Genomic DNA, 46,686 nt, shown 5'->3' on the forward strand with positions numbered 1-46,686 from the left:
ATCCCAGCATGATCTAGGTATCCCATTCCAAATGCTCGTCAATCACCGTGCCAAATAAAAATACCGTGATTCCCTTATATGAGCTGGTGAAAAAACTTTGTGTAAGGTATTGTTTTACCTCAAAAACAGATTATTCGGAAAAATCAGTCCAAATCTCAGTTTCTAAAAAGCATTGGGAATAGAACTAGTTTTTAACCGCTAACCAAAATCTGCATTCGTCAGAAAACCGTCGAACGACATACCCCTCGTTTCCCAATTCCTGCCGAAGGTAAGTTTCAATCGAAACAAAACCTTCCTCTTTTAAGAATAATTCCGTCTGCTCTTCACTCGTAGAATGAATATACATTAATCCGAGTTCAGTCGATTCAAGGACATCTCCAAAATCTACTTTCCGATTATCTTGTTTTCCGGATTTCCAAGCGATTTCCTCCAGCGTCCAATGATCCTTTTGATTCGAAAACTTTCGATCATGACCAGTGAAGATATAGGTCCCGTCTTTTTTTAAAACTCGATGAATTTCTTTTAAGGCTTTGCGTCGTTCGATCTCACCCGGAATCATGAAAAATCCATTGAATCCGAAAATTACCCCATCGAAGTAATTGTCAGGCCACGGTAAAGCCCGAGCATCCGCTTGGCGAAATGCAATTCGGGATTGTTTGCTATCCCCAATCAATTGAGCGGACTCAATCATGGCCGCTGAGAAATCGACGGCTTCTACCTGGCCAAACCCTTCCGCTTCCAACCCAAAGGCTATCCTCCCCGTGCCACAACCTAGATCCAATAAATGATCGTTCTTTGAGAATCGATTATTAAAAAGTGTTCTTTCAGAATTCCAAAGTCCGACACGGTGGCCTTCACGGACATAATGAGAAACGACCAATTCGCTCTCAAAATAGGCCTTTGCGATCTTTTCAACAGGATTCTCAGCCATACATTTCGTCCTCAGAAGGAGATTTAATATTTCCTGGAAAAACACTTGATTTTTCGTGAAGGAAATGGAGTCTTATGCGTTTTTTCAAAATGAAAGCAACCATACGCACACAAGGCAGACAGTTCACTGTAACGGAGGGCGACATCCTCATGGTGAACCGGTATTGCGATACCGAAGCCGGATCTGATGTCGAGATCAATGAAGTTTTAGCTGTCGGCGAAGGAGAAAACGCCGTTTTCGGCACACCACTCGTAGAAGGAGCTTCTGTTTCCGCGAAGGTACTTGAAAACAAACGCGGCAAGAAGGTCATCGCTTACAAGAAAAAGCGTCGTCAAGGCTACGAAAGAAAACGCGGCCACCGCCAGGAAATTTCCGTAATTAAGATTGAATCCATCAAATCTGCTTAAACATGGCTCACAAAAAAGGACAATCAACCTCCAGAAACGGTCGCGACAGCAAGCCTAAGATGCTTGGTGTTAAGAAGTATGACGGAGAAACAGTACTCGCTGGCAATATCATCATGCGTCAACGAGGAACAAAATACCATCCAGGCCAAAACATGGGTCTCGGTCGGGATTTCACACTATTTGCCTTGAAAGATGGCAAAGTGAAGTTCGACAAAGCTCATCGTAAAATAAGTATTATAACTGAGGCTGCCTAAAGCTTTCAGTCTGACACTTTCAAAAACCCGTGACTAACGTCACGGGTTTTTTTCATGTCAGAACGTCTATCCAGCCTGAATCAGCAGAAACAACTTATTGAGCAACATCTCCGTTGGTTGGAGCTTGAGATTGCAAAAGAATCTGGTCAATCAGCTGATACGTCTAGTGTAGTTCGCCCAATTGAAAATCTGCCCCCCCCTACTGAGACTATCCCTTTCCCAGCTGTTAAAACTCCCGCAGTCGCACTGGAAACAGAAGAAGGAGAAGTGAAGGTTGAGCAAATTGCTGATAAAATCATTTCCCAATACGGACAATACTCAACAAGCAGGGAAATGGACCCCAAACTCGCCCTGGTCCTATTCTTTGGCGGAATACTTGGATTTATGGCTTTGGCAATTTTTCTCTTTTATTGGTTCGGTTACCGTTAGGTTTATAACCATACCTTCTTACTTCCGTTGGTCCAGGAGTCCCAAACGGCCTGACTAAACCTCATATATCGAACACCTGTTTCGAAGTTCGTCAGCGTGACAGGTTTTCCATCTCGAATAGACCTGACAAAATCTTCCTCAACCCGCCATTCATCGCGCTCGTTCTCAGGTATTTCAACTGCCTCATACTTATTGCTGTTGGTTGCCGAAAACCAAAGCTTACCCGCCGAAAGATCCAACCAAAGTGATCCATTGGAGCCCGATATCCTAACTTCACTACGTTGCACGCTCGAACTTACACCCGAGAACAAGTAGGTTGCCTTAAATCCCTGAGGGAAACGTGCCATCACGGAAAGATTATCTGGAATCAAAACTGTCCGGTGCTGACCGGTTTCGGCATCTTTACGAGCCATGGTCCCGATCAACCCATCGGCGATAACCCATTCCGGATCTGTTTCAACCCATCGAATGAGTGCTTCGTGCATTATCCCCGAAAACAAGGTGTTCACGCCACTCTTCTCGTGATCAAGTCTCCAACTAAAAGGTCCTGCTGGATCGGCCAAAATCCCATTACTGAATTCGACGACGACTTCATACAATAGCCCCAGAAATCCTTCTTCAATCATCCGCAGGATTGTTTTATCAAAATTCAGCGAAAAGGGTGAAGGTACAAGCTGTGAAACCAGCTCTGGATATTGCCTTGAAACAGCGAGCATTTCCTCTGCTTCTTTCAAATTGCGAGCCATTCGTGCTTCAGTAAGCACATGTTTCCCTGACCGAAGGGCAGCGATCGTAGCCTCTGCATGCATATTGGGCCAAGTACCAATCATCACGGCATCAACCTCTGGATCTTCGATAACTTCTCGCCAATCAGCAGCAACTTTTGCGATGCCAAATTTGTCAGCCACTTTTTGGGAGGATTCCAAAGATCGATTACAAACAGAAACTACATCAACACCATCAATAGCCTGAAAACCAGGAATATGTCGTGAACGGGTATTTCCACCGGCACCAATGATGCCGATTCTTAAAGGAGAGTTAGCCATGAATATCTTTTATTTTAAGGAGAACTATAACTTCAGACCTGGTTAGGCCGATAATTCGAATTCGTTTTTGCGGGGAAAATTGGCCGGACTCCAGCACAATTTGTTTTCGCTCAATTTTAAGCACCGCACTGAGGAATGTTATAAGAGCTTTATTAGCTTTGCCATCTTCTGGAACTGCTTGGAGGCGAATCTTTAATGAGGTTCCGAGCCATCCTCCTATTTCCGACTTAGAGGCGTTGGGAACGACTTTGATTGCTAAGACGCAATCACTGGACTTCATGGCTCATTCGGATAACTACCTAGCCACTTTACAATCGGGCAAATCTTTTCCAGTTCCTCGATAGCTTCCTTAACGGGCTCATCCGTAATGTGGCCTATTACGTCGACAAAGAACCAATACTCCCAGGCTTTGATCCTTGAAGGACGGGATTCGATTTTAACCAAATTGATTCCTCGGCGGCTGAAGGGTTCCAGGCATTGTTGCAACGCACCTGGTTTGTCGGGAATTGAAAGAACCAGGCTGGTTTTATCTTTCCCATCACCGACCCGGTCAATGGATTCACTATTGCGACCAATTACTAAAAACCGGGTCACATTGTTGTTCATGTCCTGAATACTCTCGCCGATAATCGGAACTTCGTGTTCCACGGCAGCAAGGGCACTTGCAATCGCCGCAGCTCCCTCTTCCTTGTCAGCGATTTTAACCGCCTCGGCCGTTGAAGACACATCAATGGTTTCCGCTTGAGGAACATGGCGTCGCAACCAACCGCGGCACTGCGCGATTGCTTGGTCTTTGGAATAAACTTTTCTCACATCCTCTAGTTTCGAATGTGAAATCAAATTGTGTTTAATCGGAAGAAATATCTGGGCTACAATTTTTAGATCGGAGCCCACAAGAATATCAAAGGAGTGCAATGAGTGAAAAACGACTCCTTCTGCGGAGTTTTCGATAGGAATAACACCGTAGTCAGCCTCCCCTTTGTCCACCTCTGCAAATACGTCATTGATAGATGCCATGGGACGATACTCCATACTATCACCAAATTGTTTGACGGCGGCCTGGTGCGTGAAAGTTGCCTTTGGTCCCAGGAAAGCAATACGGATCGATCGTTGAAGCGCATAATTCCCTGAGATGATTTCACGATAAATACCCTTGAGGGCATCATTCCCAATGGGTCCTTCATTCAAAGCAATCACTTTTTCAAACACTTCCGCCTCACGCTTGGCATCAAAGACCGGTTTCCCGGAAGCCGCCTTTTCCTTACCGATTTCAGCGGCAATAGAAGTACGCTCATTAATGAGCCGAATAATCTCTCGATCAAGACTATCAATGCGTTTCCTATGTTCTTCCAGGCTCATTTAACAGGGTAAATTATTCACCAACAGGTTTGTTGTCTTCATCAACTTCTTCAATCACAACTTCGTCAGAAGTGTCATTTTCGACTTCGACCTGGTCGATCGTGCTCTCATTAAGTTCCACGTCATCGCCAACTTTTTTCGCTGCAACTTCGTAAATAGGATCATCAGGTGAATGGAGGTCCAATTCATCCTGATCAACCTCAGTAGCAATTTTAGCAGCTTGGTATTCTACATCTTCGTCATCATTGGAAGGCAAACCTACGTCTGAATCGCTGAGGTGATCTGGCTCCTGGGCCTTTTTTATCCAATCATCGAGCTGCATTGGAGAAAGTACATCCGTACTGGGCAGTTCGTCCAAACTGGTAATCCCAGTGAATTCGAGAAATTTATCCGTAGTGCCATACTGAACAGGACGTCCAGGTAACTCTGCTCTACCGATTACATAAACCAATTCGTACTCAACCAGTTTCTGAAGCGAACTATCCACAGCCACACCACGTATCGACTCCATTTCGGAACGAGTTACCGGCTGCCTATAGGCAATAATTGCCATAGTTTCCATCGCAGCCTGACTGAGACGCATAGGCTTAGGGTCCTCCCTCAGTAATCGCACCCAAAAACCAAGGCCCGACTTCACCACAAGCCGAAAACCCAAATTGGTTTCCTGTATTTCATAAACAGCGTCACTTTCGGCGAGTTCGGAAGAAATAGTCGAAAAAGCCTCCCGAATCTGCGTGCTGGTAATAAGGGCTGGAACTTCATCCAACAGCTCGACAGGAAATGGCAAATGCGTTTCCAAAACGGATTCTCCATCTTCAGGCAATTTAACCCGAATTTTTTCTGCCTGATCGTGAAAACGGGAGATCACAGCCTGTATATCTTTAATACTCAAAGGTTCTGAAGTGGAGAAAAGTAGCGCCTCCAATACTTTGCACAAATTGAACTGAGTTGAGACTTCGGTCATAATCCTTGCAAACAGCTGTTTGCTGTCGCCTTTTAGGTTGTAGTTTAAAATTAAATTTTCGAAAGTGCCGATTCGTAAAGACTGCCATTTCGCAGGTCAAAAGCATTTCAAACCCAAACGTATTACAAGCTTTGAATCACTCTAGTTCAGATCCAAAAAACCGTCCATTCTCATCCATAGTCGTTGATGGCAATCATCGCGCACCTAATCGTTCCATGCTGAGAGCAGTTGGATTTGGTGATGAAGATTTCAAAAAACCTCAGGTAGCCATCGCATCAACCTGGAGCATGGTTACCCCCTGCAACATGCATATCAACCTATTGGCCAAGGAATCGGTCCGTGGTGCTGACGATGCTGGAGGGAAAGGCGTAGAATTTAACACCATCACCGTTTCCGACGGAATTTCCATGGGAACCAAGGGCATGCGGTATTCCCTCGTGTCACGGGAAGTCATCGCCGATTCCATTGAAACCGTTGTATGCGCCGAAGGAATGGATGGATTGGTTGCCATTGGTGGTTGCGACAAAAACATGCCCGGATGCATGATGGCCATTGCACGTATGAATCGTCCGGCCGTATTTGTCTATGGTGGCACGATCATGCCGGGTATTCACAAGGAACAACCCATAGACATAGTAAGTATCTTTGAAGCTGTTGGAAAACATGCCCGAGGTGAGATCGACGATGCCGAGCTCAAACAGATCGAGTGCAACGCCATCCCTGGGCCTGGATCATGCGGAGGCATGTACACAGCAAATACCATGGCATCAGCGATTGAAGCTCTGGGAATGAGTTTGCCGAATAGCTCGGCGCAGGCAGCTATTTCAGACGCCAAGAAAATGGACTCCTATGACGCGGGAGTCGCCGTACTCAATTTGATTAAAAAGGACATCAAGCCCCGTGACATCCTCACAAGAAAAGCGTTTGAAAATGCCATCGTCACCTGTATTGCTCTTGGTGGTTCAACCAATTTGGTACTGCATCTTTTAGCTATCGCTCACTCCGCGGAAGTGGATCTGAGTCTGGACGATTTTAAAGAAATCGGGGAACGCGTTCCCCTACTCTGCGATGTTAAACCGTTTGGTCGCGTCACCATGTCGGAGCTAATCAAAATTGGTGGTATCCGTCCGTTAATGAAAATGCTACTTGATCGCGGCATGCTACACGGCGACTGCCTCACCGTTTCCGGGCTTACCATGGCGGAAACCTTAGCCGACGTCGCACCGTATCCTGAAGGACAAGACATTGTTCGCGACTGGGATAATCCCATTAAGCCCCAAAGCCATTTGCGCATTCTCAAAGGCAATCTCGCTCCAACAGGGGCGGTAGGGAAAATCACGGGTAAAGAAGGTCTCTATTTTAAAGGAACCGCAAAGGTGTACGAAGGCGAAGAAGCTGCCCTGGACGGAATATTGAAGGGCGATGTGGTTAAAGGAAATATCGTCGTCATCCGTAATGAAGGTCCCGTAGGAGGACCTGGCATGCGAGAAATGCTTTCCCCTACTTCAGCGGTTGCAGGTCGTGGCCTTATCATGGATGTCGCACTCATTACCGATGGCCGTTTTTCAGGTGGAAGCCACGGATTTGATGTCGGCCACATAACCCCGGAGGCCGCCTTGGGAGGTCCGATTGGTGTGGTAAAAAATGGAGATGAAATCGAAATCGATGCCGTAAAAAACACCATTCAACTTCTCATCTCAGATGAAGAACTTGAGAATCGTATGGGAAACTTTCAGCCATCTGGCTCACCAGTCAAACGAGGCGTTCTTGCAAAATACGCGAAGACAGTGACTTCAGCCTCTTTAGGTGCAGTTACCGATAAAGGTCTGTAATCAATACTTCGAGACATTACTTTTTTACCTAATTTATTTATGAGCTGGTCTCGATTTAAACAGTATTACTATAACAATCCGGACATTGGTTTTGCGATGGACATTAGCCGGATGAATTTCGGCGATGATTTCCTTCCAACTATGGAACCGGCGATCCTGGAAGCATACCAGGCGATGGAAGCTTTGGAAAAAGGGGCAATCGCAAATCCCGATGAAAATCGGATGGTCGGACACTACTGGCTACGAGCTCCAGAACTTGCACCCACAAAGGAAATTTCAAATGAAATCAGTGAAACGCTTGAATCCATAAAATCTTATGTGAAAAAGATTCACCGGGGCGAAATCGAAGGCCAAACCGGTTCCTTTCAAAACTGTCTGATTATTGGAATCGGCGGATCTGCATTGGGTCCACAATTTGTTGCTCAAGCACTAGGAGAACCTGAAGGCGATCAACTCGCACTTTACTTTTTTGACAATACCGACCCTGACGGTATCGACAGAACATTGGCGACTCTCAGTTCTGAATTAGGGGAAACCCTGTGTGTCGTAATCTCAAAATCTGGCGGTACCCCAGAAACCAGAAACGGGATGTTGGAAGCCCAACGAGCATACGAGGAATCGGACCTTGATTTTTCAAAGCACGCAATAGCCATTACGGGTGAGGGATCAAAACTCGATGCGGTTGCCACTGAAGAAGGATGGCTTAAACGGTTTCCCATGTGGGATTGGGTCGGCGGAAGAACGAGTGAATTGGCGGCCGTAGGATTGATTCCCGCGGCATTACAAGGTATTGATATTGATAAGTTCCTTTCAGGTGCAAAAACCATGGACGCCTTAACACGCAGTACTGAGACCGCAAACAATCCAGCCGCTCTTCTCGCCTTGATGTGGTTCTATGCAACTGATGGAAAAGGGAACAAAGACATGGTCATTCTTCCTTACAAAGATCGCCTCCAATTGTTTTCAAAATACCTGCAACAATTGATCATGGAGTCCCTTGGCAAAGAATTTGATCTAAAGGGAAATGTCGTGAACCAAGGTATTGCCGTTTACGGAAACAAAGGCTCTACCGACCAGCACGCTTATATCCAGCAGCTCCGCGAAGGAGTTCATAATTTCTTTGTGACATTTATTGAAGTGCTCAAAGACCGCGATCAACCCGAACTGGAGGTAGAGGAAGGCATCACCGCGGGCGATTACTTAAAGGGATTTCTACTCGGAACTCGATCAGCACTTCACGAGAATGGTCGCCAATCTATATCGATCACTGTCAACGAAATCAATCCATTCACTGTGGGAATGCTCATCGCCCTCTACGAACGTGCAGTTGGATTGTACGCTTCTTTGGTCGGTGTAAATGCCTATCATCAGCCTGGAGTTGAAGCCGGTAAAAAAGCAGCTGTTGGAATTCTCGAACTTCAAAAGTCAGTTGTAGGCTTTCTAGACTCCAAACATGGAAACACTTTCAATGTAGAAGAAATCGCTGAAGCGATCAATCAAAGCGATCAAGCTGAGCTAATCTACAAGATTTTGGAACATATTGCAGCCAATCCCTCGCGCGGTATTCAACAAACCGGCTTTGGAGTTGAATCGAAATTCGGGCTTACCTAATTTACCGGATTACTATTAATCCTCATGAATATAACCCTACTGCTGCGAATCATTACTTTGGTGGCAGTAGTAACTTCCGGGTTCCTGTTCTTCCAGATTAGAACCCAAAAGGAACGTTTGGCTGACAATCTCAATCAATCGAGAATAGCACTACAGGATAAACTTAAAGAATCTGCTGCATTACAATCTCGCGTTACCAAAGCGGAGGCGGCGAGCGGTGAACTTAATAAACTAAGGGAAGAAGCTGAGATCGTTACCGGAGGTCTCAAAGATCAGTTGGAAGACTTATCGCAAAAAGCAAACGAAGAAAAGCTGGCCCGCGTACGATCGGAAAGCGAAAACATAAGACTCAACGAAGCAAACAGGGATCTTCAAAGAGAAATCAATAGGCTGAAAGGATCCATTCCTCCACAGAATTGGCGCGAACAACTCAACATTTTGCAGTCAAGAGCTCTCGAGCTGGAAGCCGAAAACGCGACTCTCAAAAACTCACTGCCCTCGAATCCTCAAACTTCAACCTCTAGGGAAAGTCCGACTCGACCGACTCAAAATCCTGCAATACAGAACCAAACTCCCGTTGGAGAAGTCATACGAATCGGACCCGATGGTTCATTTGCCATTATCAGTTACGGTCGTAAATCGGGTGCAGCCGAAGGCCAAACACTCACCATTCACCGAAATCAACAAACGGTTGCCTTGCTCAAGCTTACTCAAATCACAAATGATTTCAGTATTGCCCAGATACTTTCCTCTACTAACACTGGTAAAAGTTTAAGTGTTCCGGATATTCAAATCGGAGATAAGGCTCACTTGGAATTGTAATCAGAATCATGAAAATTGTTCGCATCATCTTAGCAATCATCGTCACTTCAACCGGACTCATTATGTTAACTGGTTGTAAGGAAAAAAGCCCTTACGATACTTCCATCCCCTGGAGTCGTCCGGCGGACTGGGAAAATCAATTACCAGGTGTAGGAAATCCTGGCGCTTGATTGGCCGACTATGACCCAGAGTGAAGGGAATGAACTCCCATTGGCTTCTGGCCTGTATCTGGTAGCTACTCCAATCGGCAATTTGGGAGACATTTCAAAAAGAGCCCTTGAAATACTCAAGCGGTGCGATCTGATTGCATGCGAAGATACGAGGACTTCAGGGAAACTGCTCAAACACTTTGAGATAAAGAAGCCTCTCATCAGCTACCACGAGCATAACGAAATTCATCAAGCTTCTGTGCTCGCCGATAAAATCGATGCAGGATCCTCAATCGCGCTGATTTCAGACGCAGGCACCCCAGCTGTTAGCGATCCAGGATTCCGGCTTGTCCGGGAATGCCGTAAGCGCAACTTAAACGTTTCGCCTATTCCGGGTCCATCTGCCGCGTTGGCGGCCCTGTCTGTATCCGGCCTTCCCTCCGACTCCTTTACTTATGTTGGATTTCTACCTGCGAAGTCCGCAGCGAGAAAACGTTTTTTCAATGAGATAAAGGACACTTCCAGAACTCATATTGTTTTCGAATCCAATCACAGGATTCTCAAGTTTCTAAATGACTTCCTGGAAATACTCGGACCCGACCACGTTCTTTGTGTGGCTCGTGAGTTGACTAAATTGCACGAAACCATTTTTACCGGACCAGCGGTTGAAGTTATCGAATCCGTTAAACAACGATCTACAAAGGGTGAGTTTGTCGTGGTTATAGCTCCACGGAGCTTTGATCTTTAGCTATGAACATCCCTTTTGGAACAAGAGCTGCGGCTCTCGATATTGGCAGTAACACCTTAAAAATGTTGGTCGTTGAAAAGACCCCAGACGGATTAAAAGCAATTGCTCAAAGAACCAGTGAAACACGAATCAGCCAGGGAATCAGCAAAGCCACTCCGGAATTGTCTGAGGAAAGCATGGTCAGGGCGGTAAAAGTTGTCGGCGAGTTGTATCGCGAAATGCAGGAACATAATCCTGCCTTTACACGAATCGTGGCAACCAGTGCGGTGAGAGATGCGAGTAATCGCTCCGAATTTCAAGCCAGGATCCTGGCAGAAACAGGACATGCCGTTGACGTTATTTCTGGAGAGGAAGAAGCAACATTGATTGGCCGAGGGGTTCTCACAGATCAAGCTCTAGGAAATCAAAAGGAAATCATGATTTTTGATATGGGTGGCGGTAGCGTGGAATGCATCTACCTGAAGAATCGTCAAATCCAAGTCGCCAAGAGTTTGCCTCTCGGTGGCGTCCGACTCCTTGAGCACCACGTCACAAATTCTACTTTAGCACTAACTGAGTCAGAAAAACAAAGCGTCATTGATTCCGTTCATAAACAAGTCGCCGGCCTGGATATAGAACTCGAAGACGCTTCAAAGGCCTTAGTGGTTGGGGCTGGTGGCACTTATGTGGCCTGTAGAGCCATATTAGCTAACCGCCATGGAAATTCGCTGGAAGACAGCAGTCCCTATCTAACTTTGAATGACCTTCAATCGATTTTCGATGAGGCTTCGAGTTATAACCTGGAAGAAAGACTCAGGATGCCGAAATTGCCGCCCAACCGGGCAGATGTATTTCCGGTGACGCTTTTAGCCTTGATAACGCTTGGACGATGGGCCGGAGTTTCACAGTTTTACCATTGCTACCACAGCCTGAGATACGGGGTTGCCGACATATTACTCGAAGACGCTTAAAAAGCAGACAACGCCTTTGCACTTCAGTAGTTGTTTAAATGTAACCTTGCGTTTCTGAGAAAGGTTCATTCGCTTTCTTCGACTTTAATACCATGACTATTCTGGAAAAGAGAGACCGCATTATTGAAGAGATGTCTTTATTCGACGACTCCTACGAACGGTTTGCTTATGTAATAGAAAAAGGGAAAAAAGCTGAGAACTTGCCTGAAGAATTCAGGACTGAGGCATTTCGCATCGAAGGATGCATGTCCAACTTGTGGTTGATTCCAGAATTTAAAGACGGACTCTGCTACTACCGATCCGATTCAGATTCACCGATTACCCGCGGTGTCACCCATCTCCTTTGTGGTTTGTACAGCGGACACTCACCTGAAGATATTTTGAGTGTTGATCCTGTGTTTTTGTCTGAAGTTGGGATTACTCAACATTTGTCCAGCAACCGGAGAAATGGATTAGCCAATGTAACCTCAAAGATCCTTGGCTACGCAGAATTTCAAAAATCAAAATCTGCCTAAGCCGGGGTTAACGCTAATTTTCCTCTGAATTTTCCGCGGCACCATTGGATATATTAATAATATCCGAATCAGAAGCCATGGGATTAACAGGTGTATAAATCGGGCCTTTCACATAGAGTTCTAACCAACGCTCCATTTCCCAAAGCATATGCTCAATAGACTTATCTCCGCGAACAGTATGACCTTCGTTGGTAAATATTACCAACCTGGAAGAATGACCAAGTCCATTAAGCGCCTGGAATAGACGTTCACTTTGTAAAGTAAATGTCCCGGGATTTTCGTCTTTCTCACCGTGTAATAACAAAAGGGGTTCGTTGATTCCGCTTGCTGCCAAGAAAGGAGACATGCTCAAGTATGAGCGTGGCGCTTGCCATAGATTCCGTTCTTCAGATTGAAATCCAAACGGAGTCAATGTTCGATTAAAAGCACCACTTCGAGCAATTCCTGCGCAAAACAAGTCGGTATGAGCCAATAAGTTGGCAGTCATAAATGCCCCATAGCTGTGTCCGCCAATGGCGATAGCCCCGTTTTCGCTAATCCCCTCATCAACCAATTCATTAACAAGGGCTTCGGCCGAATCAATCAATTGAGCAATGAAGCTATCGTTCGGGTCTCCCCTTTTATGTCTAACAATTGGTATAGCCGGATCATCCACTACGGCATATCCTTTAAGCGCCCAAATAACGGGTTGATTCCAACGACCATCCACAAACTGGTTGGAAGAATTAGATACCTGGCTGGCGTTGGATGCATTTTGATAAGCCCGGGGGTATGCCCATACCAGCGTTGGGAGCGGACCATCCCGTTCTATATCGTACCCGGGAGGTAAGAATAAATTGGCAGTTAATGCTACCCCATCCTCTCGTTTATAGCGCAATTGCTTGCGACCAACGGCTTCGAGCATCGGATAAGAATTCTTTTCGTGTGTCGACTGCACATGAAATTTATCCTTAGGATTCCACAAAAAGTAATTGGGTGGCATATGAACCGATTCCCTGCTTACCAACAATTCAACTTTATCAGCATCCAAAACGGTAATGACGTTTTCGTAGAAAGTGTCCCCGGATCGGAACAGGCGTTTCTTGCGTTTTGTAGTGAGATTGAATTTATCTAGAAAAGGTCGGTCCCCTACCAAGGATGCGCCGTCGCCTGATAAAAAAGCATGGTCCCCCGAGGAGTCGGTTGTAAGTACTGGAAACCCGAACTGATTGTATGAAAATAATGGCAAGCCCGGATACCGATAACGATCCCCCAATTCGTAATGCAACAGGCGGCGATGAGCAGCAGTCGGATCAGAAGGATTGAATGCTAACAAACTCAGCTTTCGATCAACCCAATCCCAGGAAATTAATAACGCCCTATCCTCTTGGTCCCACAATATATTGCCAAAACGATTTCCTATCGCAGCTATCAATTCAGGTGCATCAGTGAAAGGAGCTTCATGGCTGTAAATATGTTCTCGAACCTTTGCTGCCTGATAGGGATTTCCACCATCTTGTGCCTCAACCCAAACCAAAGTGGCAGGCTTGTCAGAGCGCCATTGAAATTCACGTGCGCCCCGGCGAACGGATCCGCCACCATAAGGTAAATATTCAGCCAGAGGAGAAGAAGCTGCCACCTGAATCTCTCCGTTACGTAGGTCCCAAATCTCAACATCGTAGGCAAATTGCTCCTGGTTCACCAAGTATGACCAGGGTTTAACAAGTCGTTCAACCATCAGGTAATTTCCATCGGGAGACTCCCTAAAATATCGATATATTCCAGGCTCACCAATGGGCTCCTCACTTCCATCCAAACCGATTCTAACCACCTGCGATTCGAAAAAGTATTCGAACAATTCAACATCATTCTGATTCCTCAAAACGCCTTGATGAGTTTGAGCAGGGAGGGCTTCATCCCCGGTCTCACGAACAAGCACAGTTTCAGGAAACTCCGCAGGCAGCGGTCGTGGACCCAGATCACCCGGAACCGTTTTTACCAAAATGGAATGGCTATCGCTTGCCCAATAAATCATGTGATCCATTCCCGCGTGAATGGGTAACTCGCTTAAGTTAGTTGTCTTTCCTGTTTCGGCCTTTACGTACCATAATTCAGTTCTCGACTCTCTCTCGAGCAACAATGCCAATCCATCTCCATTGGGTGACCACTGAACTTGAAGAATAATGGGTGAATCCGCGAATCCATCAGGATGAATCTCAACTCCGGAGTAAATATCAACTATTGAGAAACTTTGCGCATACAAGCGTCTACTCCTTGCCCGCGTTTCGGCATACATATAAAAACCGGCTAATTCAAGTTCTTCTCTGGCCAGGTATTTCATCGAGACTTGATTCTCCATATCAAGCTTCACCAGTCGCCTCCTGGTTGGGTCAGGACTAAAGAACGGCATCCAAGGTTGCTGAATAATATCCGAAATTTCCTTAGACGGGCTCCGAAAATCAATCTCCGGGTTTACGGAAGCTGAGAATGCGCCGCTAAAGGTCAGTGAAATACAGAAAATCAGCAGTTGTCGAAACATAGAGTAAAATATTCTTTCGTCTAATCAGATTCTAATTTGATCAATATATTCCGATTTAGGCCAGTCTTTGATTAACCTACTTAACTATTCTTCTTCCAATTCCGGGGATTTCAACGCACGGGGGATGACCTCCAAAATGGGAGCTTCACCAATAGCTTTCTTGGATAATTCAATAGGTAATTCCTGCAGTTTACGTGCGGAAACCAGGACACGCGTTTCCAGGTTGTTGACCGCTTTATTGTAGTTTTCCACAGCCGACCTCAGTCCTTTCCCTACAGCGGCCCAGTTGGTGGCAACATCAGATACACGCTCATAAATCTCTTTTCCAAGCTTACTTATTTCACGCGATTGCAAGGCGAGGTTCTCCTGACGCCAGCCGTAAGCCACCACCTTTAGCAAAGCGATCAACGTGGTGGGTGTAGCCAGAATAACTTTGTTTTGAACACCCTCATCAATGAGACCTGGCTCAACTTCTAAAGCAGCGCTGAAATAACTTTCACCCGGTAGAAACAGAACAACAAACTCGGGAGTATTTTCAAATTGTTCCCAATACGCTCTACTCCCCAGATCCTTGATATGCGCCCGAATATGCCGGGCGTGATCTTTCATCCGGGCATTTTTATCTTCCTTATTGTCCGCTTCCAATGCAGCGAGAAACCCTTCGAGAGGTGCCTTTGCATCAATAATGATCTTCTTGTCACCTGGCAGGTTTACGATCATGTCCGGTCGGGCTCGCGACCCGTCTTCCCGGTTTGAGCTTTGCTGCTGGTCGAAATCGCAGTGTTCCAGCATGCCGGCCAGCTCTACCACCTTCTTTAACTGAATTTCTCCCCAACTTCCACGCACACGAGGAGTATTCAGCGCTCGAGAAAGATTCACGGTTTCAGTTCGCAAACGAATCTGACCCTCAGCAAGGGAAATTACCTGTTCTTTTAACGCTTCGTAAGTTCCAACCCGTGCTTTTTCGATTTCTCCAACTTTTTCGCCAAATTGTTTAAGTGACTCATTAATTGGTTTAAGCAACGATTCGATGGCCTGCTTTCGTTGGTCCAATTCCCCCTTGGACTTCACCTGTTGAGTGTTCAGATGTTCTTTCGCGAGCTCGAGAAATGATTGGTTGTTCCGTTTAAGGGCGTCTCCTGACAAAGCCTTGAACACATCCGAAAACCGTTTTTCCAAATCCTCGAAGACCTGTTCCTTTTCTAGATGACTTTTTCGTTCACCTTCCAAACGTGTTTCAAGCGTAGTTGCTTCCGTCTTGGCTACATTCAGTTTCTCAAGCAAGGCCTGTTGTTCACCCTTAAGCGTATCAAATGCAAAATTAAGCTTTTCAAACTCTTCTTCCTTAAGTCGGACACGCTCAGCCAGGAGTAGTTTGTCAGAGCGTAGTATTAAATAAATAACGACACCACTCAACAGAACACCCGCGATAAATGCAGTTACCGGTAGCAGCCAGTCCATAAGCAAAAAACTATCAGCAGAGCCTTTTGCTTTGTAAACTTTAAATACCTATTTCCGAACAAAGGCTATCTCTTCGCTTAAAAGCTCCAAGGTTTTGATATTTGAAAAAGATACTACTAAGTGGTCCACTCAAAATTGTTTTGCCAATAACTGATTCTCTCATGATTAAAACTTAAAAACTAACTGGAATGGAAAACACTAAGGAACGCTTTGGTGGCATAGAGAGGCTATACGGGAAGGCACAAGCAAGAGTTCTGGCGAACGCCCATATAGCTATTGTTGGCATTGGTGGGGTTGGTTCCTGGACAGCTGAAGCCCTCGCCAGATCTGGAATTGGAAAACTTACCCTCATCGACATGGACGAGGTTTGTGTTACCAACACCAATCGGCAGGTACATGCGGAAACCAATACCGTTGGTCTTATGAAGACTTCCGCGATGACGCGCAGAATCCAATCCATTCACCCCGAATGCGAGGTCATTGAAGAAAATCGGTTTTTTACCGAATCCACTGCCGATACGCTTCTGAATGGAAACTTTGATTGCGTGGTTGATGCGATAGATGACCGTAAAAATAAAAGTCTGTTACTCGCGCGCTGCAGATCTAGAAAGATTCCGGTGATCACTACTGGAGGTGCTGGCGGACTGAAAGATCCGACCAAGGTTCAAGTTGCAGACATCACAAAAGCATATAACGATCCCCTGCTGGCTGTCGTTCGAAGAATACTTCGCAAAGATTATGGTTTTTCCCGAAACCTAAAACGGTCGTGGGGAATTCCCTGCATCTTCTCCTCTGATATGCCTGTGTATCCAGACAACGAAGGGAATCTGTGTAGTAAGAAACCAGACAATGCAGAACTTAAGCTGGATTGTGACACGGGGTTCGGAACTGCAAGTTTTGTTACCGGAACTTTTGGTTTTCAAGCTGCCGCCAAGGCTATTGAAATAGTCCTGCGAAAGGCAAACACCTAAGAATTTATAGGCAACGACTATTTATGTTGCCTGCTTTTCAACCCTGACTTCGCCGAACAAGTTCTCAAAGTTCTTCGCAACTTGAGCGGTGAATTGATCGAGAGGTTGACCAAGCAGTTTGGCCAAACCTTCATAAACGGCTCCAATATTTCCAGGATGGTTGACAGCTTTACCTTCGCCATCTTCAGGCAATAGATATTCAGCTAACTCTTCTGGCAGCATTTGCGAGGGTCCGTCCGTTTCAACTAATATCCGCTCAATCGGAATGGTCTGGAAGGTAGCTTGGGCTTTCTGTTTGTGCTTCAATAAAAAATGGCCGCTAAAGGAAAAATAACAACCGAGCTCGACAAGCTTAGGCACCACTTCAATTGAGCCGCTAAAGCTATGCAGCAAAACCCCGTTGGAAGGCAAAGGCTCCTCTTCAAGTATTTCCAGCATCTTGCCCCACGCATTTAAACAATGAATACTCGCTGGAACATTTTTTCGGGCGGCTAAGCGTAACTGTTTCTGGAATACTTCAATCTGATCATCGAAATCGTGGTGTTCAATCCGTCTATCCAATCCAATCTCACCAATGTATCCATGATAATGATCAATACAGTATTCAAGGTTTCCAAACCAATGCTGCGACCGGTTAAATATTCTCCATGGATGCACTCCAAAGGCGGGTTTCACAAAGGGAAACATTTCCGCAAGTTGACCAACCCCTTCCCAGTCACCTTCCTCGGTGCCATTGACGACAATACGCTCGACCCCTAGTTTTGCATACACTTTTGACAAAGTCGCTAATACCGATTTCAGCCGGGGATCCTGCAGGTGTAAGTGACTGTCGTAAAGTGGCACGAATATATCCTCAATTAAGTAAAAGCTGACGGAAAGCTTTATTTTCATTTAATAATGAAACATCAATTTTCTTTGGACACCGTCTTATAAATCTAAAACATCCTCCACAGTGTCAGATGTCCTATCACAGTTTCTTCCCAAAGGTTTTCAGCCAGAGGACGGTATATGTTTAATTGCAGGCAAAGAGTTATACCCGGAGCTTATTGCACGACGTATGCGTTCATTGGGTGTTCGCACAACTTTGGTCGCTTACGAAGGTGAAACCCGCGATAGCCTTTACGAATCCTATCCTGAACAAGATCGCATTCGAATAAAAGTCGGCAAACTCGGCAAAATGCTGAAAACGCTGAAATCTTATAACGTAAGGTGGGCACTGATGGCCGGTCAAATTACACCAGGGCGTTTGTTCAAAGGCTTATACCCGGATTTTAAGGCCGTCGCTTTGCTAGCCAAATTGAAGGAGAAAAACGCAGAGACAATCTTTACAGCCATCTCCAACGAAATTGCTAACCTAGGCGTTGAGTTACTGGATGCACGAGCGTTTCTAGATGACCAATTGGCGAGCCCTGGCCCAATGACGCCGATTAAAAAAAAGGTGCGTCCAGAGTTCATCGAGCATGGGATTGAAATCGCCAAAGAAATTGCCCGCCTCGATATAGGCCAGGGGGTTGTCATCAGAAAAGGTACTGTAGTTGCGGTGGAAGCTTTCGAAGGCACGGATCGCATGTTGAAAAGAGCCGGTTCATTTCAAACCAATCAATTGGTCTTTATCAAAACTGTAAAACCCGGACAGGACTACCGCTTTGATGTTCCGGTCTTCGGAATGCGTACTCTCGAGGTTATGAAAGAAGCAGACATTTTGCATGCCTACCTGGAAGCCCATAAGACGATTATTCTCGAAAAGGAGAAGGTTCTCAAAACCGCATCTAAGTGGGGAATACAAATTGTAGGCTACTAGGTAGCACTACTGCCGAAGAACCTCACTTGCTCCAATTAACAAGACGGCACTTCCTCCCCCTATTACTGGGAAAACCCAGATAATTCTCGTACCCCACCGGAATGATAGGCGAGGAAAGAAGTACCGCCTGCTGTTAAAGCACAGGTAAATCCCTGGCTTTGTTAAAAACACCTAACTAAGGGAAAAAAGTATTCGTCGAGGGTTATGAAGAACGATTCAGAATGATTCCTTCGCAGGTTTTTTACAAACGGAGCACCGGAAAGTCGGGGTTATGGTATCCGTACAGAAAAAAGCCCCCGAAGGGGCAATGTTGTATCCACTTAAGTGGCGTATGCTTCAGTTGCCTTGTGGCCTTTGATGATAAAGTGGGTGCTTTCCTCTAAAATTTTTGTCTTCCGATTTACGGCCTGACAGCCATTTCAAAGGGTCAAACTCCCGTCATAAAGAACTAAAGGATTAAGGCGTTCGTTGCACTTCGTTCACAGCAGAATACGGTTATAAATCCTAGGTTTGGAAATCGGTCCGTCAACGGCGAATCGATGGTTTCTTAAGAATTTTACTTAGGATGCTTCTAAAAGAAATGAGTTGATCCTGTTGCAAGCTCACACTTAATGACAGCGCATCATGGAGAAAGAGTCCCAACACGCTGATTCCCAGCAAGAAACCAATGAACCGACGAAGCTAAAGAAACCTTGGCCGATGCGTTGGGTCATTTTCTTTACTGTTATCTACCTGGCTATTTATACCTATTGGAGGTTCAAATAAGATGGCTGATCTAACACCAGAACCCATTTCCGAAATAAAACCGAATGATTTGCGAGGCATTCTGAAATACGTTCCCATGTTTCAGAACCAAACTTTTGTTATTTCGGTGGATGGTCGCATCGTTGAAGATCCGTTATTTAACAACCTGTTGCTCGATATTGCCGTCCTAAGAAACTTACATATCAAAATTATTCTGGTTTATGGAATTGGACGACCCTTGCGAAACCTGGCCAAGGAAAATCAAACCGTTATTTCAGATATGCACGGCACAGGAGTCGTGGATGATGAAACTTTGAAACTTGCAACCAAGGCAGCCGGAAACCTTTCGCATCACATTATGCAGGGTCTAACAAAAATGGGCATAAAGTGTGCGACTACCAATGCCGTTCGGGCAACACCCGTTGGGGTAATCAAAGGAGAGGATCAACTGAATTTAGGAAAAGTAGATAAAGTAGATAACGAGGCTCTCATGCAATTGTTAGGCAACCACATGGTACCCGTGATTTCACCTATCGCATTTGACCGGGATGGTGGCAGCTTGAGAATTGATTCTGATCATCTGGCTACGGAGGTCGCCGTGGCAATTGCGGCATCGAAGATTTTATTCATAACTTCTCACAGCGGCTTAACTGTAAATGAAACCTTTTACCGGGCCCTTGAAACGGAACAGTTGCGAAAGCTTTATAAAGAAAACGAATCAACACTTGATCCGGCTATACAAAGAAAATGCAAATACGCCTTGCGAGCACTCGATGGCGGAGTAGCGCGTGTTCACATTCTAGACGGCTTGGAAGCAGATAGCCTGCTCAATGAAATCTTTTCATCGGTAGGAGTCGGAACGCTTTTCTATAACCATGAATATCAAAAAATTCGGTGGGCCAGAGCGTCCGATGCGCAAAACCTTTTTGATCTGGCTCGCGATCCAACCGAGACAGAAGAACTTGCCAAACGCTCACTGCGTGAAATTGAAGAGCGGATTGACTCCTACTTTGTTTACGAAATTGATGGGTACATTCTCGGTTGCGGAAGTTTGGTTTCGTTTCCACATTCGAGCACCTTCGAAATTGCATCCCTTATAGTAAAGCAAACCCAGATTGGAAAAGGTCTCGGCCAAAAACTCGTCAAATTTGCTGAAGAAGAAGCCGTAAAAAAGGGAGGAACAAAACTAGTGGCGTTAAGTACCCAAACATTCGCGTTCTTTACCAAAAAATGCGGTTTCAAAGAAGGCACCATCAACGACCTTCCGTCTATTCGTGCGGAACAGTTGAAAACAAGCCAACGAAATTCAAAAGTCCTGGTTAAGCAATTATAGTAAGGGATTGATCGGCGATTCCTGTAACTTGAACCATATTCCCATCTCTACTCTGGCATACCCGTTAGCTGAAATAATCAGACTTATCTTCCTTTTAGAACCCGCAAATATTCATTCAGTGGTTCTCCGAAAGATCCATTCGTAAACAGTAAAACGAGTCGTTTCTTTGCGCCTTCCATCGAGATCAGTTCTTCAAACAATTCCTCTTTTGAATGGTATGCTTTCGCCGAAAGACAAACTGTCGAAAGTGATTCCACCATCGCACCCGAATCAATCCGTTGTTCGTCCGTGTATGCTTCTCCGCGATGTACCGGAGCAATCAATACTCTGTCTGCGTAAGCGAGCGAACCCGTAAATTCCTTTTGAAGCACCTTAGTGGCAGAAGTGTTACTCCGCGGCTCAAAAACAGCCACCACCTCACACTCATCGTAACAATTCTTATAAGACTCCAGGCACAAACGAATCGCAGTTGGGTGGTGGGCAAAGTCTTCAATTACTTTAAGTTTATCAGAATCAAAAAGCACATCCTGTCGACGAGCGACCCCTTGGTAATCTGAAACGTTGGCAGCTTTTAAGAATGATCCGGGATTGCCTCGATCCGAAACAAACCCGGCTGCCAGAAGTGCCATCGCCGTATTCCGAGCATTGAAGATTCCGTTTAGCTTAGTTTCAAAGAATACAGTTTCTCCTGATTCCAATCGAATTGAAAAACGACTTCGACCAGGGGTTTCCTGGAAGTCTGATATAACAAAATCGTTTCCTTCGCCCAGCCCGACAAAGCGGACTGTGGTCCAACTGACCGGAAGTAATTCTCGAATCACCGGATCGTCACCATTCGCAAGAATCACACCATTATCTGGAACAATACGTATAAGGTGATTAAATGTCCGCTTCACATCTGTGAGGTCACGAAAAATATCCGCATGATCAAACTCTACATTATTAATTACCAAGACATCGGGCCGATAGTGAATAAACTTACTTCGCTTGTCAAAAAACGCGGAGTCGTATTCATCTCCCTCTAACACAAATGGACTGTTTTCAGCTCCCAATTCCGATCCAGAGGACAAGGAGTAAGGAACTCCACCAACAAGCCATCCTGGATTACTGCCCGCCTCTTTTAACAACCAGGCAGCCAACGCTGTTGTGGTCGTCTTTCCGTGAGTTCCGGTTATCACCACCCGCGGTCTTCCTTTCAGTAGCTTGCCTCCGATTATTTCAGGCAGACTCACAGTAGGATAACGCTTCGTCCGAAGCAAATACTCTACCTCAGGATTTCCTCGCGTAACCGCATTTCCGACCACAACTAGCTCAGGCTCAAACCATATTAAATTCTCTTCATCCCAGCCGTGAAAAATCTCGACACCAGCATCCCCTAAAACAGTGCTCATGGGAGGGTAAATCCCCGTATCCGAACCACCGACAACGTGGCCAGCGCGCTGCATCAACACAGCCACATTACCCATCGCAGTACCACAGATGCCTAAGAAATAGATCCTCATTCAACTGCCAAGATCGCCATTTCAAAGGCAAAGAATCAAGAGTAGAGTTTGAGATAGCCCACTAAGTGCAATTTAAGACTTAAGACTCCTCTAAAAAATACGATAATTCCAATTAGCTCCGATCATCTATATTCGATGACCTGGATTTTTAAGCTGACAGCTTGAGGATGGCATATCTCAATCAGTTTGATTATTGAGATAAGTTGAGCAAATCAGTGACAGGAACTTTATTATTTATTTGTACCGGAAACACCTGCCGCAGTCCTATGGCGGAAAGGTTGGTGAAGCATGCACTCGAGGCTGAAGGTGCGCCACTGAAGGGTCTGGTTGTTCAATCAGCGGGGATTTCTGCAGGGAATGGTTATCCGGCCTCATCGAATTCTATAGCTGCATTAAAAAAAGTGGGGATAGATTTAAACGACCATTCTTCGAAACAGACCTCCGAATCTTTGTTGGAATCCGCCGATTTCATTTTTGGAATGACTAGCAGCCATTTGGATTCGGTGAACTATTACTTGGGTGAGGATGCTGAGGATAAAACGTTTCTGATGCGGGAGTTTATCGAAGGAACTCACGACAAAGAGATTTCCGATCCATTCGGAGGAAATTTCACTGAGTACGAAAACGCACGCGACTCAATGGTTGAAGCCATCCCGGGCTTAATCCAATTTCTAAAAACAAAATTCCCAAGCACAGAATGAAGATCAGCGTAGGAACCGACCACGGGGGTGTGGAGATTCGCCAGAAGATTGTAGATTTCCTGAAAAGCGAAGGGCACGAAGTGAACGACCATGGAGCCTTCAATGAACAATCGGTGGATTATCCAGATTACGCACAACTGGTCTGTCACGACGTTGTAAGCAATGAGGCCCATTTCGGCGTGCTTATCTGCAAATCCGGCATTGGTATGAGCATTTGCGCAAATAAAGTTCCGGGTATTCGAGCAGCTCTAGTAGGCTATGACGAGGATGCCAGCATGACACGCCTGCACAATAACTCCAATGTGTTGGTACTTCCCGGGAAGCACACGACAGACGAGCAAGCTTATCATAGGATCAAAGCGTTCCTGGAAACCGAGTTCGAAGGAGGCCGTCATGCACGGAGAGTCGATAAAATGGAGCCACGATGCTAGTTCCCATTTGAAGGCTTAAGATGGAGCTATTCGGAAAGTAATATTATTTTAGAATTGAAACACACTCCAAGAAAACCATCTATTTCCCCACAACATGACTGTTTGTAAATCCAAGGTCCGGCTCTCGAACAAAGGTTTTACCTTGGTTGAGATGATCACCGTGATCACTATAATCGGGATTTTAGCGGCTCTACTGTTTCCAACTATCACTAGTTACCTCAGACGAGGACAACGCACACAATCTTTGAATAGCCTGAAACAAATTTCAGGGGCCTATTTCCAATACAGGTCTGACAATAACGGGCGAAACCTCCCTCTTCGTATTTCCAAAAACCCGGCTTCCGGCCAAGATGCTGTTTTCGAAATTAACAGCGTTTACCATATCGCCTACGAATTTGCGTGGCGTGGCTATCTTAACGATGGGACCGTTTACCAAATCCCCACTGACCTGCACGTAGAACAACAAGGAGCATTTCCTCAATCGGTGGCTGAGCGAGATTCGACGGATGCGCCCTGGATTATTACGCAAAGCTTTTCCAATGCCCCAATTAGCTTCGACCTGGTTGCGGGGCTCTCATCCAACGCGCCCTCTTCTACTCCAGTTGCATTGACTCGGGGCCTGGATCCCCAAACCGGTGAATGGAGCAGCGACGAAAGCGTATCTCCCTACGGTGCCGATGGAGGTCATATTGCGTTTCTCGATGGTCATGTTGAATGGTTCAACAATATTAGCGGAGAACTCACCAATCCGATCACCAGAAAACCGGCAAACTCTATTCTTCAATCCATCTCCCAAGGCGCACAGTTCTTTGGAGATCCTGACAAAAGCCTACTTGAAGGCAAAGAAGGTGTTTCTGGAAATTAATATTTCCATCACCGTTAAGAAACCCGGCGGCAAGCCTTACTACCATTATGACTGAACCTATCTATGTCATTGGCCACAAGAATCCCGATGCGGATTCAATCTGCTCAGCCATTGCTTATGCAGATTTCAAAAACAAAATTACCGAATCGAATAACTATGTCGCAGCCCGATGCGGTAACTCAAATGCCCGGATAGATGTAATTCTTGATTACTTTAAGGCACCATTGCCGAAGTTCATCGGCGACCTAACCCCTCGATTGAAGGACATTATGATCACAGATGTTCGATCAGTAAAACCGGGAGCAACGTGCATCGAGGCGCTGGAGGTGATCGATGAATTTGATGTTCGGGCTCTTCCTGTTCTTGAAGAAAACGGCCATGTCCATGGTTTGATTTCAATTTTTGAAATGGGAGAGTTTTTCGTACCAAAGATCCGTGAACCTCGCTCAATGCGTCGGGTGGTCACCTCTGTGAGAGCGATTATAAACGCAACCAATTCGGAAATTCTCAGCATCAATGAGCCTGATAAAGTGGAAGAGATGTTTGTACGCGTAGGGGCGATGGATATCCGGTCGTTTGGTAAATTTACTGACGATGAAAAAATCCTTCCTAAACATAGCATAATCGTGGTCGGAGATCGTTACGATATTCAGTCCAAGTCAATTTATAGCGGTGTTCGATTATTGGTTATAACAGGTGGTCTTGAGGTCGATCCAGAGATAGTCGAGCTGGCCAAAGAAAAGGGAGTTAACCTGATCGTTAGTCCTTTCGATTCAGCTACCACTGCATGGACCATCCGATCGGCCACTTTGGTTGACGATATGATAGACACCAAAATCTCAAAGTTTAGTCCTGAGGAATTGGTCAAAGATATTCGACGCAGAACAGCCATGATTCATAACCCCATTTATTTTGTAATGGGAGATGGCGATAAGATGCTGGGAGTTTTCAGTAAAACGGACCTTCTACGTCCCACCAAGACCAAGATCATTCTGGTCGATCACAATGAAGTTGGTCAAGCTGTACAAGGTGCATCGGAAGTTAATATCTTGGAAATAATTGATCATCACCGCCTTGGAAATACACCCACTTCTCAACCCATTTTATTCATTAATGAACCGGTCGGATCCACCTGCACTATCGTAGCCGATCAATTCCAAAGATATGATAAAACGCCGTCACCGGAAATTGCGGGTATTATGATGTCAGGAATCATTTCCGATACCCTACACCTCAATAGTCCAACATCGACTCCAAAGGATAAACAAATCCTGGATTGGTTATCGTCCATTGCCGGTGTTGACTCAACAGAGCTATCTCAAGTTATTTTCAGTGCTGGCTCCATCATTGTGTCGAACGAGCCGGAGGATGTTATAACGGCTGACCAAAAATTCTACAGCGACGACGAAATACGTTATTCGGTATCTCAAGTTGAAGAATTGGGAATGGAGAATTTTTGGGGAAAGAAGGAGACACTACTTGAAGCGTTGTTCGAATTTAGAAAAAAAGAGGATCTTTATATCGCCGCTTTATTGGTAACCGATATCAATTCCCAAAACTCCCTGCTACTCATTGCAGCAGAACACGAGTTTCTTGATCAGATTTCCTACCCGATTGTTGAGTCAAATTGTATTTTTGACCTACCAGGTATCGTTTCACGTAAAAAGCAGCTTATTCCCTACTTAACTGGAATATTGGAATCCTCGCCAAAATAACCCTTTGGAGAATGTCCAGGCTTCACAACTGCCTAAAGCAGGTAGTGATATTCCCCGAAACCTGCATTAGGTTCCCCAAGGATTGTGCGTCTGCGATTCACCGAACAGCACTTTTTTGTACAAGTCGTCGTAATCCAAGGCCGCCAATTTCCAGGAAAAGTCCCGCATCATTCCATTTTTCTGAGTGGATTTAAAAAGCTCCTGATCCTCAAACAGCTTCACTGAGCGGCCTAAACCTTCTTTCAAACCGGCAGCGGTCGCTTTGAAAACGATACCTGTCCCACTACTGGAGTTGGCATCCACATCCACAACCGTATCAACCAGTCCGCCAACATTACTCACCAAAGGCACTGTTCCATAACGTTGACTATACATTTGATTGAGTCCACACGGCTCAAATCTGGATGGCATCAGAAAGAAATCCGAACCCGCCTCGATCAAATGACTTAGTGATTCATCATATTTAAAAGACACAAAGACTTTATCGGGTAATTGAGACTGAAGCTTCTTTAATCCTAGCTCCAATTTGGGATCACCGCTTCCCAAAATGATCAAACGCACATCATTATCTGCAAAAAAGGCTTTTTGTTTTAGAATAAAATCTACCCCTTTTTGATCGGTTAATCGGGAAACGGAGCCATAGATGGGTACTCCCTCACCACCTTTAAGACCGGCTCGATTCAACAAAGCGGCTTTGTTGGCAGCCTTTCCTGCCATTTTTTTAACGGAATACGATTCGGCGATTAACGCATCCTTTTCCGGATTCCAGACGGTGGTATCGATTCCATTTAATATGGCATAAATGCCGTCATCACGGCGAGCAAGCACGCCCTCCAAGCCGCAGCCGAATTCGGGCAGCAACATTTCTTTGGCGTAGTGGGGACTTACGGTGGTAACCGCATCCGCAAAAAAGATTCCGCCTTTCAACAAATTCACCTGACCATAAAACTCCAAACTTTCCATCCCATAAAACGGGTCCGGCAGATTGGTAAGAGCGAAAGATTTTTCAGGAAATACACCTTGAAAAGCCAAGTTATGAATAGTCAGAACACTTCTGGCGCCGATCTGGGTTCCTTTTTGGGCTTCGGCAACTCGTGAGAATATAGGAACAAGCGCTGATTGCCAGTCATGACAATGAAGAATATCGGCGTGAAAATTCTCCAGGACCAAAGTTTCGACTACAGCCTTGCAAAAAAAGATAAAGCGGGCATCGTTGTCGCTGTAATCACGGTCCTTGGGTCCGTAAGGATAGCTCCGGTCGTAGAACTCGTCTCGACCGACTAGAAACAGATCCAAGTGCTTTCCCAACTTTAGTTTATAAACCTCGCCAACCAGGACCTCATCCCCGACCTTGATAGTAAGGGAATCCATTTTCTGAGCTTTTTTAAAAATATCCGACTCTTGGATAACACGATAAAGCGGCAGAAAAGTCACCACATCATGGCCTTGATTTGCCGTGTGATGCGCAAGCGCACCCACTACATCTGCCAGGCCCCCGGTTTTAACAAAGGGGACCTGTTCACTGCTGATGTGAACTATTTTCATGCACGATAAACTGAGTCATGAAAACTGGTTAGCCAAGCAAAAGCTCTATTAATTTATGAAATTTAAAAAAGAAATATTAGAACTGTTAAGTTCTCCAGACTATGTCCCATTGCCAGCCAACTCGATTGCCAAGGCTCTGGGAATTGATAATCCATTATTAAGTAAGCAACTCGACGAATCGTTAGGTCGCTTACATACCCAGGGACAAATTGTTCGCATTAAGAAAGGTCGATTTTGCCTACCCACCGATGCTGACCTCATCAGTGGGATTATTCGTTTCAGACAAAATGGCAGCGCCATAGTAATACCTGAAACCACTCCAGGTGAAAAACGTCTCGATCCCTTACCGATCCGGGCAGAAGATACCGGGCTGGCCTTGAATGGCGATCGCGTCATCGTTCGAAGAATGACCTCCCCAAAAAGATTATACGGTCGTGGTAAAGGGGGTCGACGACTCTCAAAAGAAAAAGAAACCACCGGAAAGGTGATCGAGATCGTCGAACGCAAAAATCCAAACATGGTTGGAACACTGCGCAAGGCTCAACATTTCTGGTATATCGTTCCTGATAACCCACTTATCCATAAGGATATCATTGTGGGAGCTCCTGAACAATCAGGCCTTAAACCACCACCCATTCTTGGCGACAAGGTTCTGGTAAAAATGGATTCCTGGACAGACCGCCACATGAGTCCCGAAGGCTCGATTATCGAAGTACTCGGCCAAACCTTCTCTCCGGGAGCGGAATATAAAGGTGTTTTGAGGAAATTTAACCTTGAACCCGAATTCCCTCAGGAGGTGCTGAATGAAGTCAGGAATCTTTCAACTTCCGTTCAGGATAAGGACCTGATTGGACGGGAGGATTTCACCAAACGCTTCACCTTCACTATCGATCCGGATGATGCAAAAGACTTCGATGACGCTCTTTCGGTTGAATATTTAGATGCTGGAATAATAAGGATCGGCGTTCACATTGCTGATGTGGGTGCTTATGTAAAACCTGGTACACGACTAGACGTAGAGGCAAAACAACGGGGAAATTCGACCTACCTGGTGGGCACCGTTATACCCATGCTTCCCGAGCAACTTTCAAACGGACTCTGCAGTTTAAAAGAAGACGTTATCCGGCTTACCAAGAGCGTGCTTTTCACGTTTTCAGCTGACGCGAAAATACGAAAAGTAACTTATGCCAATTCTTATATCCGCAGCCGAAAACGCTTAACCTACAGACAGGCCTTTACTTTGTTAAAGGAGGACAATCTACAGGCAGCCAGAGACCTTCCACTACCGCCCAAACACCAAACTGGCTCCACGGGTAGAGCACTTAAAGATCTTCCAAATAACGACCTGAAAGAGCTTCAGGACGCTATTCGCTCGTGTTGGTCCATAGCACAGATACTCAGGAAAATACGCTTTGAAAAAGGAAGCCTCGATCTCGATATGCCCGAGGTGAAGATCTATGTAAATGAGGAAGGGTTTGCTGACCGGATGGAACGAGTCGAGAATGATGAAAGCCATCAATTGATCGAAGAATTTATGTTGGCTGCAAACGATTCTGTAGCACGCGAATTAAGAAGGAATAATTTCCCGGCCATTTACCGCGTCCATGAAAAACCGGACGCACAAAAACTCTACGATCTTTCAGAGACGATGCTAAGCTATGGCCTGCAAACGGGAGACCTCAATAGTAAGCGTGAGGTCGTAAAACTCCTCAAGGCCATCAAGTCACATGCATATGGATACACGCTTCGTATTCAGTTTCTCCGCTCGCTTCGCCAAGCATGCTACATGGCAGAACCGCTGGGTCACTATGGATTGGATAAAAGTAATTATACCCATTTCACATCACCGATTCGCCGTTATTCTGATCTGCTAATTCACCGAATATTCGAAAACTATCTAGTTAAATTTAAAGGCCAATCCGCCCTACGAGGAAATTCCAAGAGCTATAAACAATCCGAATTGGTAGGCATCGCTCAACACGTAACACAGACAGAACAAAACAGCACTGAAGCAGAACGAGAATCCATAAAAATTAAACAGTTGGAGTTCTTTGAACGCGAAGTCGATAAGCAGGAAAAAACCATCTTTGATGCAGCAGTCCTTGAAATCAAAAACCACGGGTTGTTTGTGGAATTAAAGGAATCGTTGGTATTTGGCCTTCTTCCTACCTCAAGTTTGAAAGATGATCTTTACCATGTTTCCAACGACGGCACGGAATTGTTTGGGCGCAAAACAAAAAAACGGATTCGGGTAGGAGAAACCGTGAAGGTGGTTGTAGCAAAGGTCGACAGATTCAAACGCTTGATAGATTTTAATCTCGCCAAAGTTGGCGGATCTAAAAAATCATCAAGGAAACGAAATTACAAACCTTCACGCAGAAGAGATAATCACAAATAGAATTATGGACCATTATAACTTCCACCGCCGCTTAAAAGAAATCTGGCAAAAAGGTTATGACGACTACCAGGCAGGTGGCCGTGAACCCGGAGCTTACCTGGCCGATGAAGACCAAGCGTTCCTGAGTGAAATTGGCGCAAATCAACAGGACATTTACGATTTCACCGATGACTACATTCGTTACGGTGGGCCTGACTGGGAAAGCTTTTGGGCCATCCAATCCATTCGATTTAATTATTTTAAACTGGTTATGAAGAACCAACCGGGAACCTACATCCGGCCAAATAATGAGTACACTCCAAAAAGCGCCGAATTAAATGGCATCCGTTGGCTGCCAAGGATCATTGAAAAAGCTCAGCACAAACTCCGAGGCGAGCTGAACCCTGACGTCATGTATGGGTGTGGAGGTGATCGCCAATTCCTAGCAGACCATAACCTTCATCCAGCGGAATTCCTACAATTGGTTTGGCTAAACTACGATAATCCTGAAGCGATAGCTGCTTACCTTGAAGAAAACTCCCCTGCCCTTCAAAAAGTTTAGTTTCGCCAAGGAAGTAGCAAAAAGTATATTTCGCGGCTCGGTCTCATATCAAACTTGCCGACCATTGGTGAGTCATCTTTAGTCCCGGTTATGGAAAAGGAAGTTTTGCCAGTCACAATCAAGGGCCTGATACCCACCAGCACCGGTGTGGCCGTATTTCTGGGAACTGAAGACAAGACGTTTGTTATTTATATCGATCCAACGGTTGGGCAGTCGCTGTCGCTTGCAATCAACGACGTAAAGCGGAGCAGACCCCTCACTCATGATTTAATCACCCATATCCTCATGGGCTTGGAAGCCAAACTCGACCGTATCGTGATTAATGACGTGGATTCCGACAAATTTTTTGCCCGCCTTATTCTAAATATGGAAAACGAGCTTGGGAAAAAAATCATCGAAATCGATGCACGCCCGAGTGACTCCCTGGTCCTGGCCGTACAAAACAAACGTCCAATTTATGTTGCGAGGAAAGTATTCGATTCCGTCGAAGATATGACCACGGTTTTCGAAGACATTAAGAATCGAAAAGCCGAAGACAACGACGACGGGGACGCTGGCTCAGAGATCTGAGTAAATTCAAAAGTATGCCACGTCCGCTGCCAGACCCGATTCTGAAAGACATTCCATGCACGGCTCTTGCGCCTATGCAGGACGTCACAACCTGGGAATTCATGAAAGTGGTCGATCAATTTGGATCACCTGACTATTACTTCACGGAGTATTTCCGTGTACACGAGACATCGATCCTGGAGAAGCACATACTCTATTCGATCACTGACAATCCAACCAGTCGACCGGTTTTTGCGCAATTGATTGGAGAAAACCTGGATTATATTGCCAGAACCGTAGAAGACCTGAGCAAGCACCCGGTCGCCGGAATCGACCTGAATCTTGGTTGTCCTGCTCCCAAGGTGTATAAAAAGAAGGTAGGCGGCGGTCTTCTTCGAGATCTCGACCATGTAGATAAAATTTTTGGTCTTCTTCGTGAAATTTCACCTCACCGATTCACTGTGAAGTCACGCATCGGATTTGACGACACTCTACCTTTCGAAGGATTGATAGACCTTATCAATAAACACAACGTCGACCTCCTCAGCCTTCACGGCCGGACAGTGAAAGAAATGTACTGGGCCGACGTACACTATGACTATATCGCTCATGCAGTTGACAAAGCCAATTGCCCGGTGTTAGCCAATGGCAATATCACCAGTTACTTGAAGGCCGCTGAAGTCTTAAAAGATACCGGCTGTTTTGGGCTCATGGTTGGTCGATCCGCCATTCGCAACCCGTGGATTTTCAGGCAAATCCGGGAACACTTCACGGGCCAAGAAGTTTATCAACCTACCCTGGGTGATGTCTATGAATACGCACATCTATTAATTGAAACGCTTCGAAAGCCCAAAGTTCCTGAACAGAATTATGTAAACAAGCTCAAAAAGTTTTTCAATTTTATCGGCTTGAGCGTAGATCCTGACGGACACTTTCTTCACGAAATTCGTCGTGTTCGAAACTTCGAGGCGATGAACGATGTCCTGAAACGTCACCTGCTGGATCATGCGGATACCTCTTTTTCAAATGAACCCTATCCAGGCCTGGTTGCACGACCCAACCGCGAGACTCAAGTCAGACCCTTGAATGAAACGTTCAGCGTGAGGAGCAACTAGTTTGAGCCCTCCTTAGGAAAAAACTAGTCTAACAGTTTTATCTTTATGTCCTGGTAATGAACCTCGCTGTCCGGATCGTGAGCTTGAAGAGCAATGGTTCCATTGCCTAACACGCGACCTTCCATACCTTTGGGGCCTACCCAACCTTCAGGCTGGGTCCATTGAACGGTAGTTTTTCCATTCACCATTAATGTAACGGTGTCATCGATTACCGTGATGTGATAATCGAACCATTCACCATCAACGGATGGAGCTTTTTCCTGCCAAATTTGGGCACCAGCTTTATCCACACGAACCGTGAAAGGGGGCTCAGGTTTCATAGCCACATAGATATTCGCAATGGCATAAAGACTTCCCGTTTTCTTGGGATCTTTTTGAGAAGTATTGACCTGGCACTCGAATCCTTGAGTTGGCCAACCTTCATCCTGATACTTCGTATGGAAGTAAATCCCCGAATTTGCCTGCGGTGTGGTCTTAACACGAAGCTTCAACTCGAAATTCTTGAAATTGGCGTTACCGATTGAACCCGTATAAAACAAATGAGAGCGTCCGCCTTTCAAAACCAGGGTTTTATTCTTAACGGCATAAGAATCGGGATTCTCCTTGCTGGCAGTCCAACCACTGAGGTCTTTCCCATTAAAAAGGGAGATCCATTCTTCTTCGGACTTGTGTTGGTTTCCAAAGGAAAGGGATCCAGTTATTAGGGTAAATAGAAAGAGTGAAGCCAGTTTTGAAATACGCATAATGAAGAGGTTTAAGAAAGGTCATTTCATTTTCCAATAGCAAAAACACTCATTTGCGCATTTGATTGTCCTGCACATGAGCAAAGCTATGATTCCAAACAAAAATCGTTTAGAATCCCTCAAGACACGACTGGGACTTCGGCCCCTGGGCGGAGAAGGCGGACTTTTCACTGAAGCATATGTTTCCAATCTAATGGTAGAAGCAACTGACGGACCTTCTCCAGCGAGCAACTGTATCTATTACGCATTAACGAAAGATCAGCCACAAAATCACCTCCACCATTTAGTTTCTGACGATTATCATATTCTCATCGAAGGGGGTCCTGCCGATTATTACATTTTCCATCCGGAAGGAAAAGCGGAGTCTATCACCTTAGGCTGTGACCTGGAAGCAGGCCAAAAAATGGTGGTCGCAACACCTGCTAATTGCTGGAAGGCCATTCGATTGAACCTTCACGCTAAATATGTTCTAATAGGATCCGTTGTTACACCTGCCTGGAACCCAAACCGTATAACGATTGGATCAGGACAATCCTTTATTGATACCTACGTTGGTAAAGCAGATTGGGCGACGACGGAGTTTCTCCGGTCATTGATCGGGCCAAACTGGGAAGAAACACTCCGCTAAATTCTAGCCTTTGGCGATGGCAAAAACTGAGCAAACCCGAGAGAGACAAGCGCAACTGCAGCACCCGCGTAAAATATCACCTGGTAACCAAAATACTGCCAGGCAAGACCACCCAACAAAGGGGCGGCGACCGACGAAATATGGTTAAAAGTAACCCCCATAGATAAACTCGGTTTTAGTTCTTCAGGAGGCGCGATTTTATTGAGATAGGTCGTCAGGGCAATCGCTCCGAAAAATACCAGGTTATCTAAACAATAAAGTACATATAACGTAGGACGATGGTCTATGGCTCCATAACCTACAAAAACGACAACCAATACAATATAGCTTATGCTCATCATCATCCGCTCTCCAAATCGATCAATCAATCGGCCAAAAAAAGAACCGGTCAAGGTGATGAGCAATTGATTAATAAACACCAGGACCATGGTCGTTTGAATTTGCAGGCCGTGAATCTTGATCAAAGCGAAAATGGCAAAAGTGATGAATATTTGCTTTCGGCAGCCTTGTAAGAATTGAAGGGTATAGTACAGCCAATATTTTTTCCGAAGCAGGAAACTTCGATCAACAAAGGTTAACGGTTTGCGACTTGCACCAAAAATGGAGAAAGCCCCTACCAGACAGGCAAAACCACCGATGATAAACAAACCATCGTAGCCGATATACGGATACGTAAAGTAGCACACCAAAATCATCAACAACCAGGCAAAACTCTCGACTGAACGCAACTGACCGAGCGTCTTACCTTTGCCATGTTCACCTGAAAATTGAATACCCATGCTCTGGCTCAAAGGATGCCAGGCATGAAAGCCTATGCTCCACACCATCGAAAACAGTGTGAACATCATCACCGTTTCTACCTTAGAAAAAGCCGCCATCCCAACCGCCATGAAGATAAGACATATGGCCGCCGCCACTGGCGGAGACAGCGCAATCATAACCGCAAGGAACACGAAGTTCAGAAAACCAGGCACCTCGCGAAGCGCTTCCACAATTCCCAGTTCGATGGGTTCAATTCCCAGAACTTCAACAATGAAGTTATGTTGAATGGTTAACTGCACACCAAAGAATACTCCAACCGCCGCCGCAGCAACAGCCAGGCGTCGGAAATCGCTGTTCCAACTTTGAATGGTGTGTCGGACGGGAAACATCCCGCGAATTAGGGATGAATCCTGAACATCATACAAGCCATTCGATTCAACAACTAGGAAACTTCTTTCCCGACCTGTTCGTCAGGTATTGATGAGTGGGATCCATCACAAAAAGGAGTCCTGTTAGTCGACTTACACTGGCAAAGATAGGCTGTTCCGTCCTTCTTCGCCGTGAAGGCTTCAGGTGCCAACCCACTACCTTTATGACCTCCATCACAAAAGGGCTGATTGGCTGACAATCCACAACTGCAAAAATAATAGGTTTTCCCAGATTCGAGTTCAACGGCTTTGGGAGAGTTTGCTGCTACAATAGGTTTAGTCATAATAAATATAGCTTGGAAAATTGGATCAGTTGATAAAAACACCATTCTCTATGGTTTCTATAAAATGTAAAGGACCTGGAACTATTTTATCCCACGGGAATTCTATTAATGGTTGCAAACTCTACCATTCATTTGAGGCCTTTAAACGCGGAGGATAATAATTCCGTTTACGCAGAAGGGAAAATAGGATTAATCCATAAGATGAACTCAAAAGTCTCCACATTGATTACCCCACCTATTAAGTTTTTCCTGGCAATTGCCTTGGCCCAAAGTTTCTTTTTCTCCCACTCGCTTATCGCGCAGGACGATCTAAATCCTGTCATCAAGGTTATGAGTTTCAATATCCGTTATGGAACAGCGAAGGACGGAGATAACAGCTGGGCGTTCAGACAGGATTTGGTAGTCGAAACAATCCAGACATTCGACCCGGACCTTCTCGGCTTACAAGAGGTTCAAAAGTTTCAAGTTGATTACCTGAAAGAGCAGTTACCAGACTATGATTTTTACGGCGTAGGCAGAGATGATGGATTAGACAAAGGTGAATTTGCACCTGTAATGTTTAAAAAAGATCGTTTTGAAGTGGTTCAATCGGGGCACTTTTGGCTAAGCGAAACTCCGGAAGTGGTAGGAAGTAAAAGCTGGGATGCAGCGCTTCCCCGAATTGCGACCTGGGTTTTACTCAGAGATAAAGAGGCTAAGTCCCTACAAATCATTTTTGGCAATACACACTTCGACCACAAAGGTGATAAAGCACGGCTTGAATCGGCCAAATTAATTCGGAGTCGAATCGATAAGGTGGTTCCGGATCTGCCGGTGATAGTTACCGGTGATTTTAATACACATGATGAACTCGAGCCTTATGAAGCACTGGTCAGCTCTATTGGAAAATCCGGCGCAACATTAATTGACACTTACAGAGTTATCCATCCTGAGAAAGGAGACTTTGAAGGAACCTTTGGAGGCTTTAAAGGCAACCAGAACGGCAACCGTATTGATTGGGTAATAACAACCCAGGATGTAATGACACTAAACGCGACTATTAATCACACAAATAACGACGGCAGGTACCCATCCGATCATTACCCGGTTGAGGCCGTAGTCCGAATCCGCAAATCAAGCTCATTTCAAACCAAGAATTGACGACCCCGCTTAACCAATTACGATAATCAACGATTTTTAATTCACACCCCTAATATTCTATGAAAAACATCCTAATCTCATTTATTCTCCTAGCTTGCCTACCCGCAGCATCTTTCAGTCAAAATAGAATTGGCACAGGCGGAATGAAAGACCTCTACATTCAGTATTGCGCTGCCTGCCACGGACAGAACATGGAAGGCGGACAAGGTAGCTCGCTCATAGACGATGAATGGAAGAATGGCTCATCGGATGCAGAAATTGCCAATGTAATTCGAAATGGTATCCCCGATTTGGGCATGGTTCCCTGGAAAGACGTCCTCAGCGAAGAACAAATTCGCGGCCTAATTATTTTAATGCGGGAACAGAAACAACTCGCAGAAACGACGGGTATCCTGGAAAAAGTGAAACCTTTGGGAGGTGTATTTTCCACGGATCACCACAATTTCAAACTAGAGAAAGTAGCGGAAACAGAAGGTGTCATCTGGTCGATCGCATTTCTACCTGACGAATCCATTCTTTTCACTGAACGCAGCGGAACCCTCTGGCACCAAACAGACGGCAAAAAGATAGAGATTAAAGGGACACCCAAAGTTTTAGCCGTTAGCCAAGGTGGCCTACTAGAAGTAGCACCTCATCCAGACTATGCCAATAACGGATGGATTTACCTCTCATTTAGTGAAGATCTCGGGGCAAAGATTGATGGAAAAGTCGCTTCCATGACAGCTGTTGTTAGAGGTAAAATAAAAAACAATAAATGGGTGGAGGAAGAAGAAATCTTCAGAGCACCAAAAGAATTTCATACCACTAAAGGCGGACATTATGGCTCTCGTTTTGTGTTTAAGGACGAATACCTGTTTTTCAGTATTGGTGAACGTCAGGAAGGAGAACCGGCGCAGGATCTTACCGTACCACATGGAAAAGTTCACCGCATCTATCAGGATGGCAGAATCCCTACAGGCAATCCGTTCTATAATACAAAAGGAGCTTATAAAAGTATTTGGACCTACGGAAACAGAAATCCTCAGGGCTTGGACATGAACCCGGTCACTGGGGATATCTGGGAAACAGAACACGGTCCACGCGGTGGAGATGAGCTCAATTTGATAAAACCAGGAGTCAACTACGGTTGGCCGGTAATTACTTACGGCATGAACTACGATGGTTCTCCATGGACAGACAAAACCCACATGGATGGTATGGAACAACCGGTTCATTATTGGCTCCCTTCTATCGCGACCGGCGGCATCGATTTTTATGAAGGAGACAAATTTTCTCATTGGAAAAACAACCTCCTTGTCAGCGGAATGGCCTCCGAAGAAATTCAGCGCCTGGTCATCGAAGACGGAAAGGTGGTCCACCGGGAAACCATTCTAAAACAACAAGGGCGAGTGAGGGACATCGCATCAGGACCTGACGGTATGATCTATGTTGCCTTAAATACTCGTAGCCCCGATCACGGAACACTCTTTCGCTTGGTGCCAACGCCAGAGCCCCGTTGGACAAGCCTCTTCAATGGGACTAACCTTAATGGATGGGAAGTACGAGATGGCACATCCACCGTCCTGGTTGACGACGGAGCGATGGTTGCTTTCCACCAGGGAACGACCGGACATTCCTACCTCACCACTAAAAAAACGTTCGGAGACTTTATCCTGGAACTCGACGTCAAGGTCATAGGTGACCTCAACTCTGGCATTTTGTTAAGAGGAGTGAGTGATCCAAGCTTCAAGAATGGCAAGGTACACGGCTATCAAATGGAAATCGATCAATCCGACAGAAAATGGACGGGGGGCATCTATGAAGAAATGGGGCGCGGCTGGCTGTATTCACTCGAAGGCAAAGAAGACGCACGCAAAGCTTACCGTCCCTCTGAATGGAATCATTACCGAATCGAGGCCATTGGAGATCATTTCAGAATCTGGGTGAACGGCACCCCCACCCTCAATATGGTTGATAAGAAAACAGCCGAAGGCGTTATCGGTTTCCAAATACACAATTTGCCAAAAAACGGTGGAGGCGGATCCGTATCTATTCGTAATGTCCGGATTATTGCCGACGAAGCAGGAAACCAGATTCAAGGCATAGCCATTCCAGAAGTCGCCGTTGAAGAAAAAACTTCAAAAAGCGGGGCTTAATGCGGCGAATTTGGTCAAGGAAAGTTACGCTCATTTGGACGGCCTTGGTCTGTACTTTCAGCACGGCCTGCGCAGCAGAAGAAAAGAAAGTTCTGTTCCTAGCTGGTGAACCCAGCCACGGCTGGAATGCCCATGAATTTGTAGCAGGAAGTCAACTTCTGGCAGACTGTTTAAATCAAAGTGGCCTCGGAATTTCGGCCTCCGTAAGCGAAGGCTGGCCGAAAGATTCAAACCGATTAAAGGACATCTCAGCCATCGTGCTATACACAGATGGAGAAGACCTTCATGTTGCAAAGGGTCAAACCGAACTACTTGGAGCTCTACACGATTCAGGTATCGGATTTATTGTTCTTCACTACGCCCTCGAAGGAGCAGACCAAGAAATGAATGGGTTTTATCTTGATTCAATCGGAGGGTATTTTGAAGTCGATTGGTCGGTAAATCCACAATGGATGTTGGAAAACGTCACCTTGGCCGACCACCCGATTAACTCTGGGGTCAGCGCATTCCTGACAGAAGATGAATGGTATTTTCATATGCGATTCCGGGAAGACATGACTGGAATCACTCCCATTTTGTCGACCTTGGCTACGGAGAAAGCTTTGGGCCAGGATGGTCCACGCTCCGGAAATCCAACTCTGCGGCAGGAACTACAAAACGGCGTGCCTCAGCATTTGGCTTGGGCAACCGAAAATCCCGGAAAAGGCCGCGGCTTCGCACTTACTGGCGGAAATTTTCATCATAACTGGTCTCACGATGATTTTAGAAAACAGGTACTAAATGGGATCGCATGGACTGCCGGAGTTAAAATTCCCGAAACCGGAGTAGACTCCAAAGTATCCGGACTCATAAAATACCAGACCATAAGTGAGGCTATTGCTCGAAACGATTTGGAGGATGTAAAGCGACATTTAGAAAAAGACCCAAACACCGTAAACGAAATTGGTAAGAGTAGGATGACACCGCTTCATGAAGCGATTATGCGAAAGCGGCCCGAGGCAGCGCTGCTGTTACTCGCTGCTCATGCGGATCCAAATATAATTACTAGCCGAAGCCAGACAGCCATGCATCTGGCTATCGATCGCGATCTATTAAACGTTGCCGAAGCGATACTGGACGTTGGCGTAGATTTGAATGTTCGAGACAGTCAAGGGTGGACCGCTCTTCATTTAGCTGGTGCAAAGAACCGAAACTCAATAAGCAAATTACTTCTTGAAAATGGTGCCGATGTAACACGCCTGAGTGCAGCTGGAGGCACCCCACTCCACGAAGCAGCCGTTGGCGGCGATGCGGAATTAATCCACTTGTTATTAGATGCTGGAATTGATCCAAGCATCATTTCCGATCACAAAAAAACCGCACTCGACATTGCCAAAGAATACGAAAATGCGGTGGCTATAGAAATTCTTTCGAAGCTCTCTGAATAATTATTCTTTCTGATCGGTTTGTTCCACATCTAACAAATCAAAAATTATGATTGAAATAAAAGAAACAACTGAGATTTGCCCTCTATGCCCTCACTGCGAATCTGAAATCCGGACGATTTATTCTCAAAAGGTTAAGTCAGTATTCGGCGTTCGGTTTATCTACTATTGCGAAGATTGCAAAAAAGCATTGAGCATCTCACATCGCAAAGGATTCTGGATGGGTTAACAGAGAAGAATCAAACAACTTAGGAACTGCCATTAAGTTCATTTAGCTGATCTTCCAATTTCTTTCGCTCCATCTCAAGCTGAGTTTTATCCAAGTCGCGGGGAATATAGTAGAGTGCTGGAATCCGAACCGTTATTCTGGCAAACGGCTTGGGAACGATTAATTTATCCCAGGATTTTACACGCCAGGCACGATCAGCGTCACAGGAAAATAAACAGAGCGGTGCGCCAGACAATTGTGCCAGAACAATGGCACCTGCTTTGGCTTTATAGATCGGACCTTGAGACCCATCCGGTAAAATAAGAATTGAGCTTCGTTCTTTTTGAACCTCCCGAAAGAGACCGCGAAGCGCTTTACTTCCTCCACGATTGGAAGATCCGCGCACGACTCTAAGCTTGGCCCACTTGCCCAGCAAGTAACCAAAGTTACCATCCTTCGACAGGCTCACCATTTGCGTCAGCCTAAACCCTTTTCGGGTTAAGTGTTTTTCAACAAAACGGGACAAGAAAAAAACACGATTATGCCAAGCGCATAAAATCACCGGGTCAGTCCGCTCGAGTAATTCTTTGATCCGACCCTCTCCTTCCGAGAACCGGATTCGGTAAGTTGATGCAAGGAGCAAGGTAATACCCCGCAAAAGAACCGCTATGCAGTAAGCTTTTAGCGGAATGGGATTCTGGGCGGCCGTTTCGGTCGGCATTTGCTTTAGACGTTCACCTGTTTCAGCACGTCGCCTACCGTTTCCATTGCGGCGGCTTCTTCATCGGTAATCTCAATTTCTAAAGCCTCCTCCAACTCAAATAATAACTGTAAAGCCATAGGCGAATCGATACCTAAACCCGAAGCTAAATCTGTCTCTGGGGTTATTTCGCTGCGTTCCTTGCCTGTTAACTTGGTCAGGATATTGTATACAGTGTCTTCGTTACTCATGGGAATAAATAAAAATTTAAGATCAATTCAAGCGATCGAGCTTACCCTGTAAATAGTCTTCTTTCAAAATGCCTCTCTGAATTTTTCCACTCGTCGTTTTGGGCAATTGACCTCTTCGTATGAAAACCAAATCTGCTAATATAAGGCTCATCGAACGCCCAATTCGACTTCGAATCTTTTCATCCAGTTCTTTCATTTCCTCAAGATTGGTTATCGATGTCTCAACCACCAGCACCGGTTCTTCGCCATTGGTATTATCCAAAATGGAAAAAGCACCACTGCGCTCGGCGCCACCACGTCCACGAACTTCTTCCACCTGCCATTCAATATCATGGGGCATAATATTTTCGCCACGAATGATGAGGACTTCTTTTGCGCGACCTACCAAATAAAGCTCACCATTCCGAATAAACCCCAGATCTCCAGTCTTCAACCAACCATCGGCCATCGTATCCTCAGTGGCCTCGACATCCCCATAATAACCGTCAAAAATGCTGGGGCCTTTAGCCTGAATCGCACCCAGCCTTCCTTCAGGTAATAAGGTAGTATCGTCGGATGCATCAACAACCCGAATAGACGTATCATGGATCGGGGTACCACAACATGCGACCGGCTCAATGGTTTGGCCTCCAGGTTCTTCATCCGGGGAAGAAACGCGAATTCCCCGCCCCGCTTGATCAAACGTAAGACCAACCGTAGATTCCGCCATCCCGTAACTAGGCAAGAAATGTTCCGCCTTGAGTCCAGTTGGTTCCATCTTTTTCAAAAACGCTTCCATCGTATCCGGTCGAATCATTTCGGATCCAATGGAAAAACGTTTAGGTAAAGAAAGATCGATCCCTTCCAGTTGGGCATCTTTAATCCTTTCAACACAAAACTGATAACCGAAGGTTGGCGCTGGAGATATAAATTTTTTCCCTGAGCAGGCTTCCAACCACTTGATAGGACGCCCAAGAAATGTGGCAGGATTCATGAGAAGAATGTTCCAACCGGCGGCTATTCCAAAAAACACTCCGATGAGCCCCATGTCATGATTTAAAGGCAACCAGGTTATAAAATTTTCGTTCCAATCCTCAGACTTTTTGCCGTAAGGCCCGCCACATGAAAAATCCAGACAAAACACATTATGTATGATCGCTCGGTGAGATATCATCACAGCTCTGGGTATTCCAGTAGACCCACTGGTGAATTGCAAAAAAGCCATGTTCTCTACTCTTACTTTTTGGAAATCAGGAACAGATAAGGATTCGCGACTAAAAAGATCAGACGATGAAACACAGATAGATGTTAGAGAATCCATTTGTTTACCCTGAACAAATTCGACCAAGGCATCGTTGCTGATAATATGATTTGCAGATATTACCTTTCGAAAACGATCTAAGCGCAGGTGGAAATTGGACGAGGGGCCAAGTCCGCCGATGGGGGGCGCAATGGCCGCCGGATAGGCACCAAGGTAAACACATCCCAACCATAATTCCAGTAGCTCCCAGCTTGTGTGAAGCGAGATTAATACTCTATCGCCATGTTTGACCCCGCTCGAAGCCAAACAACCGGCTGCATGCTGTATTCTCGAAAATATTTCCGGGTAAAGACGCTTTTCAGCGGTCACTCCTTTGCGATCATAAACACTAATTCCCTTATCCGGATGTTTAACTGAGTTCTTTTGAAAAAGCTCCATTAATGTAACACCTGCGTATTCAGAAAGAATCGAGGAGTCCGCGCCTCGTATTAGAGATAGAGGAGAAGCTGAGGTGGAAGATTCGTTACTCACTGTCCTACTGCAACAATCAAGTCTTCGTCTTTAATCTTGATACCTTGCGTTGCCTTGCGGCCAGCCAGGATAGATTTCTCAAGACGACGTTTAGTCACGGTACTCACGGAATCGATGATTTTATCACGATCCAAACCGATAGATATCAGTTCATTTTTCAAAGCATCCAAAATAGGTGCTACACCTTCAAGAACATGCAATCGACGTTTCTCCAAATGGGCGGCAAACTTTTCTGCTTCTTCCTCACCTTTCGTTTCGTGGATCTGTTTAAATCGATCGGACATGTAAACATGATTAAACCCGAGATGCCGGGCCTCGTCTTCCAGAATACCCGCACAGATATCACTCAAAACTGGATCAATATCGGCCTCCCGAAATTCATGACTCACCGTTTGTGCAACCGTTTCACTGACGAGAACACCAGTCAAACACTCTGCAGGTTCCTTAGAAATTATCCGGCTTTGGAATAAATACCCAGCCGGGAAACGGCGGATTGAAAGCGGCTCACGACCAATGCGATGGTAGTATCGGGCAAACAGCTCTGTATGCCGAGCTTCGTCCACCGCCCAGGTGGTCAGAAACATCTGACCTTCAACTTCACTTCTATGACCAAGCACGGGAATCAGTCCCGAAACGCTATAAAGCGCGGACTGCTCTCCAGTGAGGACTGGAGTCAACACCTTAGCCAAATCATCCAGTTTTGATTTGCTAACATTGGGCAAAGCTTTCTTCCAATTGATTTCCTCAGCGGACCATTGTTTATCGATACCTTGATACCACAAACGCATCTGACGTTCGTTGCTTAGATCTGGCAGGACTTTATAAATATTCATAAGGACAAGTGGGATTTTGCCTAAAACCTAGTCATTTACGCATTCGCTGGCAATCGAATCGAGGTTATTTTCTCAGTTAAAATTCTATTCTGAATCAAAAATTTTCGGCAAAGATCAGTCTTCGGCGGAAACCCCACTGTAAGCTAATCATTGAGTTTCGGATTTTTACCACATTAACAACGGTCTTTTTGAGTCAATTATTTGGCTTACTTTTTGGAGGATAGTAGGCAGTATATAGTTAGAAAATGAAAAGAAAACAACGACTCCACATTCTCAAAATCTCAGGCCTTTTGCTCGCCACCTCTGCAAACTCACTTTCCTCTCAAACTAATGAAAACCCAGGAAAACCGGATCTTCCTCAATACGACCAGGTAGTAACACTTGAAACCACTTCCGAAACCTCGGCAAATGTTGAGTTTGGAGATCTAAATGGGGACGGAAATCTGGACATAATCCTGGCCAAAGGGCGACACTGGCCCCTCATCAATCGTGTGCTCCTCGGGGATGGGAAAGGCAGCTTTTTAAAATCTTACGATTTAGGCCCGGAATCAAATCGTACTTATTCCAGTCGCTTAATAGACCTGGATGGAGATAGCGACCTGGATGTCGTTGTCAGCAATGACCGCCCCGATCAAAATCTCGTCTATTTGAATGACGGATCCGGAAGCTTTAAAATGACTTCGGCATTTGGAAACGATAATTGGCCCACGCGGAATGTTAACGTGGCCGATCTAAACGGCGATGGACTCCCGGATATCGTGGTAGCAAACCGCTACGGATCAAGTGGAGGCTTCAACTACATATGTGTTAATAACGGGAACGGTAAATTCGATTCTGAATGTATACCTTTTTCAGATTATCCTGCTACTACCATTGCACCCGCGGACTTTAACAACGACGGACTGATGGACCTTTCAGTTCCTCATCGGAACGGAGGCCAAAGCTATGTCTTTATTCAGAACAAAAAGACACCACTCACATTTGAAAAAATTCCCTTCGGACCAAAGAACGCCACGATCCGGATGTCTCAAGCATGCGACTTGGACAATGATGGCAATATGGACATTGTGACCATCGATACACAAAGCGGTGTTATTATTTATTACCAAACAACAAGTGGATCGTTCATTCCTGGTAACCGACTCGGCGACCTTTCAATTAGTCCCTATGCGCTTACTGTGGCCGACCTGAACCTGGACGGATCGGTAGATATAATAGTGGGCAACGTAAAAGCCCAATCAGTGGTTCAATTCAATAACGGCACAGGTAAGTCATTCACCCCCGTGAACTTTGGAGACAACGAAGGTAATGTTTACGGATTTGCAATTGGAGACCTCAACAAAGATGGCCGGTTGGATATCGCTGCGGCACGCTCGGGCGCTCCAAATGTGGTTTATCTGGCGCGTTAATTGCCTAAAACTGGACCACCAATTGAAGCAAAGATATCCAACATGAATGCCCGTTCGAGAATCTTGGGAGCCATTTAATCCAATCAGACACTACTCTACTCGAATAAGTGGCCTGAGATTTTCTATCGAGGCTTTTCCAATTCCTGGAACCTTGAGAAGATCATCCACCTCGCCATAGGGTCGATTGTCTATGATGCGCTGAGCAAGCACAGGACCGATACCGGGAAGAAGCTCCAACTCAACTTGACTGGCCAGGTTGACATTTGTTTTCAAGAATTCTTCAGGATCTGAGTCTCCCGATTTAATGAAAGATGAAGATAGGGTTTGAATCGCTTCTAAATCCTTTGGTGACGAAGCAGTTTCAATTCGTCTACTAGGCTTCTGACCCAATTGCTTTTTAAGTGCCTGATTCTCTGAAATAAGAGTCTGGTTTTGAGAGCGAAGTTTTTCGAGCTCCATCGTAAGCTTTTGCTTTTCAATTTCCAAATTACCAATCTGGATTGTTAGATCTTCTTGTTTCTTATCAAAAAGCAACATCACCGCCTTCAAACGATCATCGAGTTCCTCATTTGCGAATGAATAACCGTGAAAACTTATACCAATAAGGAAATAAATAATGAAACGATGCATACTGTTACCGGTTAAAATTCGATCTATAAAAATGGATGATACTGGAAGCAGTGCTTACCCGTATTCTCCGATCATCTGAGCATTCCAAGGTATGACAATCTTAGGAATGAATGCAAAACATTTGCGCAATGAAGTGTCTTAGCCGTTGCCAAATATACTTTAAGCACCCAAGGTTCTTATATTCCTATCCATGGGCGTACGTTATCTCATCCGATTAATAATACCGCTCAGTTCCTTGTCGCTAACGACTGGGCTGATATTTCCTAGTCTCTTAATAGCACAGTCTCAAGAGGAAGCACTCAAATACAAAGTAGGTGAACAGGCTCGTGAAACAATTATTGCGAACGAGACAATCCGGGTAAATGACATTGAGAAACAATCAGACCAATTCTCAGAGGTAAAAAATACAATCCCTTCCATTTACGGATATCGAAAAGCCTCGATTACTGCCCAAATCCAGGCTCTGCAAGATAACTGGAATAAGACCGGTGAATCATTTTTGTCGGAGGTGGAAAAGGTATTTGGGAAACGGGTATTTCGAAGTGTGGAAACCAATTCTGAAGCTTTCATAAAATTAATAGAAGGATTCCAGAAAAGAAACAAAGAATTTCCCATTACAGATTATTCGGCGAAACGCTGGGCCCGTGGAGAAGATAATAACGAACAATTACAGCTCCACATATCTGAATTTGAGACCTTCATGACTTCCTATTTTATAGTCAGCGAAATGGACTTCAGTTCCGATAGCTCCAAGCTTCCAAGCGTCGATATTATTACCGTAAATTCAAACGAAAATAAATTCTTGGCCGATTTAAGGAATCTCCAGTTGCCAAAAATTGCTCGGAGTCAGTTGTTACTGGAATCAAAGGCCAAAGAATTATTTCTAACAGAGAGCAAAACCCGAAACAAGTTAACCCGAACTTACTTGTCTGGATTCGTAACAACAAATACCGAATATATGGAGAACCTGTCGATAGAGCGATGGGTAAGCGCCGAAGACAATCTGAAAACAGAAACGGTTTTTGAAAAAGGAGAAATCATTGTTTCTAAAGGGGACACTATTACTTGTAGGTCTCCTCATTATGAATTTACCGGATTTTGAGCACTTCCGAGAATGGGTCCAAACCACTCGT

General features: G+C 45.3%; 44 protein-coding genes and 1 pseudogene. 27 read left to right on the forward strand and 18 right to left on the reverse strand.

The genetic code is table 11. The features are described from left to right. Positions 1 to 184: 184 nt before the first annotated feature. Entirely contained in the window at positions 185 to 931 is a 747-nt protein-coding gene (locus tag O3C43_10840) for a class I SAM-dependent methyltransferase (protein MDA1066990.1), read from the reverse strand. Between the two features lie 89 nt (positions 932 to 1,020). Here O3C43_10840 and rplU point away from each other — a divergent pair, with 89 nt between their 5' ends. The 3 genes from rplU to O3C43_10855 are packed head-to-tail and all read left to right on the forward strand — an operon-like array spanning position 1,021 to position 2,021. Beyond that, positions 1,021 to 1,338 (forward strand): 50S ribosomal protein L21, encoded by a 318-nt coding sequence (gene rplU / locus O3C43_10845; GenBank protein MDA1066991.1) that lies wholly within the window; start codon positions 1,021 to 1,023, stop codon positions 1,336 to 1,338. Between the two features lie 2 nt (positions 1,339 to 1,340). Beyond that, positions 1,341 to 1,592, forward strand: a complete 252-nt coding sequence (rpmA, locus tag O3C43_10850) for a 50S ribosomal protein L27 (protein MDA1066992.1) — start codon at positions 1,341 to 1,343, stop codon at positions 1,590 to 1,592. Between the two features lie 54 nt (positions 1,593 to 1,646). After that, the gene (locus O3C43_10855) at positions 1,647 to 2,021 is read left to right on the forward strand and encodes a hypothetical protein (GenBank protein MDA1066993.1); all 375 of its coding nucleotides are present in this window, start codon (positions 1,647 to 1,649) and stop codon (positions 2,019 to 2,021) included. A 2-nt stretch (positions 2,022 to 2,023) separates the two neighbouring features. Here the strand turns inward: O3C43_10855 and O3C43_10860 are convergent, their stop codons facing one another. Genes O3C43_10860 through scpB form a run of 4 tightly spaced genes read right to left on the reverse strand, consistent with a single transcriptional unit; the run spans position 2,024 to position 5,390 of the window. Continuing rightward, complete coding sequence (locus O3C43_10860; GenBank protein ID MDA1066994.1) at positions 2,024 to 3,067, reverse strand: Gfo/Idh/MocA family oxidoreductase; 1,044 nt, start codon at positions 3,065 to 3,067, stop codon at positions 2,024 to 2,026. After that, positions 3,060 to 3,347 carry a DUF167 domain-containing protein gene (locus O3C43_10865; protein ID MDA1066995.1) on the reverse strand — a complete coding sequence of 96 codons (288 nt, stop codon included), beginning with the start codon at positions 3,345 to 3,347 and terminating at the stop codon, positions 3,060 to 3,062. The genes O3C43_10860 and O3C43_10865 overlap by 8 nt, the downstream gene beginning before the upstream one ends. Next, entirely contained in the window at positions 3,344 to 4,426 is a 1,083-nt protein-coding gene (gene pheA / locus O3C43_10870) for a prephenate dehydratase (protein ID MDA1066996.1), read from the reverse strand. Before pheA ends, O3C43_10865 begins: the two co-directional genes overlap by 4 nt. A 13-nt stretch (positions 4,427 to 4,439) precedes the next feature. Then, the gene (gene scpB, locus O3C43_10875; GenBank protein MDA1066997.1) at positions 4,440 to 5,390 is read right to left on the reverse strand and encodes an SMC-Scp complex subunit ScpB; all 951 of its coding nucleotides are present in this window, start codon (positions 5,388 to 5,390) and stop codon (positions 4,440 to 4,442) included. Between the two features lie 131 nt (positions 5,391 to 5,521). Here scpB and ilvD point away from each other — a divergent pair, with 131 nt between their 5' ends. The 7 genes from ilvD (at position 5,522) to O3C43_10910 (ending at position 12,017) form a co-directional block, all read left to right on the forward strand. After that, entirely contained in the window at positions 5,522 to 7,222 is a 1,701-nt protein-coding gene (ilvD, locus tag O3C43_10880; GenBank protein ID MDA1066998.1) for a dihydroxy-acid dehydratase, read from the forward strand. A gap of 39 nt (positions 7,223 to 7,261) precedes the next feature. Beyond that, the gene (locus O3C43_10885) at positions 7,262 to 8,833 is read left to right on the forward strand and encodes a glucose-6-phosphate isomerase (GenBank protein MDA1066999.1); all 1,572 of its coding nucleotides are present in this window, start codon (positions 7,262 to 7,264) and stop codon (positions 8,831 to 8,833) included. 24 nt (positions 8,834 to 8,857) lie between these two features. Beyond that, positions 8,858 to 9,655: a hypothetical protein gene (locus tag O3C43_10890; protein MDA1067000.1), complete on the forward strand. Its 798-nt coding sequence runs from the start codon at positions 8,858 to 8,860 to the stop codon at positions 9,653 to 9,655. 8 nt (positions 9,656 to 9,663) lie between these two features. Next, positions 9,664 to 9,825: a hypothetical protein gene (locus O3C43_10895; protein MDA1067001.1), complete on the forward strand. Its 162-nt coding sequence runs from the start codon at positions 9,664 to 9,666 to the stop codon at positions 9,823 to 9,825. Positions 9,826 to 9,835: 10 nt separating this feature from the next. Next, positions 9,836 to 10,552: a 16S rRNA (cytidine(1402)-2'-O)-methyltransferase gene (gene rsmI / locus O3C43_10900; protein ID MDA1067002.1), complete on the forward strand. Its 717-nt coding sequence runs from the start codon at positions 9,836 to 9,838 to the stop codon at positions 10,550 to 10,552. 2 nt (positions 10,553 to 10,554) lie between these two features. Further along, positions 10,555 to 11,502: a hypothetical protein gene (locus O3C43_10905; protein MDA1067003.1), complete on the forward strand. Its 948-nt coding sequence runs from the start codon at positions 10,555 to 10,557 to the stop codon at positions 11,500 to 11,502. A gap of 92 nt (positions 11,503 to 11,594) precedes the next feature. After that, the gene (locus O3C43_10910) at positions 11,595 to 12,017 is read left to right on the forward strand and encodes a SufE family protein (protein ID MDA1067004.1); all 423 of its coding nucleotides are present in this window, start codon (positions 11,595 to 11,597) and stop codon (positions 12,015 to 12,017) included. 13 nt (positions 12,018 to 12,030) lie between these two features. Here the strand turns inward: O3C43_10910 and O3C43_10915 are convergent, their stop codons facing one another. Together O3C43_10915 and rmuC are read right to left on the reverse strand one after the other, a co-directional pair. Then, positions 12,031 to 14,535: a prolyl oligopeptidase family serine peptidase gene (locus O3C43_10915; GenBank protein ID MDA1067005.1), complete on the reverse strand. Its 2,505-nt coding sequence runs from the start codon at positions 14,533 to 14,535 to the stop codon at positions 12,031 to 12,033. A gap of 84 nt (positions 14,536 to 14,619) precedes the next feature. After that, positions 14,620 to 15,996 (reverse strand): DNA recombination protein RmuC, encoded by a 1,377-nt coding sequence (gene rmuC / locus O3C43_10920; GenBank protein ID MDA1067006.1) that lies wholly within the window; start codon positions 15,994 to 15,996, stop codon positions 14,620 to 14,622. A gap of 188 nt (positions 15,997 to 16,184) precedes the next feature. On the opposite strand from rmuC, the gene O3C43_10925 reads away from it, so the two are divergent. Then, on the forward strand, positions 16,185 to 16,967 hold the full coding sequence (locus tag O3C43_10925; GenBank protein MDA1067007.1) for a tRNA threonylcarbamoyladenosine dehydratase: 783 nt from the start codon (positions 16,185 to 16,187) through the stop codon (positions 16,965 to 16,967). Between the two features lie 21 nt (positions 16,968 to 16,988). Here O3C43_10925 and O3C43_10930 read toward each other — a convergent pair whose 3' ends face one another. Beyond that, on the reverse strand, positions 16,989 to 17,858 hold the full coding sequence (locus tag O3C43_10930; protein ID MDA1067008.1) for a TatD family hydrolase: 870 nt from the start codon (positions 17,856 to 17,858) through the stop codon (positions 16,989 to 16,991). A gap of 61 nt (positions 17,859 to 17,919) precedes the next feature. On the opposite strand from O3C43_10930, the gene lpxI reads away from it, so the two are divergent. Next, a complete protein-coding gene (gene lpxI, locus O3C43_10935) occupies positions 17,920 to 18,768 on the forward strand; it encodes a UDP-2,3-diacylglucosamine diphosphatase LpxI (protein ID MDA1067009.1) in 849 nt (282 codons plus the stop codon). Positions 18,769 to 19,534: 766 nt separating this feature from the next. Continuing rightward, positions 19,535 to 20,845: an amino-acid N-acetyltransferase gene (argA, locus tag O3C43_10940; GenBank protein MDA1067010.1), complete on the forward strand. Its 1,311-nt coding sequence runs from the start codon at positions 19,535 to 19,537 to the stop codon at positions 20,843 to 20,845. An 83-nt stretch (positions 20,846 to 20,928) separates the two neighbouring features. Here argA and O3C43_10945 read toward each other — a convergent pair whose 3' ends face one another. Further along, positions 20,929 to 22,347 carry a Mur ligase family protein gene (locus O3C43_10945; protein MDA1067011.1) on the reverse strand — a complete coding sequence of 473 codons (1,419 nt, stop codon included), beginning with the start codon at positions 22,345 to 22,347 and terminating at the stop codon, positions 20,929 to 20,931. A 215-nt stretch (positions 22,348 to 22,562) separates the two neighbouring features. Between O3C43_10945 and O3C43_10950 the strand changes: the two genes are divergently transcribed. The 4 genes from O3C43_10950 (at position 22,563) to O3C43_10965 (ending at position 26,059) form a co-directional block, all read left to right on the forward strand. After that, a complete protein-coding gene (locus tag O3C43_10950) occupies positions 22,563 to 23,048 on the forward strand; it encodes a low molecular weight protein arginine phosphatase (GenBank protein ID MDA1067012.1) in 486 nt (161 codons plus the stop codon). Continuing rightward, positions 23,045 to 23,479 carry a ribose 5-phosphate isomerase B gene (gene rpiB / locus O3C43_10955; GenBank protein MDA1067013.1) on the forward strand — a complete coding sequence of 145 codons (435 nt, stop codon included), beginning with the start codon at positions 23,045 to 23,047 and terminating at the stop codon, positions 23,477 to 23,479. The genes O3C43_10950 and rpiB overlap by 4 nt, the downstream gene beginning before the upstream one ends. Positions 23,480 to 23,573: 94 nt before the next feature. Next, entirely contained in the window at positions 23,574 to 24,344 is a 771-nt protein-coding gene (locus O3C43_10960) for a prepilin-type N-terminal cleavage/methylation domain-containing protein (GenBank protein MDA1067014.1), read from the forward strand. Positions 24,345 to 24,391: 47 nt separating this feature from the next. Further along, entirely contained in the window at positions 24,392 to 26,059 is a 1,668-nt protein-coding gene (locus O3C43_10965) for a putative manganese-dependent inorganic diphosphatase (GenBank protein MDA1067015.1), read from the forward strand. A 66-nt stretch (positions 26,060 to 26,125) separates the two neighbouring features. Here the strand turns inward: O3C43_10965 and glgA are convergent, their stop codons facing one another. Continuing rightward, positions 26,126 to 27,604 (reverse strand): glycogen synthase GlgA, encoded by a 1,479-nt coding sequence (gene glgA, locus O3C43_10970; protein ID MDA1067016.1) that lies wholly within the window; start codon positions 27,602 to 27,604, stop codon positions 26,126 to 26,128. A gap of 55 nt (positions 27,605 to 27,659) precedes the next feature. Between glgA and O3C43_10975 the strand changes: the two genes are divergently transcribed. The 4 genes from O3C43_10975 to O3C43_10990 all read left to right on the forward strand — a co-directional run bounded on the left by O3C43_10975 (position 27,660) and on the right by O3C43_10990 (position 32,207). Next, positions 27,660 to 30,002, forward strand: a complete 2,343-nt coding sequence (locus tag O3C43_10975; protein ID MDA1067017.1) for an RNB domain-containing ribonuclease — start codon at positions 27,660 to 27,662, stop codon at positions 30,000 to 30,002. Positions 30,003 to 30,006: 4 nt separating this feature from the next. After that, positions 30,007 to 30,543, forward strand: a complete 537-nt coding sequence (locus O3C43_10980; protein ID MDA1067018.1) for a hypothetical protein — start codon at positions 30,007 to 30,009, stop codon at positions 30,541 to 30,543. A 90-nt stretch (positions 30,544 to 30,633) separates the two neighbouring features. Continuing rightward, the gene (locus O3C43_10985; protein MDA1067019.1) at positions 30,634 to 31,113 is read left to right on the forward strand and encodes a bifunctional nuclease family protein; all 480 of its coding nucleotides are present in this window, start codon (positions 30,634 to 30,636) and stop codon (positions 31,111 to 31,113) included. Positions 31,114 to 31,127: 14 nt separating this feature from the next. Continuing rightward, positions 31,128 to 32,207 carry a tRNA-dihydrouridine synthase family protein gene (locus tag O3C43_10990; protein MDA1067020.1) on the forward strand — a complete coding sequence of 360 codons (1,080 nt, stop codon included), beginning with the start codon at positions 31,128 to 31,130 and terminating at the stop codon, positions 32,205 to 32,207. Between the two features lie 23 nt (positions 32,208 to 32,230). Here the strand turns inward: O3C43_10990 and O3C43_10995 are convergent, their stop codons facing one another. Then, positions 32,231 to 32,950, reverse strand: a complete 720-nt coding sequence (locus O3C43_10995; GenBank protein ID MDA1067021.1) for a DUF1080 domain-containing protein — start codon at positions 32,948 to 32,950, stop codon at positions 32,231 to 32,233. Between the two features lie 88 nt (positions 32,951 to 33,038). Here O3C43_10995 and O3C43_11000 point away from each other — a divergent pair, with 88 nt between their 5' ends. Continuing rightward, positions 33,039 to 33,578 (forward strand): cupin domain-containing protein, encoded by a 540-nt coding sequence (locus tag O3C43_11000; protein MDA1067022.1) that lies wholly within the window; start codon positions 33,039 to 33,041, stop codon positions 33,576 to 33,578. On the opposite strand, the gene O3C43_11005 is transcribed toward O3C43_11000, so the two are convergent. Both O3C43_11005 and O3C43_11010 read right to left on the reverse strand, forming a co-directional pair. Further along, entirely contained in the window at positions 33,575 to 34,729 is a 1,155-nt protein-coding gene (locus O3C43_11005; protein ID MDA1067023.1) for an MFS transporter, read from the reverse strand. The genes O3C43_11000 and O3C43_11005 overlap by 4 nt on opposite strands. A gap of 65 nt (positions 34,730 to 34,794) precedes the next feature. Further along, positions 34,795 to 35,052: pseudogene (locus O3C43_11010) on the reverse strand (CDGSH iron-sulfur domain-containing protein). Between the two features lie 201 nt (positions 35,053 to 35,253). On the opposite strand from O3C43_11010, the gene O3C43_11015 reads away from it, so the two are divergent. The 3 genes from O3C43_11015 to O3C43_11025 are packed head-to-tail and all read left to right on the forward strand — an operon-like array spanning position 35,254 to position 39,754. Then, positions 35,254 to 36,192: an endonuclease/exonuclease/phosphatase family protein gene (locus O3C43_11015; protein MDA1067024.1), complete on the forward strand. Its 939-nt coding sequence runs from the start codon at positions 35,254 to 35,256 to the stop codon at positions 36,190 to 36,192. Positions 36,193 to 36,251: 59 nt separating this feature from the next. Then, entirely contained in the window at positions 36,252 to 38,327 is a 2,076-nt protein-coding gene (locus O3C43_11020) for a PQQ-dependent sugar dehydrogenase (protein ID MDA1067025.1), read from the forward strand. Next, positions 38,327 to 39,754 carry a ThuA domain-containing protein gene (locus O3C43_11025; protein ID MDA1067026.1) on the forward strand — a complete coding sequence of 476 codons (1,428 nt, stop codon included), beginning with the start codon at positions 38,327 to 38,329 and terminating at the stop codon, positions 39,752 to 39,754. The genes O3C43_11020 and O3C43_11025 overlap by 1 nt, the downstream gene beginning before the upstream one ends. 245 nt (positions 39,755 to 39,999) lie before the next feature. Here the strand turns inward: O3C43_11025 and O3C43_11030 are convergent, their stop codons facing one another. Genes O3C43_11030 through O3C43_11045 form a run of 4 tightly spaced genes read right to left on the reverse strand, consistent with a single transcriptional unit; the run spans position 40,000 to position 43,514 of the window. Next, the gene (locus O3C43_11030; GenBank protein MDA1067027.1) at positions 40,000 to 40,680 is read right to left on the reverse strand and encodes a lysophospholipid acyltransferase family protein; all 681 of its coding nucleotides are present in this window, start codon (positions 40,678 to 40,680) and stop codon (positions 40,000 to 40,002) included. Positions 40,681 to 40,685: 5 nt separating this feature from the next. Next, positions 40,686 to 40,910: a phosphopantetheine-binding protein gene (locus O3C43_11035; GenBank protein MDA1067028.1), complete on the reverse strand. Its 225-nt coding sequence runs from the start codon at positions 40,908 to 40,910 to the stop codon at positions 40,686 to 40,688. Positions 40,911 to 40,932: 22 nt separating this feature from the next. After that, a complete protein-coding gene (locus tag O3C43_11040; GenBank protein ID MDA1067029.1) occupies positions 40,933 to 42,681 on the reverse strand; it encodes an AMP-binding protein in 1,749 nt (582 codons plus the stop codon). Next, positions 42,678 to 43,514 (reverse strand): ferritin-like domain-containing protein, encoded by an 837-nt coding sequence (locus tag O3C43_11045; GenBank protein MDA1067030.1) that lies wholly within the window; start codon positions 43,512 to 43,514, stop codon positions 42,678 to 42,680. The genes O3C43_11040 and O3C43_11045 overlap by 4 nt, the downstream gene beginning before the upstream one ends. Before the next feature lie 245 nt (positions 43,515 to 43,759). On the opposite strand from O3C43_11045, the gene O3C43_11050 reads away from it, so the two are divergent. Next, positions 43,760 to 44,923 (forward strand): VCBS repeat-containing protein, encoded by a 1,164-nt coding sequence (locus O3C43_11050; protein MDA1067031.1) that lies wholly within the window; start codon positions 43,760 to 43,762, stop codon positions 44,921 to 44,923. 90 nt (positions 44,924 to 45,013) lie between these two features. Here the strand turns inward: O3C43_11050 and O3C43_11055 are convergent, their stop codons facing one another. After that, on the reverse strand, positions 45,014 to 45,553 hold the full coding sequence (locus O3C43_11055; GenBank protein MDA1067032.1) for a ComEA family DNA-binding protein: 540 nt from the start codon (positions 45,551 to 45,553) through the stop codon (positions 45,014 to 45,016). A gap of 190 nt (positions 45,554 to 45,743) precedes the next feature. Between O3C43_11055 and O3C43_11060 the strand changes: the two genes are divergently transcribed. Further along, positions 45,744 to 46,655 carry a hypothetical protein gene (locus O3C43_11060; GenBank protein ID MDA1067033.1) on the forward strand — a complete coding sequence of 304 codons (912 nt, stop codon included), beginning with the start codon at positions 45,744 to 45,746 and terminating at the stop codon, positions 46,653 to 46,655. The last annotated feature ends 31 nt before the right edge of the window (positions 46,656 to 46,686 follow it).

Source organism: Verrucomicrobiota bacterium (assembly GCA_027622555.1).
Classification (GTDB): Bacteria; Verrucomicrobiota; Verrucomicrobiia; order Opitutales; family UBA2995; genus UBA2995.

Bases quoted from the DNA above. Each gene is read 5' to 3' on its own strand.
- O3C43_10840 (MDA1066990.1), bottom strand. From the start codon at position 931: ATGGCTGAGAATCCTGTTGAAAAGATCGCAAAGGCCTATTTTGAGAGC.
- rplU (MDA1066991.1), top strand. From the start codon at position 1,021: ATGAAAGCAACCATACGCACACAAGGCAGACAGTTCACTGTAACGGAG.
- rpmA (MDA1066992.1), top strand. From the start codon at position 1,341: ATGGCTCACAAAAAAGGACAATCAACCTCCAGAAACGGTCGCGACAGC.
- O3C43_10855 (MDA1066993.1), top strand. From the start codon at position 1,647: ATGTCAGAACGTCTATCCAGCCTGAATCAGCAGAAACAACTTATTGAG.
- O3C43_10860 (MDA1066994.1), bottom strand. From the start codon at position 3,067: ATGGCTAACTCTCCTTTAAGAATCGGCATCATTGGTGCCGGTGGAAAT.
- O3C43_10865 (MDA1066995.1), bottom strand. From the start codon at position 3,347: ATGAAGTCCAGTGATTGCGTCTTAGCAATCAAAGTCGTTCCCAACGCC.
- pheA (MDA1066996.1), bottom strand. From the start codon at position 4,426: ATGAGCCTGGAAGAACATAGGAAACGCATTGATAGTCTTGATCGAGAG.
- scpB (MDA1066997.1), bottom strand. From the start codon at position 5,390: ATGACCGAAGTCTCAACTCAGTTCAATTTGTGCAAAGTATTGGAGGCG.
- O3C43_10885 (MDA1066999.1), top strand. From the start codon at position 7,262: ATGAGCTGGTCTCGATTTAAACAGTATTACTATAACAATCCGGACATT.
- O3C43_10890 (MDA1067000.1), top strand. From the start codon at position 8,858: ATGAATATAACCCTACTGCTGCGAATCATTACTTTGGTGGCAGTAGTA.
- O3C43_10895 (MDA1067001.1), top strand. From the start codon at position 9,664: ATGAAAATTGTTCGCATCATCTTAGCAATCATCGTCACTTCAACCGGA.
- rsmI (MDA1067002.1), top strand. From the start codon at position 9,836: ATGACCCAGAGTGAAGGGAATGAACTCCCATTGGCTTCTGGCCTGTAT.
- O3C43_10905 (MDA1067003.1), top strand. From the start codon at position 10,555: ATGAACATCCCTTTTGGAACAAGAGCTGCGGCTCTCGATATTGGCAGT.
- O3C43_10910 (MDA1067004.1), top strand. From the start codon at position 11,595: ATGACTATTCTGGAAAAGAGAGACCGCATTATTGAAGAGATGTCTTTA.
- O3C43_10915 (MDA1067005.1), bottom strand. From the start codon at position 14,535: ATGTTTCGACAACTGCTGATTTTCTGTATTTCACTGACCTTTAGCGGC.
- rmuC (MDA1067006.1), bottom strand. From the start codon at position 15,996: ATGGACTGGCTGCTACCGGTAACTGCATTTATCGCGGGTGTTCTGTTG.
- O3C43_10925 (MDA1067007.1), top strand. From the start codon at position 16,185: ATGGAAAACACTAAGGAACGCTTTGGTGGCATAGAGAGGCTATACGGG.
- O3C43_10930 (MDA1067008.1), bottom strand. From the start codon at position 17,858: ATGAAAATAAAGCTTTCCGTCAGCTTTTACTTAATTGAGGATATATTC.
- argA (MDA1067010.1), top strand. From the start codon at position 19,535: ATGGCTGATCTAACACCAGAACCCATTTCCGAAATAAAACCGAATGAT.
- O3C43_10945 (MDA1067011.1), bottom strand. From the start codon at position 22,347: ATGAGGATCTATTTCTTAGGCATCTGTGGTACTGCGATGGGTAATGTG.
- rpiB (MDA1067013.1), top strand. From the start codon at position 23,045: ATGAAGATCAGCGTAGGAACCGACCACGGGGGTGTGGAGATTCGCCAG.
- O3C43_10960 (MDA1067014.1), top strand. From the start codon at position 23,574: ATGACTGTTTGTAAATCCAAGGTCCGGCTCTCGAACAAAGGTTTTACC.
- O3C43_10965 (MDA1067015.1), top strand. From the start codon at position 24,392: ATGACTGAACCTATCTATGTCATTGGCCACAAGAATCCCGATGCGGAT.
- glgA (MDA1067016.1), bottom strand. From the start codon at position 27,604: ATGAAAATAGTTCACATCAGCAGTGAACAGGTCCCCTTTGTTAAAACC.
- O3C43_10975 (MDA1067017.1), top strand. From the start codon at position 27,660: ATGAAATTTAAAAAAGAAATATTAGAACTGTTAAGTTCTCCAGACTAT.
- O3C43_10980 (MDA1067018.1), top strand. From the start codon at position 30,007: ATGGACCATTATAACTTCCACCGCCGCTTAAAAGAAATCTGGCAAAAA.
- O3C43_10985 (MDA1067019.1), top strand. From the start codon at position 30,634: ATGGAAAAGGAAGTTTTGCCAGTCACAATCAAGGGCCTGATACCCACC.
- O3C43_10990 (MDA1067020.1), top strand. From the start codon at position 31,128: ATGCCACGTCCGCTGCCAGACCCGATTCTGAAAGACATTCCATGCACG.
- O3C43_10995 (MDA1067021.1), bottom strand. From the start codon at position 32,950: ATGCGTATTTCAAAACTGGCTTCACTCTTTCTATTTACCCTAATAACT.
- O3C43_11000 (MDA1067022.1), top strand. From the start codon at position 33,039: ATGATTCCAAACAAAAATCGTTTAGAATCCCTCAAGACACGACTGGGA.
- O3C43_11005 (MDA1067023.1), bottom strand. From the start codon at position 34,729: ATGTTTCCCGTCCGACACACCATTCAAAGTTGGAACAGCGATTTCCGA.
- O3C43_11015 (MDA1067024.1), top strand. From the start codon at position 35,254: ATGAACTCAAAAGTCTCCACATTGATTACCCCACCTATTAAGTTTTTC.
- O3C43_11020 (MDA1067025.1), top strand. From the start codon at position 36,252: ATGAAAAACATCCTAATCTCATTTATTCTCCTAGCTTGCCTACCCGCA.
- O3C43_11025 (MDA1067026.1), top strand. From the start codon at position 38,327: ATGCGGCGAATTTGGTCAAGGAAAGTTACGCTCATTTGGACGGCCTTG.
- O3C43_11030 (MDA1067027.1), bottom strand. From the start codon at position 40,680: ATGCCGACCGAAACGGCCGCCCAGAATCCCATTCCGCTAAAAGCTTAC.
- O3C43_11035 (MDA1067028.1), bottom strand. From the start codon at position 40,910: ATGAGTAACGAAGACACTGTATACAATATCCTGACCAAGTTAACAGGC.
- O3C43_11045 (MDA1067030.1), bottom strand. From the start codon at position 43,514: ATGAATATTTATAAAGTCCTGCCAGATCTAAGCAACGAACGTCAGATG.
- O3C43_11050 (MDA1067031.1), top strand. From the start codon at position 43,760: ATGAAAAGAAAACAACGACTCCACATTCTCAAAATCTCAGGCCTTTTG.
- O3C43_11055 (MDA1067032.1), bottom strand. From the start codon at position 45,553: ATGCATCGTTTCATTATTTATTTCCTTATTGGTATAAGTTTTCACGGT.
- O3C43_11060 (MDA1067033.1), top strand. From the start codon at position 45,744: ATGGGCGTACGTTATCTCATCCGATTAATAATACCGCTCAGTTCCTTG.